This window comes from Yersinia vastinensis (assembly GCF_044905075.1).
Classification (GTDB): Bacteria; Pseudomonadota; Gammaproteobacteria; order Enterobacterales; family Enterobacteriaceae; genus Yersinia; species Yersinia vastinensis.
Map to the genome: position 1 here is coordinate 1,095,141 of NZ_CP173260.1, position 56,275 is coordinate 1,151,415.

A 56,275-nucleotide genomic window follows, 5' to 3' on the forward strand; every position below is an offset into this window, starting at 1 on the left:
CCTCTGATTATCAACCACGGTTTCATTCTCGCAGGTGATAAATAAATACTATATCTAGTGTTTATTTAATTCAACCACACTATATGTAGTTATTTTCGATGATTTATGCGAGAAGCAGAGACAAGGCCGCCAGCACGGGGCTGGCAGCCGACTTTAATCATAATAAGCAGAGTAAAAATATTTTTATTGCAGGCTGACTGAGGGCAGGGGTTATTGACGTAGGCTGACGGCTAACCGGTTAAATGCATTTATGATGCTGATAGCAAAAGTTAAATCGGAAATTTCGGCATCAGAAAAATGTGCTTTTAAAGCATTAAACGTGCTATCCGGGGTCCCGCTGGTGGTGATGTGAGTCACGGCCTCAGCCCATTCCAATGCCGCACGTTCTGCTTCACTGAAGAGGTGGCTCAACCGCCAACCGGCAATCGCATCCATTTTTGCATCATCAAAACCATCCTTGCGTAAGGCTTTCCCGTGCATGTCCAGACAAAATGCACAGCCGTTAATCTGTGATACCCGCATGAAAACCAGTTCTATTAATGTTTTTGGCAACGAACTTTTATCAAGTGACATCGATGCGTCAACCAACGCTTTGTAGGTGACAGGTGAGAGTTTGGAAAAATAAAGACGTTGTTCGACCATGGTAAGCTCCAGCTAGGTTAACCATCAATTAAAGCGCTACTTTAGTGATATCATGACCTACACTATAGGGCCATAAATGACTTTTTTTAGTAGGGCATAATGAAGGCGTTTTCACATCTTCTCCAATTGGATCGTCATCATAACGAACCTGTTTATCGCCAGATTTATCAACGAATTAAAGAGGCCATTGTTCAAGGAGCATTGCGTCCAGATACGCGAGTGCCCTCTGTCAGGGCGCTGGCCAGTGAAGTGGGTGTGGCGCGAGGAACCGTGGAGAATGCTTACGCCCAGTTGATTGCCGAAGGTTTTTTACAAAGCCGGGGGCAGGGAGGGACTTATGTTTCCGCACAATTACTTAATGCGCCGCTATTACCCTTGAATATTGTAGACCAGCCTGAACAACCCATTACGGTCAACAATGCTTTATCGGCACAACGCATGATGGCGAGGCCATTCCAGTTAGGGCTTCCCGCGCTTGATGCTTTCCCCCGAGCGCAGTGGGGAAAAATAATGACCAAACAGTTGCATAACCTCACTACCGCTTCACTTGGGCACCCTCCGGCAGCTGGATTACCGGCTTTGCGTGAGTCTATTGCCCACTATTTGTTGTTATCTCGAGGATTCAGCTGCCAGCCGGAGCAGGTTTTTATTTGCGCGGGCTATCAGTCTGTGCTGGATCTGGTAGTTAATACTGTACTGGAACGTGGGGAATATGGCTGGCTGGAAGATCCTGGCTACCCTGCGACTCAGCAGTTGATCCGCGAAGCGGGGCTTATTCCGCATCCGGTGAAGGTGGATAGTGACGGTATGGATGTTGTCGCGGCTATCGATAATTGCCCTCAGGCGAACTTCGCTATCATCACACCTGCACACCAAAGCCCGCTGGGTGTTGCACTCAGTTTAGCGCGGCGTATTGCGCTGCTGGAGTGGGCGGAACAGCAGAAGTCGTGGATTATTGAGGACGATTATGACAGTGAGTTCCGTTATCAGGGGAGGCCACTGCCACCACTGAAAAGTTTGGATAGACATGGTCGAGTTCTTTATGCCGGAACATTCAGTAAAGTGATGTTTCCCGCATTAAGACTGGCCTATTTGGTTGTACCGCCTGAGTTGGTGCCTATTTTTAATCACCGTTGCCAACTACGAAGTTGCGCCTGCCCACCCTTGATACAAGCTAGTGTGGCGGAGTTTATCAATCAGGGGCATTTTTATCGTCATCTGAAACGTATGCGCCATTTGTATGCTGAGCGCCGTGAAATGCTGGTAGTGAGTTTAATGCGCCAACTGGCAGGTGTTGTAGACGTTGAACAGCAGGCTGGAGGTATTCAATTGTTGGCGTGGTTGGATGAGCGTTTTGTCGATAGCGTTGTTGCTGCGCAGGCGCAACGTCAGGGTTTGGCTATTGAAGCGTTATCGGATTGGGCGTTGGAAAAAAGGGAAAAAACACACCAGAAGAATCGTCAAAATGGTTTGCTGATGGGGTTTACCAATCTGACGTCTGTAGCAGAAACAGATCGGTTAGTGGCGAAGTTGGTCACGGTCATTACTGCTTTATCCGAGAGATAATCGAGGTAGGCCCGCAGTGAAAATGGCGCGGGCCACCGATAAGCCACAGCATAAACGCAATGGTAGACACAGCAATGAGGGGTAACTGCGGTTATCGGTAATCCGAAAGATATCAGCGGCGTGCTAGCAGTACTCCCAGCACAAGACCTATTGCTGCGCCAATACCTACACCTTGCCAAGGTTTATCATGCACATAGTTATCTGCATTGCCAGCGACGTCGCGCGCATGTTGTTTTAAGCTGGTTGAACCACTAAAACGCGCACGTGCGTCACGTAAGACTCCCTCGGCATTTTGGCGCACCTTGGTAAGTTCCTCTTTCGTCTTCTCACCGGATGAGCGCAAGACCTCGTCGAGGGTATCTGCCAGAAGGGTCACGTCCTGATCGAGATCTCTTTCCACTTTTTCTGATTTCTTGAACATTTGACGCTCCATTTTGCTTGATGAACATTAAGCATAGACCATCAAGGCACGAGTCAATTAGCTTCAGGAGGAATCTGAACTAGGGCGTCAGGATGATAGGTGGATTTGCTGCAAGGAAATGAAATCGTGCAAATAACCCTCATTGCTGCTTTGTACATTTGGTTACTCAACGAAACCAATGACTCACGGAAAGGAAAATTTCATTCCTCTATGATTCTTCCAACGGCCCCAACGGGGGCTTTGCGAAACAAACTCTGAGGATTTGAAAATGAAAAAAGTATTAGCGCTGATCGTTGCTGCAACCATGGGTCTGTCTTCTGTTGCTTTCGCTGCTGAAACTACTGCGGCTGCAGCAACAACACCAGCTGCAACCAGCACTACTGCCGCTCCAACTGCAGAGAAAGCAGCGCCAGCAAAAGCCACTCATCATAAAAAACACAAAGCAACTAAACAAACGACTGAACAAAAAGCACAAGCTGCCAAAAAACACGAGAAAAAAGCCCCAGCACAAAAAGCACAGGCTGCTAAAAAACACGTGAAAAAAGCGCCAGCACAAAAAGCACAAGCGGCTAAAAAACATCATAAAGCCGCTAAGAAATCCGCAACAGCACCAGCAGCATAATCATGCCGAAAGGCGAACCATTGCGGTTCGCACAGCTAGCCAATCATAGACACCCGGTAAATACCGGGTGTCTTTTTTTGTAGGCTAATCATCTTCAGCCAGAAAGTATATTGGCGTATTAATGCGGTGTAGACTATTCCGAAATAGTTGCTTTGAGCCAATAAATACGTGGTTTCCCTTATTTATTACGGTAAGGTCGCTCAATTGGAGTTAAAAAGAGGGGAAATAAATGTATTTACGGCCAGATGAAGTGGCTAGAGTCTTGGAGAATGCCGGCTTTGAGCGAGATTATACGGTTGATCAGGCATACGGGTATCGGAAAGCAGAGCACTACGTTTATGTGAATCGTGAAGCCCGCATGGGGAGGACTGCATTAATTATCCACCCGGCACAAAAAGATAAAAGTTTATTGTTTGCTACACCGACGGCAACACTGCGTATTAGTGATAAGTATGTTGAGTTTCCGCTTTATTTGGCGGGTGAAGCTGAAGATCGCTACGGTATTGCTCACGGTTTTAGTTCAAGAGAAATGTTATTGCGCTACCTGAACAGCATGTTCCAGTAAATTATCCCTGCCGCAATGAATTTCATCCGCCGTAGTGTCACCTTTAATGCAATACGGCGTCCGCTTCCTGATTAAAATGCAGATTATAATTGCGCCTAAATTGTGCCAATTCAAAGGCATCTATATCCAGCTCTGCAAAATAGAACAAGGCAGCTTCAGTGTGTTCAGTGGTTAACATCGGGGATATGTGTGAGCGAATGAGCGTATTTCGCCATTGTATGATGTTTTCGTCGGAAGAATCTTTGATAAAAGTTTGATAGATAAAGACCAAATATGCCGCTTTTCTGACATCTTCAGCGTAGCCATTGCTGGTGGAGCGAATAAACATTTGTGTTTGACGCGGCCCCATCTCTTGCAACATTGATTCAATATAAATGGGTTTTATCTTCAGCAAATTAGCCAGTGTATCCACGGCTTTGCGGGTATCTGACGTCAATACACGATAGCCCACAATAAAAACCACGATCAAAACAGCAATAATTATCCACGTCATGTAATGTTTTTTTGCGCCATAAAAGGTGAAATTGACAACGTAAAATTATCTGGCTGTTAAATCGCTGGTCTCGATAAAATCAACCCAATACTTACTGATTATCGCCACTAAAATTATCACTTTTGTTTTGCTGATTATCCAAATGGTGATTAAAAGCGGCAGCATCTTTCGCTAAAGCATCAAGATGCGCACCCAGCATTTTGATCTGCCTAACCAGCGAATGTTGCTCTGGCAAGGTATTTGCCGTGTTGAGTTTTCTCAGTAGCATATCATTTTGGGCTCGTAATGCTGTTTCCCGCGCTTTTGACTGCTCCAACTCATGTTGCAGTGCAGTATAACTTGCCTGCCATGTTTGGTGCTGTTTCTCAAAAGTAGACTGCAACTCACTCATTGCATTAAGAAACTTTACTTCAAGTTCACGCATTGTCATTACTGTTCCTTTACGACGGCTTCCGATTTTCAGTGGCAGTATAGCGAAATATGAGCATAACCTCACCTGCAAGAGTTTGTCATTCAATGACAATACAACGTGCCATTGAACGACGTCTTATCGTTGGTTTTATCATAATTTATACGTAATTTGTTTCCATCATTCATTAATACATGAAATAAATAAGCCTTGCTATTAATAGCTCAGCATGCGTTAATAGCATCATCGGTTTGTAGTACAGACCTATTTATGTAAGCCATTTAAGTAAAGCAGTTCCTAGTTAAAGCGATATTTTTTAGACATCACTTCTCCGACGAATTTCCTTCTTTAGTGCCCCCATAAGTAACTCTTGATAAACAGACCTCAATTACCACAAAATAATGAAGGAAATACCTCTATGTCTACTAAAATGACTGGTTTAGTAAAATGGTTTGATGCGGGTAAAGGTTTTGGTTTTATTTCTCCTGCTGACGGCAGCAAAGATGTTTTCGTACATTTCTCTGCCATCCAGGGTAATGACTACAAAACGCTTGATGAAGGCCAGAACGTTGAGTTCAGCATTGAGCAAGGCCAGAAAGGCCCTTCAGCAGTAAACGTAGTTGCACTGTAATTAATACTGCCGCAATTAATGTTTCACTGTGATTAAATCTGATTTCGGTTAGATTTTATGTTGGTTATAGTCATTAAAATAACCCGCAATCAGAAAACCTCGCTAAGGCGGGGTTTTTTATTTTCAAAAACCTCATGTATATTTTCTTTTGTATAGAATATCTGCTGCTAATTATATTTGAATTGCCGCCGATATACTGCCGGTGTAATACCCACAATTTGGTTAAATGCATTTCTAAATCCTTCTACCGTCTGAAACCCACAATATTCGGCTATCTCTGTAATATTCATCTGATCTCTTTCCAGCAATTCCTTTGCTTTATACATTCTTTCATGTTGCAGCCATATTTTGGGCGTTTGGCCGGTGCTGGCAGAAAAACGGCGCAGAAACGTTCTTTCACTGAGCGCCAGTTCAGCCGCCATTAGGCTAATGGTCCAGTTTTTTCTCAGATCCCCCCGAACTTGAGCCATTAGCTTTGCCATATCCCGATAAGGTTCTTTGGCGATGGGGGTCGGGATGAATTGTTGTTGCCCACCACGACGAAGCGGTGCCATTACTAACCTTTGAGCCACTTGATTGGCTATTTTGGCACCAAAATCACGGGTAATCAGATGTAAGCAGGCATCAATCCCAGCACTGCTGCCCGCTGAGGTAATGATTTGCCCCTCATCGATATACAATACATTGGCATCGACATGAATGTCGGGGTAGCGCCGTGCCAGATAATCGGTATAACGCCAATGCGTAGTGGCACTTTTGCCTTGTAATAACCCCGCAGCCGCCAAGACAAAAACTCCGGAGCAGATAGAAACAATGCGCGTACCGCGTGCGACAGCTTGCTGCAATGCATGGATAAGTTCCTGCGAGGGTAGGGCATCGGGGCTGCGCCAGCCCGGGATGATGATGGTTTTTGCCTGTTCCAGCAGATTGATACCAGCATCAACTTGAATGTGCAGGCTACCATTGGCGGTCGAAATACTCTGATCTACGCCAACCACTTGGTGTTGATACCAAGGGAAATCAAACTCAGGGCGAGCTAGACCAAATATTTCCTGCGCAATACCAAACTCAAAGAGGCACAAACCATCATAAACCAGAGTGACAACCAGCCCTGGCTCTTGCTTTATGGCAAAGTTAGGAATTTTAGTGGCTGAATGATGCATTGGCGTATCTCAGTGGTTTATTGTCATTTCTGCCACTGTAATCGGCTAATACTATTTCATAAAGTGATGCTTCATAATATTTAATGGAGAAATCATATGAACAGTTTAGTCAGCCAAACCCCTGCAGCCCCTACTGAGCTAGCTTTGCAGCACTTTTCTCAGCGTTTGGCATTTGAAACGGATTGCTCGGACGTTTATACCAGCCAGCAGCTGGGGGTAATGGATTTTGTTTTAGTCGATGTACGTAATGAGGCTGCATTTGCGGCAGTACATGTACCGGGAGCCGTTAATATCCCTCATCGATTAATGGATGCAGCTCTACTTTCTCGCTATCCGGCAAAGACGTTATTTGTTGTTTACTGCGCAGGGCCGCATTGCAACGGTGTCCACCGTGCAGCAATAAACCTAAGCCAACATGGTTTTGCGGTGAAAGAGATGATAGGTGGGGTGACTGGTTGGCGCGACGAGGGACTGCCGTTGAATTATGCTAAAAATAGTCCTGACGGTAACGCCAATGATACGGTGAGTTGCGGTTGCCATATTTGAGCCTTTTCACCACGGACATAACAAGATTGCTTCCCAAGTGTTGATGATGACTCACGATAATTTTTAGCGCTCATTATGAATTAGCTGGTAGAGTATTGGCGGCTTCTATCATTACAGGAATTCTGTATGCGTTCTGTTTATCTGTGGGTCATTGTGCTGGCTGTCTGTATCACTGCGATTGTATCTCAGCTCAGTTTCTTTTTCATTGAACCTCAGTCGGCTGCTGATGGGGGGAAAGTGTTAGTGCTTAAGCGTACCCCTAAAATGGGTTTCATCGACAGCCCTCGTGGTTACTGTCAGCGCGAGTATCCGACTGAGGATGACTTTCGCTGCGAACCTCGTATTCTTCCTCAGATAATGGAAAGTACTTATACCCTTTATGAGTTGCCATTTAGCCCTTATTTTTACGATATGACGTATAAAACTTATCATTGAGTTAATAGTATCAATGATGAGCACTCCTATAGCACCGTGGCATACTAAGATTTTAATATTGGACTATTGTTAAATAGCTTCATAAATTTAATATTTAAAATATAAAGGAGTTGGCTGTGAATTGGATGGAGGTCTTAGTCTCTGGGGGAATTGCGGCTGTTTTAGGGGGGATCACAGCCTCATTACGTAACAGAAAGAAATTGGGTAAAATTGGTGCTGTTTTATGGGTTATTATTCCTATTATCATCGGGAATGTTATTTATTACCAATATAATAATCCTAACGGGTTCCGCAACAATGACCGCACCCAAATAGAGCAATCATTAGAGAGTTTCCCTGTCTTTCAAACACTCAAGCAACAAGAGCCAGCCCTTTATACTCAGTTGATCGATAATTTTATTAAATCGAGCAACGCAGGCCATTCTGAACAACAATTGATTGATGAAATGAAACAGTCTGTCGCTGAGTTAACTGTACAGAGAATTCAACGAGCGTCTGATGAAAATGTTATCGATTATATGAAAATCATCTTGGAAGAGTTACGTTATTATCAGGCCAATCATCGCAGTGAAAAACTTTGCTTTAAAGCATTGTATCCGCAAGTCAGTGGGGGGGTAAACACCACGAAAATTTTACCTAAAGAGTTGCAAGAGCGTGATCTTGACTCAGTTAATCGTCTGTTTCAAGCTTCTACAGGTGAGTTGATAACGCCGCAGAATCAAGAATATGAAAGCAAACTGGATAACATCGTACAGCAAATGCAGCAACAATATGGTGATGATTTGCAGATGTTCACTAATCTGACTAGCCCGAATGTAGATCGTGAAAAAGTTTGTGATATGGCGATTGATATGTATAGCGAGATATTGAAATTGCCACCAAATGATGCCGGGGCTATTTTACGTTCAATGTTGGGTGGTGAATAAAAAATAGCCTATTCCTGTTCGGTCATTAAAAATAATCCTATAGGCAGGAATGTCTACTGAATCACTCTCTTCTCCTTCTTATTATGATAAGTTTCAGTTAGCGATATTAATCTCTGGTTGGAACTTATCTTATTATTCTCTGTATGCTCTGGTTATTCGGATTAAAGAATAGCGATACAAGATTTAATAGTGAACGTGCTATTTTGATAAGTTACGTGAATAATGAGCTGACTAACTTATAGGTGATATCTCTCGATAACTAAGTACCAATAGGCTATTCATTGTGAATGAATAACCTGATAGGGCTTATGGCGAACATTTTAATTTAACTTTTTTGTCATATTTATAGATGTAGATCAATTTTATTTATTATCTATTTTATTTCTTGCTTGGTTTTTTTTGATTTCCCTCATCTAAAACTGACATTTGTCATATAAATGCTTTAAAACTCTGATAATCAGATGGAAAATTAGTCTTTAATGCTAAAGAACATGCACATTACCTACATTAATGTTTAGTGCTACGCTTAATTGCTTGTTGAATCTTTTTCTGACTGGCAATGATCTATATTCGCTAGCTAATTTATCAAAGGATGATTCATGTCTAAACGTTTATGGCTTCGAAATACCTTACTAACAGCCACCTTATTGAGTGCTTTTTCTGTTCCTGTCAGTGCTGCGACGCACACATTGCAACTGGCTATCGGTGATGAACCGACCGAAGGTTTTGACCCCATGTTAGGGTGGAGTCATGGTAGTTATTTACTGCTGCACAGCCCGCTGTTGAAACAAAATGAAGATCTAAGCTGGAACAACTTTTTGTTGAGTCAGTATAAAACCAGCGACGATGGCAAAACCTGGTTACTGACACTGAAACCTGACCTTAAATTCTCTGACGGTTCGCCACTGACCGCCAAAGATGTGGTGTTTACCTATAACAATGCGGCTGCCAGCGGCGGCAAAGTTGATATGGGCAACTTCCTCAAAGCTGAAGAAATCGATCCCCTTAATATTCGCATTCAACTGAAAGCCCCACAAAGTACGTTTGTGAACGTACTCGGTTCGCTGGGGATTGTTTCGGCGGATAAATACGATGCTAAGACTTATGCACAAAAACCTATTGGTGCTGGCCCCTATCGCTTAGTGAGCTTCCAACCGGGTCAACAAATGATAGTGGAAGCCAACCCGTATTATGCAGGCAATAAAAACGACTTTGATAAGCTCATTTTTGTTTTTCTTGATGAAGATAGCGCCTTTGCTGCTGCACAAAGTGGGCAGCTAGGCGTGGTTCGTATCCCACCATCGATGGCGGTAGGCCCGGTCAGTAATATGAAACTATGGGTCAGACCGAGTGTGGAAAACCGTGGCATTGTTTTCCCGACCACACCGGCGGGTAAGAAAGATGCGCAAGGTAATCCAATTGGCAATGATGTCACCGCCGATGTTGCTATCCGTCGCGCGATTAATTATGCCATTAACCGCCAACTACTCGCCGACCAAATTATGGAAAGCCATGCTATCCCAGCCTATACCGGTGTACAGGGGTTGCCATGGAATAACCCAGACTCCGCCATCAAAGATGGTGATGTCGAAAAAGCCAAGGAGATATTGGAGCAGGCAGGCTGGAAAGTGAGCAGCAATGGCATCAGAGAGAAGAATGGTGTGCCTGCCAAAATCACACTTTGGTATACCAGCGGTGACACCACCCGGCGTGATTTAGCACAAGCGATGCGCCAGATGTTGAAGCCTATTGGTATTGACGTCGATTTGAAATCTGGGAGTTGGGAAACCGTCGAGCGCAATATGCACGCCAACCCGACACTGTTTGGCTGGGGCAGCCTTGACCCGATGGAGTTGTATCACCACTACAGCAGCAAGGCGGCTGGCGTTGAATACTATAACCCTGGCTACTATCAGAATCCTGTGGTTGATAAACATCTACAACAAGCGTTGGATGCCCCGACTTGGGAACAAGCCGTGCCATTCTGGCAGCAGGTGGATTGGGATGGCACCACTGGGGCGGGTATTCGTGGCGATGCGGCATGGGCATGGTTATTGAATGTTCAGCATACTTATCTGGCCAACAGTTGTGTTGATTTGGGTAAGGGAGCACCAGAGATCCACGGTTCCTGGTCGTTGCTAAACAGCCTCGATAGCTGGAAATGGACCTGTCAGTAATGAAGGGGGTTTCACTATTTGCTCTGCGTTTAGCCTGCCTGCTGCTGATCACTGCAGTAGGCACTTTTACGCTACTGAGTTTCTCCCCAGTTGACCCAATACGTGCCTATATCGGCAGTGAATTGCTCCATGTACCACCGGAGCAGTATCCGCTGATTGCTGCACGTTGGGGGCTGGATTTACCTTTATGGCAGCGTTTTCTGCATTGGTTTACCCAAGTCTTACAAGGCGACTTTGGCTATTCAATGCTATACAACGCACCGGTTTCACAGGTGATAGGCGAGCGTTTTGCGACCTCGTTCGCTTTGTTATTTTCGGCATGGTTATTCTCCGGCATTGTCGGATTATTGCTGGGATTGACGGCGGGGCGTTACCTTAATCGCTGGCCAGACCGAGTGATCTCAAGTCTGTCTTATTTGCTGGCATCATTGCCCACGTTCTGGATTGGTTTATTGCTGCTGTCATTATTTGCAGTGAAATTGAACTGGGCTCCGATTTGCTGTGCGTGGACACCAGGGAGTAACGCTGAGACCGCCAGTTGGAGCGACAAGCTGCACCATCTTATTTTGCCGATGCTTGCATTAGGCTTATTGGGCGTCGGTAATATTGCTTTGCATACTCGTGCCAAAGTCGCCGAGGTGATGAACAGTGAGTTTATTCGTTATGCACAAGCACAGGGTGACAAAGGTTGGTCGTTGGTCAACTTCCATATTTTACGCCATGCCATTACTCCTGCGCTGTGCTTACAATTTGCCTCTGTTGGCGAATTATTAGGTGGTTCCTTACTGGCCGAAAAAGTCTTTGCTTACCCCGGCTTGGGGCAAGCCACCATTGATGCCGGATTACACGGTGATATTCCGTTGTTGATGGGGATTGTGATGTTCTGCGCCATCTTGGTCTTTTGCGGTAATAGCATTGCCAATGCACTGCTACACCGCCTCAATCGGGGGGCTGCACGGCAATTATGACTTATAACCCAAACCGGGCTTTGTTCCGTCTTTTCGTTTCACTGGCACTATTGTCCATTTTAATCGTTTATGGGTGGGCCATATATTCTATTGAAATCCCAATGGATTTAATGGCGCGTCGCCAGCCACCGTCATTGTCATATTGGTTTGGTACTGACAGTTTAGGGCGTGATTTGTGGTTGCGCTGTTTTCAGGGCATGACCACCAGTTTACAAATTGGTTTGATTGCCGCTTTTGCCAGTGGCCTGTTGGCCATGCTGACGGCCAGCTTATGTGCAGTTAATAAAACACTGGATTATCTCATCCGAGGGCTTATCGACAGTATGTTGGCGTTACCGCACTTACTGCTGTTGGTATTGATTTGCTTTACATTAGGTGGGGGAAAACACGGTGTTATTCTGGCGGTGGCGTTAACTCATTGGCCAAAGTTGGCTTTGATTTTACGTGCTGAGATTTTACGTATTCGCGAGACAGATTATGTCATGTTGTCTCATCGGCTAGGTAATAGTAATTTTTACCGTTGGCGTCATCATCTGCTACCGTTATTACTGCCACAATGGATTGTTGGCACGCTATTAATGTTTCCCCATGCGGTGTTACACAGCGCGGCACTCAGTTTTTTGGGGTTTGGTTTGTCGCCTCATGAACCGTCACTGGGGATATTATTGGCCGATGCGTTACGCTATCTGAGCAGTGGCGCATGGTGGCTGGCCTTTTTCCCCGGTCTGATTTTGGTCAGTTTGGTACTGATATTTGACCAGTTTGCCCGATCGTTGCAACAACTCTGGGTGAGGATAGCCTGATGTTGAAATTTTCAAGGTTTGCCATTGATGTTGCCCATTATCGTTGGTTGGGGCGAAAAACGTGGCACCCTTTATTGAGCAATATTTCTCTGGAGGTGAATCCGGGGGAACTGGTCGCGCTAGTGGGTGGCAGTGGTGAAGGTAAAAGTTTGTTATTGCAAAGTGCGTTGGGTTTATTGCCGGAGAACATGCGCTGTCACGGCGAGATTATTCTTGATGGGGACGTCTTGTGTGCCCAAGACAAAATTGAGCGGCGTGGTAAAGCCTTATGTTATGTTCCTCAAGGCGTCAGTGCACTGAATCCCTTGATTAAAGTCGGGTCGCAAATGACGCGGGCGGCACAGTTGAGTGGCGTAAAACTGCGGCTGGAAGATGTCGCGATGCAATTGCAAACCTACAATCTTGCACCGGGTTTGGTGCATGATTTCCCGCGTCAACTCTCTGGTGGTATGGCAAAACGGGTGCTCACGAGTTGCGCTACCCTCACCAATGCTCGCTATATTTTGGCTGACGAAGTCACCTCATGGTTGGACGACGAACATGCCTGCCAGTTACTCACCCACTTGCGCGCTTTTTGCCAGCAGGGCCGCGGTATTTTATGGGTGACGCATGATCTGGCACTGGCGGCACGTTTTGCCGATAAAATTGCGGTGCTGCATAAAGGCGAATTACACGAAACACTGAGCGCCGATGAGCTGAAAAATAACGGCGGTAGCCCGTGGTTACAATCATTGTGGGCAGCATTGCCGGAACAACAATTTGTCAGCCAGCCGAGGCCTTTAACGGAGGTGGCGGAATATGTTTAGTGTTGACAGCCTAACGATTGTTCAGGGGGGGAAACGGCTGTGGGATTCGGTCTCATTTTCACTGACCCCAGGGGAGCGGCTAGGTATTTCAGCCCCCAGTGGTTTTGGTAAAACCACGTTGGGCCGTGTATTAGCGCAGTGGCAATCGGCGACATCGGGTCAAATTCGGGTCGGAGGGGCTTTGCTGGATAAAAAGGGGTATTGCCCTGTCCAACTGGTACCTCAGCACCCTGAACAAAGTTTTAATCCCTACCGAACAACCGGTGAAAGCCTACATGATGCCTGGCGACCAGATGCGCACTGGCTTGAGCGTATGGTGGTTAATCCTGATTGGTTAAAACGCCGGCCTGATGAACTTTCTGGCGGAGAGTTAGCCCGTATTGCGCTGTTACGTGCACTGGACCCGCGAACTCGCTATTTGATTGCCGATGAAGTAACCGCACAATTGGATGCACATATTCAGGCCCAAGTCTGGCAGGTTTTATTGGAGGAGGCTGCTCGTCGTCCATTAGGGTTAATTGTTTTTAGTCACAATAAATCATTATTAGAAAAAGTGTGCTCGCGAATATGGATCCCCGAAAGGGAGAGTAAAAATACGCTGTACCCGCGACCCCAAGTTAAGCCTCACCTTGGTTTGGCTATGATAAAAACAGGGTGATTTGGATGAGGATTAATAGGTGTAACATTAAGTATTAATGATGAAATAATAATGTTTCGTGATAGTGACAGTTAGAAGATAATTGTTTTGTATTATGCGCCATTATAAGTTTATTGATTAAGATCATATTATTCTTAATTAATTATAATAGTACTCGGCCAGACAAAACGAATAATGATTAACATAGTGGTAAGATAAGTTTACATCAAAGAATAAAATACTGATAAATAGACATCGATAGTGAGGCTAAACGCCATTTTGAATGCCGATTATCTGTTTTAGTGTGTTTCTTATCCGAATTTTATCCGGTTAAATACCCTCGTAATTTGTATGGTTCCTCTCGCCCATCATGGCTTTTCTTACATAAAATCCCCAGTTGGAGAGGTCTTGAATACTTTATTTTTGACAAATAAAAACCCTCTCAAAATGTTAGTTAACATATTGATTTTTATCTAAAGTTAAAGACTATATTTAGGTGAAGTATAGCGCTTTATATTAAATTTTCAATTAAGGGTGAATTTTCTAGGTTTTGGTCTATATTGGTTAAAGGTGCATTTTTATAGCAACGTCTTGATTTATAGTTATCTATGCTGCAAAAAACGATACCGACATTTCGTTATAAATAAAGGGACTCTTTAGCTATGACACTAGCTATAAAAAGCAAACGATTAATCGGTCACTTCTTATATTTGCTACTGTGGATAAATGCAGTGGTGCATTTTCGTTTTAGTAAAAAAATATTAATAAACTTAGTTTTAGTATTGCTTGGGATAACTAAAAGCGGTAAAAAATACCTATCAAGAAAAATCATCATACAAATATAACGCTTTGTTTTCTACAGTTGTTGCCTGCGAGGTGGCGGGGAATTCATGCTGCTTTTAGCCGGTCACTCGACATTAAAAGCACAGGATAAATATTTAGCAGAAGATCGATGGTAATTAAAAAGTAAAAAAGAATTCGAATGAAGAATCTCTACAGGAGGATGCACTTAAATTCTGGAAGACTCTAATTAGCAGCATCAATGTCTATTTTTATCAGCAATAACAAGGGATAACCCTTTATAGGTAAGCGATAGAGCTTATAGGTTGTTTTTTACTCTCACTTTCTTAACCAGATACAGGAGGGCTTATGCAGCTCACCCCAAGAGAAGTTGAAAAGCTCATGATCTACACGCTGTCTGATGTGGCGCTCAAACGCAAAGCACGTGGCTTGAAACTCAATTATCCAGAAGCTGTTTCTATTATTACAGTGACTGCGATGGAAGGGGCCAGAGATGGCAAATCCGTAGAAGACGTCATGAAAGAGGCCAGTAAAGTTCTCACTAAGGATGATGTGATGGACGGGGTGGCTGATCTGATTCCCAATGTTCAGGTTGAAGCAATTTTTACTGACGGTAGCCGCTTGGTCACGGTGCACGATCCCATTAAATAAGTGATGGCAACATGCGAGTAAAACCTGAATTAAATATTGCAGAGGATTAAAGCATGAGCGCAAAAAAAGGTACTAGCACTACAGGCACTACAGGCACTAAAGGCATTGATACTAAAGGCACAACGGAAAAGAATACGCCCCTTGGTGGTTGCATTTTAGCTGATGAGCCGATCACCTTTAATGAGAATAAACCCGTGACCAAAGTGAAGGTTCGCAACACGGGTGACCGCCCAATCCAAGTCGGTTCTCATTTTCACTTCTTTGAAGCTAACCGCGCACTTGAATTTGATCGTACCGCGGCTTATGGCAAAAGACTGAATATCTCTTCAACAACCGCAATCCGTTTTGAACCCGGTGATGAAACTGAAGTTTCGCTAATTCCTTTCGGTGGTAAGCAAACACTGTATGGCTTTAATAACCTGGTGGATGGCTGGACCGGTGAAGGTGTGGTTCCTAATAGTGAGCGCCCGGATAAGCTAGAAGCTATCCGCCGTGCGGCTGCACGTGGTTTCAAATCATCATCTAAATAACACCTTATCTCAATGAAACATCATCGAAATTCGCATACGTGTAATTAGGCAACCCATTACACGCACCGGAAAAAGAAAGGAGCGACAGATGCCTCAAATTTCTCGGCAAGAATACGCGGGTCTATTTGGCCCAACGACTGGCGATAAAATACGTTTGGGTGATACCAATCTGTTTATCGAAATCGAAAAAGACCTGCGTGGATATGGTGAAGAGTCAGTTTACGGTGGCGGTAAGTCACTGCGTGACGGGATGGGGGCGAACAACCATCTGACCCGCGATAACGGTGTACTGGATTTAGTGATAACCAACGTCACGATTGTTGATGCCCGTTTAGGGGTGATTAAAGCTGACGTCGGTATTCGTGATGGCAAAATTGCCGGCATCGGCAAAAGTGGTAACCCTGGTGTGATGGATGGCGTGACTCCGGGTATGGTGGTAGGGGTCAGTACCGATGCTATTTCAGGCGAGCATTTGATTCTCACCGCAGCGGGCATCGATTCCCATATCCATTTAATCTCTCCACAACAGGCTTATCATGCCTTGTCCAACGGTGTAACAACCTTCTTCGGCGGTGGTATTGGCCCAACCGATGGGACTAACGGCACAACGGTAACACCTGGCCCATGGAATATTCGCCAAATGCTGCGTTCTGTCGAAGGCTTGCCAGTTAACGTGGGTATCTTGGGTAAAGGGAACTCTTACGGACGTGGTCCTCTATTGGAGCAAGCCATTGCCGGTGTTGTGGGCTTTAAAGTCCATGAGGACTGGGGTGCGACGGCCAATGCCCTGCGTCATTCACTGAGAATGGCGGATGAAATGGATATTCAGGTGTCCGTGCATACCGACAGTTTGAACGAATGCGGCTATGTGGAAGATACCATTGATGCGTTTGAAGGCCGCACTATTCATACCTTCCATACCGAAGGTGCGGGTGGGGGGCATGCGCCGGATATTATCCGCGTAGCCAGCCAGCCTAACGTACTGCCAAGTTCAACCAACCCAACTCTGCCATACGGTATCAATAGTCAGGCTGAACTGTTTGACATGATCATGGTGTGTCATAACCTCAACCCGAATGTGCCAGCCGACGTCTCCTTCGCTGAAAGCCGTGTACGCCCGGAAACCATCGCCGCAGAAAACGTGCTGCACGATATGGGGGTTATTTCCATGTTCTCCAGTGACTCACAGGCCATGGGGCGTGTTGGGGAAAACTGGTTACGCGTTATGCAAACAGCCAATGCGATGAAAGCATCACGTGGCAAATTGCCAGAAGATGCTGCGGGTAACGATAACTTCCGTGTACTGCGCTACGTAGCGAAAATCACCATTAACCCAGCTATTGCACAAGGTGTCAGTCATGTTATTGGCTCCGTCGAAGTGGGCAAAATGGCCGATTTGGTGTTGTGGGATCCGCGCTTCTTTGGTGCCAAACCTAAACTGGTTATCAAAGGCGGCATGATCAACTGGGCTGCGATGGGTGACCCTAACGCATCACTGCCAACCCCACAACCGGTGTTCTATCGTCCAATGTTTGGGGCAATGGGGAAAACCCTGCAAGACACTTGCGTCACCTTCGTTTCTCAAGCGGCACTTGATGATGGTGTGAAAGAGAAAGCGGGGCTAGACCGTCAGGTTATTGCGGTTAAAAACTGCCGTACCATTTCTAAACATGACTTGGTGCGTAATGACCAAACACCAAACATTGAAGTGGACCCTGAAACCTTTGCGGTGAAAGTGGATGGCGTGCATGCCACCTGTGAGCCTATTGATACAGCGTCAATGAACCAGCGCTACTTCTTTGGCTAATGGATGAGTCTGGACGCAAATCCAGTTTGTTTAAGCATTCAGCTTGCCCATGGTAAGTGTCATCTGGCTCTTGGATGGGGCGATCAACAATTGCTGGGATGAATGACACAGAAAAGGATTTCATTACTGTGGGCAACTGACAAACGCAAGGAATAAATAACATGATTTTGATAGAGCACATTCTTGGCAATGTGAAAAAAGATCCGGTTTGGCAGGCGAAGCTCAAAGATGCCACGTTTGATCTCTTGGTCTTGGATCAACGGGAAGCGCAAAAAAGCCGCTGCCGTAAATCCAGTACCCAAGGTCTGGATCTCGGTATTTCTCTCGACCGACACGTTGTTCTTGCTGATGGTGATGTGCTGGCATGGGATGAAAAAACCAATGTCGCGGTAGTGGTACAGATCAATTTGCGCGATGTCATGGTCATTGATTTGAGCGAACTGAAAAGCCGTTCACCGGATGAGCTGATTAAAACCTGTTTTGAGCTTGGTCACGCGTTAGGCAATCAGCACTGGAAGGCGGTCACTAAAAATAATGAGGTCTATGTACCTTTGACGGTGGCGACCACCATGATGGATTCCGTCATGAGAACCCACGGTTTTCAGCATCTCCCTTTCCGTTTTGTTAAGGGAGCGGAAATTCTGCCATTGCTGAGTAACTCCGAAGCCCGGTTGTTATTTGGTGGTGCAGAAGACACTGACACCCATGTTCATGTAGCCAGCCCCTTGGATGAGCCTCATGGGTCCGGTTTACATATTCACGGTATTCATTCTCACGGTGATGGGCACTCGCATAGCCATGATGGTGACCACAGTCATGGTCACAGCCACGGCGATCATGACCACGATCATAAACACTGATCCGGCAGGGAGGCACCGCAATGAATGCATCAGATCTCATTCGTATCATGCAGTTTGGTGATTCCGTACTGCCGGTCGGGGCCTTTACGTTTTCCAATGGCGTGGAATCGGCTATCCAAACTGGGGTTGTTCATGATGTGCCAACACTGAAAGGCTTTGTGTTGACGGCACTCAAGCAGGCTGCCAGTTGCGATGGAATGGGGGTTGTCGCTGCTCACCGTGCGGTGGTGGCCGATGACCGAGACGGTATCATCCGTGCTGATTGGGCCGTGAATAACCGCAAGTTAAATGAAGAAAGTCGCCTGATGGCAACCCGAATGGGGAAAAAATTGGCAGAGATGTCAATTCATGTGGTGGAACACCCACTGATCAGCTGGTGGCTGGAACAGATAAAAAATGGCAATACCGCGGGGACGTACCCAGTGACTCAGGCCATCGTTATGGCCGCTCAGGGAATTGGTCAGAGAGAGGTGGTCGTCATGCATCAATATGGCGTGGCGATGACAATATTAAGTGCGGCGATGCGGTTGATGCGTGTGACCCATTTCGATACTCAGCATATTTTATTTGAATTAAATCATGATATTGAGAAGTTCTGTGATATTGCCGAAATTGGCGATATTGAACAGATGTCTTCTTATGTCCCGATTGTGGATGTGCTAGCGGCGGTGCATGTAAAAGCGCACGTCCGCTTATTCAGTAATTAATAAGAATGAATTCTGAGTACTGGGTTTTTCTGCCAACCGAGTACAGGCTCAACATCAGATTAAAATTAAGAGGATTATCCCGTGAATAGCCATTCAACCGACAAACGCAAAAAGATAACTCGTATTGGTATTGGTGGCCCGGTGGGTTCAGGAAAAACCGCCATCATTGAAGTGATCACCCCTATTTTGATTAAACGGGGCATTAAGCCACTGATTATTACCAATGACATCGTGACAACTGAAGATGCCAAGCAGGTGAAGCGCACACTGAAAGGCATCTTGGATGAAGAAAAAATTCTCGGGGTGGAAACGGGGGCCTGCCCGCACACGGCGGTACGCGAAGACCCAAGTATGAATATCGCGGCGGTGGAAGAGATGGAAGAACGCTTCCCCGAGAGCGACCTTATCATGATTGAAAGTGGTGGTGACAACCTGACACTGACATTCAGCCCTGCGTTGGCCGACTTCTATATCTATGTTATCGACGTGGCTGAAGGTGAAAAAATCCCACGAAAAAATGGCCCTGGCTTGGTTCAGGCTGACATTTTGGTTATCAATAAAATCGACCTTGCCCCATATGTTGGTGCCAGCCTAGATGTAATGGAAAGTGATACTAAAGTGGTGCGCGGTGATCGCCCTTATATCCTGACCAACTGCAAAACTGGACAAGGTATTGAGGAACTGGTGGACATGATTATGCGCGACTTCTTGTTTACTCACGTACAACCGCAAGGAGAGCATGCATGACATCTCAGAGCCAGAATATCGTGGAAACTCCTTCACGGGTTCGTGCTCACGCATTAGGTGTTAACGCGCCGGAACTAGCGAAATATCAGGACGAACCGGCGCAAATGCGTAGCGGGGCAGTAGGAAAAAGTGGCTATCTCAAATTGAGATTCGCCAAACGTGAGCATCGCAGTATTTTGGCGGAAATGGAAAGACGTGTGCCCTCATTGGTGCAAAAGGCGTTGTACTGGGATGAAGAAATGCCGGAATTACCTTGTGTCACCATGATTTCAACATCGGGTTGTATTTTACAAGGCGACCGGCTGGCCACTGATGTGCTGGTAGAGGCAGGGGCTTGCGCTCATGTCACCACACAATCAGCGACCAAAGTTCACATGATGAATGCGAACTATGCTTCCCAGATCCAGAATTTTACGGTGGAAGAGGGGGGCTATCTGGAGTTTATGCCAGACCCTCTGATCCCACATCGTAATTCCCGCTTTATTACGGATACCACCATTCATATTCACCCTACGGCAACGGCGATTTATTCCGAAGTATTGATGTCAGGGCGTAAATATCACCATGAGGATGAGCGTTTTGGTTTTGATGTCTATTCCTCACGCGTGGCCGCGCACAATTTGGAAGGTAGAGAGCTGTTTGTTGAGAAGTATGTGTTGGAACCGAAGTCTGAAAGTCTGGATGCCATTGGTGTAATGCAATCATTCGATGCGTTTGGCAATGTGATTTTATTAACACCTAAAGAGCATCACGACCGCATTCTGGCACGCGTACCTGCACATTTTGATATTAAGGGCGGGATTGCCAGTGGGGCGACTCGCTTACCGAATGACTGCGGTTTAGTGTTTAAAGCACTGGGTATTGACAGTGCGGGAGTAAAAGCTGAAATCCGTCAGTTTTGGAAGATAGCCCGTGAGGAAATTCTCGGCATTACATTGCCGGAAAAATTCTTATGGCGCTAGGTGTCACCTAATGCCACTTGCTGTTGTAGTCACTTATCGCTACAGCAGTAAGTGATTCAGGGAATGAGTGCAGCAAGGCAGCAAACGAGAGACTCTCGATGAACTGATATCAGTCAGTGATTCGGGGAATGAGTGCAGCGAACACCGCTGCGACTTCAAGTAAGAAGGATAAAATAATGAATGCGAAAACGGGCAACCTATCCGGCTGGGCACAACTCAGTGCTTCAAATGTTTTCATTGAATTTATCGACACAACGTTGCGTGGCTGTGCTCAGGTGATGTTCCAGAATAACCCGTTGACGGGTTTATTCTTCTTTGTTGCGATATTTGTCGGCGCGTATGGTGAAGGTAATCCGGCAGTGGCTTATGGTTGTGTGCTAGGCACTGTGGTGGCCACATTCACCGGGTTAACCATGCGTGACCGCAAATCATGGCGCTCGGGGCTATATGGCTACAATGGGTGCTTAGTTGGTGCGGCATTACCCACGTTTTTGGTTACTACACCGGTAGTTTGGGCTTGTATTGTCTTAGGCAGCATTGTGTCAGTGATTGTGATGGCTTGTATTGCTGATATTTTAAAAACGTGGAAAGTGGCGGCGTTAACGGCTCCTTTTGTTCTCACCACTTGGATAATATTACTGGCCAGCTACGCTTTTGCCGGTCTGCAGAGTAATGGATTGCCTGCACCAGCACTGCCTCATTCATTTGTTTTGGATGCCGGGGTCCCTGTTGCGGGTAATATTTTCGTCAGCATGTTTAATGGTATTTCCGAAGTCTTCTTACTCAGTAGCTTGATTGGTGGCATTATTTTTGTCATTGGGCTGGCGGTAGAATCACTTTGGGCAGCGGTATTTGCAATGGGTGGCTCGCTACTGGCACTTTTCACTGCCATATTCCTTGGTGCAGACCCTGCCAGTATTGATACCGGGCTTTATGCTTTCAGTGCCGTGCTAACAGCTATCGCTCTGGGATCGACATTTAATAAACCCAGTTGGCGTGTTTTGGCTTATACCATCATCGGCGTTATTTTTACGGTGATCGTACAAGGCGCTCTAAATATCTTATTGGCGCCTGTTGGTATTCCTACTTTGACGATGCCGTTTGTTCTGGCCTCATGGTTATTCCTGGTGCCGAATAAAGATGTGATGCCAGCACATAGACAATAGCGGTTTTATTCTGGAGCACGAATATGACGACTGGAATAGAGAAGCGCAGCGCTTTTGGTGATCCGCAAACGAAGCGTCGCGCGATTTACTTGCTGATTGGTCTGCTGGTAGTTAATGGGCTGGCATGGGTTTGGGCTTTCACCGAATTTAATAACAATGCGGTATTGATGGGGATGGCGTTTCTGGCTTATAGCTTTGGCTTGCGCCATGCCGTAGATGCAGATCATATCGCTGCCATTGATAACGTCACCCGCAAACTGATGCAGCAGGGGAAAACACCGATTGCGGTCGGAACATTTTTCTCACTTGGTCACTCGACTATCGTAATATTGGCCTCATTGGCCATTGCGGCAACCGCAATGGCATTTAAAAATAATATGGAGTGGTTCCATGAAACTGGGGGATTGATTGGCACCCTAGTTTCGTCGGTATTTTTGTTGTTGTTTGCTTTTCTTAATTTAACCATACTGATTTCAGTATATAAAAAGTTTAAGCAGGTTAAAGCGGGGCATGTCTATAAAGATGACGAGCTTGATCTGTTGGTGACGAATAATGGGGGCGTTCTCGCCAGAGTTTTTCGGCGGGTATTCAATATGGTCAATAAAAGCTGGCATATGTATCCAGTTGGTTTTTTATTTGGCTTAGGTTTTGATACCGCCACTGAAATAGGTGTATTAGGGATCTCTGCTGCCAGCGCAAGTCATGGGATGAATTTGTGGTCAATAATGGTATTCCCGATTTTATTTGCAGCCGGGATGGCTTTGATTGATTCACTTGATAATTTTGTGATGATTGGTGCTTATGGTTGGGCTTTCTCTAAACCGGTAAGAAAACTGTATTATAATATTACTATCACGGCAGCTTCAGTTATTATCGCTTTCTTTATTGGCGGGATAGAGGCTTTAGGGTTAATTGCAGGTAAACTTAATTTGACCGGCGGGATTTGGACGCCAATAAATAACATCAGTGAGAACCTAGGTGAGATAGGTTACTGGATTATTGGAATGTTCATACTGTGTTGGTTAGTTTCTGCCGTTAATTATTATGTCCGTGGTTATGATAAGTTGAGTATTAGTGGTTAATTTTTTATCGTAAAAAATATAAGGCACTCATAAATGAGTGCCTTATTTATCATATTGATCTTTTCAGATTACATATGATGTTTTTTCGCGAAGTTTAAAATGTCTTGTTTCATTTCAGACAGTTTACTTTCAGGCGATTTTTTACACACTTCGACCACTTTTGGTGTCACGATAGTATCTGTTTCTTGAAAATCAACATAATCGCCTTTCTTATATTGAGTATCATCATTTAATACCCAATACACTACCGGAGTTAATGACTTAGGATTCAAGTCCAGGAATTCTTTGCAGGTCATATCACTCGGGGTAGTCCCCGTTGCGCTAGTGGTTGTCGGGGTAGCTGCAAAAGTCGTTGCGGCAGCGGAAAGCAATAAACCAGTCAATGCAATATTACGAAGTGATTTGTAGGACATGCTTACTTCCTTATTTGTCTGTTAAAAAACCACAGCCTTAAATTAAGGGTGATAAATATCACTCAGGTATGATGACTCCAGCGTTATTATGTGCTGGAGCGCAGCTATATTATTAGTTATAAATTTGATTAATGCCAATAATTAATTTTATTATTTTGCGTTCCATTCAGTATGCATAGCTTTACACGGTGTAAAAATAGCTTTAAAGAAATATATTCATCAAACAAGGAAATAACATCATCTTTAATTTGATTACTTAGCGTTAATATTAGATGACTATAAATGTCATTATTCTATTTAATTCACATGAAGTTTATCGTTTGATTTTTATCAAAAATAATTGAATTTAACCATGAACTATCTGGATTTCTATCTATACTTAATTCACCTATAACAATTTTAGTCACTCTATTGATGAAAATATTACAGGAAATTAAATCTAGGTTCTCTATACCGCATTGTCTGGCTATTCTGGTGGCAATTAATGGGTATCTGGTTTTAAGCCCCGTACTTTTCAGGGCTATTTCTCATTTTGCCGGCACAACAAACGATTTTAGTACCTGGAAGGAGGCGCTAAGTTTTCTTGAGTTATTTGAAATACCACGATTTATGATCGGGTTGGTCTTGATATTGATGGCGGTTGCTTTATCGATGAAAACCCGTATTGCTTGGTTTTTCACCGTGTTGCTGTTATTTACCATTGTCTCTATCAATATCTTTATTCTAAAAGATCACAACACACTGACGACTTATTCCATTGTGATTATTGTCGCCTTGATATTTTATTGGCGGAAATTTAATTATCACAGCCTCGCCAGCGGGACGTTTTTTGCTATTGTCAGTATTGCTTCCCTGATCGTTTATAGCATGCTGGGCACACTTTACATGGGTGATGAATTTGCCCCTGTAGTGACGGATTTACCAACAGCCTTCTATTTCGCCATTGTTTGTATGTCAACTGTCGGTTTCGGGGATATTATCCCGCATACCACGTTGGCACGGATGTTTACGCTTACGGTGATTATTTCCGGTATTACTGTCTTTGCTGCTTCCGTTTCTTCTATTGCCGGGCCAATGATCAGTAATAATATCAAACGTATAGTTAAAGGTAGGGTTTCTGACGTGGAACGTAAAAATCATTTTATTATTGTGGGGACCAGTTCTCTGGCGCTAAATGTCTATAACGGTCTGCGTGATCGTGGCGATGAAGTCACTGTGGTTTGTGCTGTTGGTAGCCAGCACAGTTTCCCTTCAGATGCAGATATTATCGAGGGTGACCCTTCTTCCGTTGCAACACTGAAATTAGCGGGGGCCGACAAAGCGAAATATATTATCGCGCTGTGTGACAGTGATGCAGACAATGCTTTCACTATTTTGGCTGCTAAAGAGATAGCTGGTGAGTCCACCAAAACGCTAGCATTAGTCAATGAAACCGAGAACATGAAGAAAGTAAAACGTGTTGAACCTAGCATGGTCTTCTCTCTGCCATTATTAGGCAGTGAACTGCTGGTCAGAACGTTGAATGGCGATACCATTAATAATGAACTGATTACAGAGATGTTTTTTGGTAACTGCCAGAAATTAGACTGACTTTATACTCGTTGGCTTGCACCCATCTTGTTGATCACAAAGCATAAAACACCCTCTATATGAGGGTGTTTCCATCTCTATTTTTCACTAAGGTAACATTATTCAGTGGTGGCTTGCGGCGCTTTAGGCTTTTCTTTAGGGCCGACCATTAAACCCACTTCAACGGCAATAAAACCAACAATCAGGCTGGCGACCAGATAGCAGATCGAGACTAAAACTTCACTTGGGGTTTTCATCATTTCAACGGCACCAAATACAAAGCTGGAAAATGTTGAAAGACCACCCATGATCCCTGTTCCAACCATCAGATGGACGTATTGGTTAATTTTACCGTTCTTAAAGAAAGAGGTGGTCAGCCCTAATAAAAATGCGGCGATGATATTGGCTGCAAAAATATCCATAGGGAAGCCATCGGCCAGTCTCGGTACTGATAGCATAATAAATTCGCGACACATGGCACCAAAGGCACCGCCCACAAAAACTAAAATAATAAGATTCGGCATGATAATTCTCTCCGATTAATAAATCCGTTTCTGCTTAATAAGCCAGCCAGGCACCGAATGCCGCCGCCGCGAGGCCAACCAATACAGAAATAATCAGATATCCGGCAGCTATTGCTCTGCCTCGGGCAGTCGCCAGTTTTGCTGCATCTAATTGCATACTGCTGAATGTGGTATAGCCACCTAAAATACCGGTCAATACTGCGGCATTCATCAAATCGCCGTAGCGATCACGCCAGTCAACACTGAAAAGAATACTCAGATAGCCAATAACAAATGCACCGGAAATATTGATTAGAAAAGTCCCTAGAGGGAAATTACCTTTATATAGCTTGCCAACACCTAGCCCTATCCACCATCGCAAAAGTGATCCGATGCCGCCACCAAGCCCTACCCACATAACGTCAATTGCCGTCATAACAAAGCCCCTCAATGACCATTCATCAGAGTAAACATAATTGTAGTACAAATAATGTTAGAAATGTTCGAAGGGATCACTTTCAAAGGCGAAGGATGGCGCTAAAATAGAAATGCCGTTTCAAAAATACGATAAATGGAGACAGAAGCCATCATGCCTTACAACGCAGATCCTTCCCGCTACAACCAGATGCAATATCGTTTTTGTGGAAAAAGTGGCTTGCAGCTTCCAGCATTATCGCTAGGGCTTTGGCATAACTTTAGTTTTAACAACACATTAGAATCACAACGGACGTTACTGCGCAAAGCCTTTGATCTGGGAATTACCCATTTTGATTTAGCGAATAACTATGGCCCCCCACCGGGGTCCGCCGAGCAAAATTTTGGTAAGTTGCTGCAAGACGATTTTAAACCTTATCGTGACGAGCTGATCATCTCGACCAAAGCCGGCTATAACATGTGGCCCGGTCCCTATGGGGCGGGAAGCTCACGGAAATATCTGCTGGCTAGCCTAGATCAAAGCTTAAAGCGCATGGGGTTGGATTATGTGGATATTTTCTATTCCCACCGCGTTGATGAAAACACGCCAATGGAAGAAACTGCATCGGCACTCGCTCAAGCAGTGCAAAGCGGTAAAGCGTTGTATGTAGGGATTTCGTCCTACTCTTCTGAACGAACCGCCCAAATGGTGGCGTTATTGCAAGAATGGAAGATTCCACTGCTGATCCATCAGCCTTCTTACAATATTCTTAACCGTTGGGTTGAGCAGACGAATCTATTAGACACCTTGGATAAGCACGGTGTTGGTTGTATTGCTTTTACCCCACTGGCGCAGGGGTTGCTAACCGGCAAATACCTCAATGGCATCCCTGATGATTCGCGGATGAAGAAAGAAGCGGGTGGTTCGCTAAAAGAAAATATGTTGTCAGAGGCCAATTTGCGCAGCATCAAGCTGCTCAATGAATTAGCCACCCAACGTGGGCAATCACTGGCACAAATGGCATTAAGCTGGTTGTTGAAGGATAACCGCGTGACGTCAGTTTTGATTGGGGCCAGCCGTCCAGAGCAGCTTGTGGAAAACTGTGCCGCACTCGATAATCTCAGTTTCACAGCGGAAGAGTTACGTGCGATTGATCAGCATGTTACCGATGGGCAACTTAACTTGTGGCAGGCTTCATCTGATCGCTAATTATTCTGCAACCTTGGGGTTGCAGAGCGAGTATTTGTCATAAAACAAAAGCCGGAGGTGTCTCCGGCTTTTTGTTGACAGGTACAGGGATTATTCTTTCGGAGCTAGGCCTACTTTCAATAATTTACCGTCACTCTCATCTGTTAGCAGATAAACATAGCCATCTGGCCCGATGCGCACGTCACGGATACGTTCGCCGCGATCCGCCAACAAGCGCTCCTCTGCAATCACTTTATTGTCATCCAACTGCAAGCGAATCAACTCTTTCTGAGCCAATGCGCCGATAAACAACGAATGTTGCCAAGCGGGGAAACGCGTGGCGTCGTAGAATGCCATCCCACTGATCCCGGGCGATACTTCCCAGTAATATGCGGGTTGCTCAGTGCCATCTACATGGGTGCCTTTGGCTTCAGGGATGGCGAGGCCTGAATAATTCACCCCATGTGTTGCCAGTGGCCAGCCATAGTTTTTCCCTGCCATCGGGATATTTATTTCATCACCGCCTTTCGGCCCGTGTTCATTGGACCACATCACTCCACTCCATGGGTTGAGCGCCAATCCTTGTGGATTTCGATGCCCATAAGACCAAATCTCGGCTCTTGCCGGCGATTTATTGGCGAAAGGATTATCTTTCGGCACTTTACCATCAAGAGTCAGACGCACGATTTTACCTTGATACAAGCTCAGATCCTGAGCCGTGGGGCGCTGATTATTTTCCCCTAAGGTTATGAAAAGATGGCCTTGCTTATCAAAAGCTAATTTCCCACCAAAGTGGTTACCGGTCGACAATTTAGGCTGCTGGCGGAAAAAAACGGTAAAGTTTTCGATGGCGGTAGCCTGAGGATTGAGGCGTCCATAACCTACCGCAGTACCTGCCTTACCGCCTTTGCCTTCTTCAGCAAAGCTGAGGTAGACACGGCGGTCTTGGGCAAATTTGGGAGATAATGCCACTTCCAATAGGCCGCCTTGTCCCTTGGCATATACCGTGGGCACTCCTTTTATGGGCGCCGATAGTGGTTTTCCTTGCTGCCACAAGCGCAATTGTCCAGAGCGTTCAGTGATCAAAATTCCCCCATCATCAGGCAAAAAAGCCAGTGACCAAGGGTGGTCTAACCCATCTTGCAATTCAGTTACCGTCACCGTGGGGGCCGTAGCGGCAATCGTGGCTGTTGAGATAAATACACTGAGTAAAAGCATTTTAATTAACGGCAATGTTGGGCGAGAGATCGGTGTTCTATTTCCGAATAGCGTCATCATTCACTCCATAAATACGTAAATACCTGTTAACCATAGAGTATTAACCGAGAATCGGCTATTTCCGGTTCTAAAATATGTGGCATTGAGGGGGTTCTATAGGGAACGTGATATTAACAATGTGGCTATACCCGCTATCTTTTAAGCCACAGAAGGATTGGCTGCCATCATTCACTCAAGGAACTATCTTAGTTCCTTGAGTGAATGCGGTTGTCACCTGCCTGCAATGCACTTCGCTCCACGAATAAAGTCACGGCGCAAAATTATGATAAAAAGCGGAAAAGTTTGGATGAAACGATTATCAAACCAATAAGATTCTCTAATTTATCCTTGCATCTATTTCAATTCATTTTTACGGTTTTATTTTGTTGCGTAGTAATAGGTAAATAAAAACTAACCATATGAAATACAAATGAATTAAACTTAATTCGCCGAGCAAAAAAATAATCATTTTGCGATAAGCATCACATTGTAATCGATGAGAAATGTGAAGGGTGTCAATATGAAAAGTCAATAAGAGACGATTATAGAGGTGATCGAATTACTGGCTTGTCTGTCAACTCCGTATACTGCCGACAACCAGAAACAATGGAGCTGGGCAAGGGGCACGATAAAGTACAGATAAAGGGAATTCACCATTGCACTGGCATATGAATAACTTGTGTCTTTTGAACCTCAAAAGGTGTTGGGTATGGAAAAGAAAAAAATTTACTTATTTTGCTCTGCTGGTATGTCTACCTCGCTACTGGTTTCCAAAATGAAAGTTCAGGCAGAGAAGTATGAAGTGCCCGTCGTCATCAATGCTTACCCGGAAGCATTGGCGGCACAACATGGTAAGGAAGCCGATGTCATCCTATTAGGGCCGCAAATTGCCTACATGTTGCCAGAAGTAACCAAAATGTTCCCTAACAAACCCGTGGAAGTGATCGACTCAATCCTTTACGGCAAAGTCGATGGTTTAGGGGTGTTAAAAGCTGCTGTTGCTGCAATAAAAAAAGCAAAACAATAAGGGGAGCACTGTGAGCGCATTTATTAATTCTCTGGAAAGGGTCATATTGCCCTTCGCCATTAAGATTGGCAAACAGCAACATATTAATGCCATCAAGAATGGGTTTATCCGGCTGATGCCGTTAACCCTGACGGGTGCCATGTTCGTGCTTATCAATAACGTGTTCTTGAGTTTTGGTGAAGGGTCATTCTTCTTCTCGATGGGTGTCCGTTTGGATGCTGATACCATCACGACCCTCAATGGTTTTAAAGCGATAGGCGGTAACGTTTATAACGGTACTCTTGGCATCATGTCATTAATGACACCATTCTTCATCAGTATGGCCTTGGCTGAGGAGAAAAGAGTCGACCCACTGGCGTCTGCCTTGCTGGCCATTGCCGCCTTTATGACAGTGACGCCATACAGTGTTGGTGATGCCTATGCCGTCGGTGCCAACTGGTTGGGTGGGGCGAATATTATTTCGGGTATCATCATTGGCTTAGTGGTTGCTGAGGTCTTTGCCTTTATCGTGCGGCGTAACTGGGTTATCCGCCTGCCGGACAGTGTGCCAACTTCTGTTTCTCGCTCGTTCTCTGCTCTGATCCCCGGCTTTATCATCCTTTCCATCATGGGTGTGATTGCCTATTCTCTGGGATTGCATGGCACCAACTTCCACCAGATCATCATGGACACCATTTCAGCTCCGCTGTCGAAAATGGGCAGTGTGGTGGGTTGGGTGTATGTCATGTGCTCTTCATTGTTGTGGTTCTTCGGGATTCACGGCGCGATGGCGTTATCTGCATTGGAAAGCGGCATTATGATGCCATTTGCGCTGGAGAACGTGGCAACGTATACCCAGTATGGCTCTGTTGCTGCGGCATTGGCTGCGGGCAAAGAGTTCCACATGTGGGCTAAACCTTTCGTTGACTCCTACATCTTCTTGGGGGGAACTGGGGCAACACTTGGCTTGGTTATTGCTATCTTTATCGGCTCCCGCCGTGAAGATTATCGTCAGGTGGCAAAACTGGGGGCACCCGCGAGTGTGTTCCAGATTAACGAGCCTATCTTGTTCGGCCTGCCGGTCATAATGAATCCACTATTCTTTATTCCATTTATTCTGGTTCAACCCGTTTTAGCCATTATCACCTCGATTGCCTATTACACAGGGTTTATTCCACCGATTACCAATATTGCGCCGTGGACCATGCCAGTCGGCTTGGGCGCTTTCTTTAATACTAACGGCAGTATTGCTGCCATGCTGTTAAGTCTGTTCAACCTAGGGATTGCCACATTGATTTATCTGCCGTTTGTGATTATCGCCAACAAAGCACAAAACGAGATAGACCGTGAAGTTCAAAGTGAAGAAGAGATAGCCGATAGCTTGAAATTCTAATTGTTAACCCTATTGAACGTATAAGGTTGGAGGTCGGAGTGAAATATCAATTTCCCGATAATTTTTGGTGGGGTAGCGCCACTTCTGCAACCCAATCTGAAGGGGCGTCATTGCAGGATGGCAAGAGCAAGAACATCTTCGATTATTGGTATGATATTGCACCCGAACGTTTTCATGGACAAATTGGCCCGGAAAACACCTCCACCTTTTACGATAATTACCAGCAGGATATCTTGCTGTTAAAACAACTGGGACATAACACATTCAGGACGTCGATTTCATGGTCGAGACTGATTCCAAGTGGTGACGGCGAGTTGAACCCTAAAGCGGTCACTTTTTATAACGCGGTCATTGATTCCTTATTAGCGAATGGCATTACACCTTTTATCAACCTTTACCATTTTGATATGCCGCTGTGCATGCAAGAGAAAGGGGGCTGGGAAAGCCGAGCAGTGGTGGATGCCTATGCGCGCTATGCCAAAATCTGCTTTACCTTGTTTGGTGACCGAGTAAAACACTGGTTTACCTTTAATGAGCCGATTGTACCGGTTGAGGCCGGCTATCTGAATGACCTGCATTACCCTTGTGTGGTTGATTTCAAACGCGCAGTCACTGTGGCCTACCACAGTGTGTTGGCGCATGCCAAAGCAGTAGAAAATTACCGGAAAATGGAGCAGGGCGGTGAGATCGGTATCATTTTAAACCTTACCCCAACCTACCCTCGCTCGGACAGTTCGCCAGATTTGGTGGCGGCTGATCGAGCCGACTTATTGCTTAACCGTAGTTTCCTCGACCCTGTCACAAAAGGTGTTTATTCCGAGGAACTTATTGCATTACTGCGCGAATATGATCTACTCCCGCAAGTTGAACCCGGTGATTGCCAGCTCATCGCTACAGGGGTCATCGACTTACTGGGCGTTAACTATTATCAGCCAAGAAGAGTACAGGCGAAAGATACTCCAACCCCGCCGGAGCAAGTGAAAACACCGGAAGATTTATTCAGTTTCTATCAAATGCCAGGGCGGAAAATTAACCCTCATCGCGGCTGGGAAATTTATGAAAAAGGGTTATATGACATTCTGATTAACCTGAAACAGAATTATGGCAATATCCCCTGTTATATCTCAGAAAATGGCATGGGTGTTGAGGGCGAAGAGCAATTTCTCGCGCCATCGGGGCAAGTTAATGACGATTATCGCATTGAATTTATTCGCGACCATCTAAAATGGTTGCATCAGGCATTACAAGAGGGGAGCAACTGCAAAGGCTACCATCTATGGACCTTTATTGATTGCTGGTCTTGGCTCAATGCCTACAAAAATCGCTATGGATTAGTCCGGTTAAATATCACAGATCAGTCGAGAGTCATAAAGAAAAGTGGCTATTGGTTTGCAGATGTTACCAGACAAAACGGCTTTAATTAATTGGAGTAACCGTATGTTTGACTTAGATAAAATTATTGATGATGCACAGCCCACTGATGAGTTGGAAGATGTGGTTATGGGGCTAATTATTAATGCTGGGCAAGCTCGCAGTTTAGCTTATAAAGCATTAAAACATGCCAAAACGGGTGACTTTGTTCAAGCTGAGGAACTGATGGCACAATCACGTCAGGCACTGAATGAAGCGCACTTGGTACAGACTCAGCTTATTGAAGCTGACCAAGGCGAAGGCAAAACCAGAGTCACCTTGGTACTGGTGCACGCACAAGATCATTTAATGAATGCGATGTTAGCCAGAGAGTTAATTGCGGAGTTGATTGAATTGCACCAAAAGATAGACTGATCCTCCAGCGTGAATATCCATTGTTTTAGATGAATGAGTGAAGGTAAATAAGATGGAAGTCAGATTAGTTCGTGAAAAAGACTTTTTTAACGGAAAAGAATTCCATCTGTTTATTTATAATAAAACGGAGAGTGCGACCGGCTTACATCAACATGATTATTATGAATATACTCTGATATTAACGGGCATGTGTTATCAGGAAATTAACGGTAAGCGGGTCTTCTTAGAACGCGGTGATTTCGTTTTTATTCCGATGGGTTCCCACCATCAAAGTTTCTATGATTTTGGTGCGACGCGAATTTTAAACGTTGGGATCAGGAAAAACTTCTTTGAAGAACACTTTTCTCATCTGCTCTCCAGACCTATTGTTGCTTCACAAGCGTATCGCCTAAAAGGTGATTTTCTTTCTTATATCGAATCGGCTATTTCTGCTCCGCACTTTAGAGAAGATGAGCTGAGTGAACTGGTTGAATTACTGACCTTTTATGTCACTAACCGCATCAGCCATTATAAAGAGAGTGATGTCAACGATGACATTCCGCAGTGGCTGAAAAACAGCATCGATAAAATGCATGACAAGTCGATGTTTGGCGAGAAAGCGCTAGTGAATATGATTGAGCTGTCTGGTAAAACTCAAGAGTACCTTACTCGTGCTACTCGGCGTTATTACCAAAAAACGCCGATGCAGATTATCAATGAAATCAGAATCAATTTTGCTAAAACTCAGCTTGAAATGACGAACTATTTTGTCTCGGATATTGCCTTCGACGCGGGTTACAGCGATACCACTTTATTTATTAAAAACTTTAAAAAACTGACCTCTTTTACGCCGGGGAATTATCGCAAGAAATTCAACTGTGTTAGAGAGGGATTATCCGATTAGCTTGGCCAAAGATTTATCGTCTTAATAGGCTTATGAGGCACCCTCAATGGAAAAGTTACTTATTGTTAATGCCGATGATTTTGGCCTCTGCAAAGGCCAAAGTTATGGGATTATTGAAGCATTCCGCAATGGTATTGTCTCTTCAACCACGGCAATGATGAACTGTACGGCGATTTATCACGCCGCAGAACTCAGCAAACAAAATCCTGATTTACCTGTGGGAATGCACTTTGTTTTGACCTATGGCCAACCACTAACGGTCATGCCTTCTTTGGTTGATGCTAAGGGAGAATTGGGTAAATGGTTGTGGCAACGGGCTGACGCTGGTGAGTTGAATCTGGATGAAATCGCCCAGGAACTGGCCGCACAGTTTGATAAATTTGTCACTGTTTTTGGCCGCTTACCCACGCATATTGATAGCCATCACCATGTTCATATGTTGCCACAGATTTATCCGCTGATTGAGTCATTCGCCCGCGAAAAAGGGGTTGCGTTGCGCGTCGATCGTAATGAAGTACAGCAGCAAGGCATTGTGCTCAATGAACCGCGCAGCACAGAGTGGTTTGATGCCGGTTTTTATGGAGAGGATTTATCGAAACAATCATTTTTAAAATTATTGGATTACGCACAGCAACACCAGATTAATTCACTTGAAATAATGTGCCACCCGGCATTTATTGATCAAATCCTCATGACCAGCGGATACTGTTACCCAAGACTGGCCGAATTAGATGTGCTCACCTCACCGCAATTAAGACAGGCAATTGAACAACGCGGCTACCGGCTAGGATCGTATTTAGACTGTTGAGTTTAATCTGAGGTTAGGGGCAAGTTTTACTCTATTAAATAGTTAAATAGTTAAATAGTTAAATAGTTAAATAGTTAAATAGTTAAATAGTTAAATAGTTAATAAGTTAATAAGTTAATAAGTTAATAAGTTAATAAGTTAATAAGTTAATAAGTTAATTATTAAATAGAGTCTTCGTGAGTGCCAGCTTTAATAGTATGGGTATATAAGGTTTGGCTTGTTACGGCATAAAATGAGTAAAAATAATAATTATTATCAACAAGAGTTAAACGAATCAACTTACTTGATTGATAATTGAACGGACGGAATCAATTATCAGGTGGGCTGCTGCTTTTATAAGCAACAGTAAAATCAACCGTCAATATCATTCATGCCGATTTGACGGTAAATCAAGGAGGATATACCGATGAAAGATATACTAAGAAGTTTACTGCTGGTGGGGATTATGTCTGTATCTGCGGGCACTGTTGCTGAGGAAGGTAAGTTGTGGCCAGCATCTAGCGATGAGTGCTCTGATGGCCCCGACCCTGACACTTTGGAATACGAATATTGTCAGGCTGCTGGTGGATGCAGTCATTAAATCAGTATAAATAACGCTAATATTGTGGCTTAAAAGCCGTCTGTATGAAGTGTCTAATATAAGGTTGTCACTTTATGCAGGCGGTTTTTATATTTTAAACGATGGTTTTTTATCTATCACGATAGTTAATTCTCTCGTTTGCTCAGGGGCAAAAGGGGAGGTTCGTTGAATACCAGATAAGAAATATAAATGAAACCCGAAGTATGAATGCTTGCCAGTTTATTAAAAAATAAACATATTCATAATAATATATTGAGTAACCTAAGTTCGATAAATAGAAATAATTCTGTTAATGTGAACTCTTATTTTTGTTTATTCTGTAAGCATGTTGCATAGCAAGTTTTTAAATTATTTAGATGGTAATTATATTGTTATCCTTAGTTTCATCATCTCAGTATTTTGTGTCTATAGTAATAGCCATAGGGCGTTTATCCTTTATTACTATTAGTTGGTGTTGAAGCTAAGGAGATTGATGATGAATAAGATTAGTTCTACGAATACTAATAATCCAGTAATTACTTTATCCGCAATTAGCTATTTCCCTAATGGGTTCGATAAAAACACTCAATACCCGGTGATTATCGTCTCCCATCCCGGAACCCAATTATCACTTATAACTCACCACATGGCTAATGTCTTCCTGACACAACCTATGCAGATTGCGGGCGGCGCTAAGCATATGGATCGGTATGACGGTAATGATTACGTCGCAGAAACGGTATCCGTTTTAGCTTCCTTTTTGAGATGAAACTGTAATGAAAACTGTACATATTCAGAATCCGGATATGGCTTGGCATTATTGCTGCCAACATTCTGGTTCCCGCGAATTTTGATGAAGCGAAAAAATATCCAACGATTATTAGCATTCATCCTTTTGGTAGTTGCAAAGCACAGACTTCTGGCAATGTATACGGCAAAACGCTGGCTGAAGCCGGCTATGTGGTTCTTGCCTACGATGCGAGTTTTCAAGGTGAGTCTGGTGGTTCTCCTTGCTGGATTGAAGACCCCACTCAACGAGTGGAAGATATCAGCCGCGTAATTGATTATGCCGTGACGCTGCCATACGTCGATGCTGATCGAATTGGTCTGTTGGGGATTTGTAGTGGCGGTGGCTATGCAATTAATGCCACTTTGACAGAAAAGCGTATTCAGGCTGTGGTCAGTATCTCTGGTTTGAATGTCGGTCGTCTCTTCCGGGAAGGTTTTAGCGATTACGATCCACTCGGTGCACTGAAAGCAATGGCGGCGCAGCGTACTCTAGCTTGGGATGCTTTTGCTGAAACTCTGCTGACCCAACCAATTATGGTAATAATAGGCCAGAAAGTGGGAGCTTTTGGTGCCTTTCGCGACGGGATGGAGATTTATGGCCGAGCAAATGCTTCCAAAGATCGTCAGTTAGTCTCTTTGGCGGACTTTTCCCATTATGACCTGTATGACAAGCCGAAAGCGGTACGTTAGGCTCTGGATAAAATAATACCGTTTTTCAAAACACACCTGAGATAAACCTAAGGTAATCCGCACTCGTTTATAGCGAAGCATATTGAAGCTGGTGCTATCTGGCCGCTAGGATTTTCGGTATCAGTTAATCGACCCAAAGAGATTAGCTTCAATTAGGAGATTCCAGACCACAGAGACACAAAAAAGCCCGCGACCTAGGATGGATGCGGGCTTTTCGTACTTCTCCGGACTTATCTGGTAATACCCGGATCATTATTTGGTGGAGCTGGGGGATTTGAACCCCCGTCCGAAATTACTACACCGTCGGTACTACATGCTTAGTCCAATCATTACATTCGCCGGCCAGCTGCGGATGGACACGCCACTGACAAACTATCCTGATTAGTTTTAATGCTTCCACCCCAGGCAAGGTTTCCACACGAGCTCTTTTAGGTTTGACCTCTCTTGATCCCCGTCCTAAGAGCGGAGGCTAGGGAGAGAGGGCTCTAAGCAGGGTATTAAGCTGCTAGTGCGTAGTTTTCGTCGTTTGCGACTATTTTTTTGCGGTTTTTTACGAGGCCACCGCACCTCGGCATGCACCTTGGGTTTCGCGAATCCCGTCGAATCCAGAATCAGCCCCAAAGAACTTCGTCAGTATAACAGAACTATGTCCTGCTAAGCCAGTGACTTAACGATTTGCGTGCTTCATGATACGCGCTTTGTCTAATTTCCACTCGCGATCACGAATATCATCGCGCTTGTCGTTATCTTTTTTACCTTTAGCTACACCGATTTTAATTTTTGTCCACGCATTCTTCCAGTACATGGAGAGTGCGACTACGGTATAACCTTCACGATTGACTCGCCCAAATAGAGAGTCCAATTCGCGCTTGTTCAGCAGCAGTTTACGAGTACGCATTGGCTCGCAGACAACATGAGTCGATGCTACGTTCAACGGCGTAATCGTGGCACCAAATAGAAATGCCTCGCCGTTTTTAAACATAACATAGCTATCGCTGATGTTTGCCTTGCCCGCACGCAGTGATTTTACTTCCCAACCTTGCAATGCAAGACCTGCTTCGAATTCTTCTTCGATGAAGTATTCATGACGGGCACGTTTATTTTGCGCAATGGTCGCGGAACCGGGTTTGTATGCTTTTTTCTTTGTCATAGTGTTGATCATTATACTGTATGCGCAGACGAATGAAATCCTTTCCCATAGGATGCTTGTGCATTTTGTCTCATTTGTTGCACGGAATGCCTAGCAGATTTTTTGTATGGCGATAGATAAATGGTATTATCAGTGCGTTTTATGTCACACAGGAAATGTTATGCCACAGATTAGCCGCTCTGCGCTGGTTCCATTTAGTGTAGAACAGATGTATCAACTGGTTAATGATGTTCGCTCTTACCCAGAATTTTTGCCCGGTTGTACCGGAAGCCGGGTTCTTGATGCTACTGAAAATGAAATGACGGCTGCCGTTGATGTTGCGAAAGCCGGGATCAGTAAAACGTTCACAACACGTAATACATTAACTGATAACCAGAGCATTGCTATGCAGCTGGTTGATGGGCCGTTTCGTAAACTTATGGGGGGATGGCATTTCACCCCATTGAGTGCGGATGCTTGTAAAGTTGAATTGCACCTTGATTTTGAATTTACCAATAAGTTGATTGAATTGGCTTTTGGTAAAATATTCAAAGAATTAGCGGGGAATATGGTGCAAGCTTTCACCCAACGAGCTAAAGAGGTTTACAGTGTCTAATATTCGCGTTGAGGTAGTTTATGCCTTACCTGAACGCCAATATTTACGTACTGTGACTCTTGTCGAGGGAAGCACAGTTGAGGATGCTATCAATACATCGGGTCTGCTTGAGTTACGGTCTGATATTGATCTGGCAAAGAACAAAGTGGGGGTTTACAGCCGCCCGGTAAAGCTTGGTGATAAACTTAATGATGGTGATCGCGTCGAGATATATCGCCCTTTAATTGCCGATCCTAAAGAGTTGCGTCGACAGCGTGCGGAGCAGGCAAAAAAATAAGGCACAATATGCGCCTTATTTTTTGTTGTAGCCCTGGACTGCTATTGAAGGAAAACGCGTACTATCGTGCGGATGTATAAACATCAATAGGCTTAATACTTAAAGCCCCATCAGCATTTGCTCCCTCAACGTGCTCTGCAATCTTCGGATAAATTAATTTCCTGCTAATGTTGGCTCATTCTTGATATCGGTCAGTACACCACTGCTATCGAAGGTCAACGTTAAGGTTTGTTGTGTGACTTTCTCGTGGCCTGGTTGTTGGCGGAACACATAGAACCAAGTTTTAGTGCCAAACGGGTCCTGCAACATTGGAGTGCCTAAGGTATATGCCACTTGTTGTTGGGTCATACCTTTATGGATTTTGGACGCGTCATTAGGTGATAAATAGTTACCCTGATTAATATCAGGCCGGTAGACCACCTTCTCCAGCGTTGAACAACCCGCAGTAAGCATTGCAAGCATCACAGCGGCGGCAGTCAGCATTTTACAGCGCATAGTAATCACATTCCTTTAGGGCGTAGGATGACGATGATAATAGACCTTGCAGCAGTTGGAAACCTTTACAGGGCACCTGTATGACCTCTGGAAAGGGAAAAAGTTAATCTTTTCTACGCTGCGAGCAATTCTTTTGCATTTGCCAAGGTGTTTTTCGTCACTTCACTTCCGCCCAGAAGGCGCGCCAACTCTTGTAAGCGGGCTTTTTTATCTAACCGATGCATCTGTGTTTCGGTTTCAGTGCCATCAGTTTGTTTACTCACAAAGAAATGTTGATGACCACAACCTGCAACTTGTGGGAGGTGAGTTACACACATAACCTGAGTTGATTCACCTAGCTGACGCAATAAGCGACCCACTATGGCGGCCGTCGGCCCACTGATACCTACATCAACCTCATCAAAGATCAGCGCAGGTGTGTCCATTTTACGGGCTGTAATAACCTGAATAGCCAAGGCGATACGTGATAGTTCACCACCCGAGGCCACTTTAGCCAGTGGTTGTAGTGGCTGACCCGGGTTAGTCGTCACGCAGAACTCAATACGGCTTGCTCCTTCAGCACTGAGATGTTCAGGCTCAAATTGGGTTTCTATGGTGAATTTACCGTGGGGCATAGATAGTTCATGCATGCTTTCGGTAATCAGTGCGGCCAGTTCGTCAGCATAATGCTGGCGTTCCTCATGTAACCGCTTAGCGATGACCAATGCGTTTTGATAATGAATATTGACTGCATGACTAAGTTGTTCATGATCATTTTCTTGTTGTGATAGTTGTTCTTGCTCATCTAGCAACTGTTGATGGAATTGCGGTAGTTCTTCTGGGGAAACATGGTGTTTACGAGCCAGATTTAATTGACGAGATAACCGTTGTTCCAGCTCATACAATCTGTTGGGATCCATATCAAACTGTTCAGCATAATGACGTAATTCATCACTGGCCTCACTGATTTGGATGGACGCTTCTTCCAGCATATTTAGCAGGTTGTTAAATTGATCATCCATACCCGCCAGTTCAGTCAATTGATGCTTGGCTGAGTAAAGTTGGCTAAGAATATTATTCTGTTCGTCGTCTGCCAGTAACTGCAAAGCCTGTTGACTGAGTGACAGCAACTGACCACTGTTAGCCAGTCGCTTATATTCGATATCAATTTGTTCGTATTCCCCAGCCTGTGGAGCGAATGAATTCAGCTCTTTCAACTGATATTGCAGTAGCTCATGACGCGCATTTCGCTCAAGTGATTGTTGCTGATGCAGGGCTAATGCGCGGCAGCTTTGATGCCATATTTGATAGGACGCTTTCATTTCAGCCAACAGAGAGGATTGGTCTGCGTAAGCGTCTAATAATTGTTTTTGATGGTCTGGTCTTAACAATAATTGATGTGCATGTTGGCCGTGGATTTGAATCAGATGCTGCCCCAATTCCCGTAATTGGGACAAAGGAACGGCAGTCCCATTAATAAATCCTCTTGAGCGGCCATCGGTTCCTATTGCACGCCGCAGCAGGCATTCATTGCTGTCATCGAGATGATTGTTTTCTAGCCATTGGCGAGCTGAGGGAGTATCTGCGAGTGAGAAGCGTGCACAGATATCCGCACGTGTTGCCCCTAAACGCACCATACTGCCGTCTGAGCGGCTACCAAGACACAACCCTAATGCATCTATAGCGATAGATTTACCCGCCCCTGTTTCACCAGTAATTGCAGTCATTCCGGGCTGAAAATCAATTTCTAACTCACGCACAATAGCAAAATTACTGATGGTTAATTGGGCCAGCATGGTAAATCTCCTGTACATAAACACATATCTGTATTTGAATACAGTATAAACTGGTTTTATATACAGTAAAGTCCTTGAGGCGTTTTTTAGAATAATTTTTTTGACCAGCCCAACTTTGTGCTTAACGTATTGAAATAGCTGTAGTCCTTAGGATGAATTAGGTTTAAGTGAAAATCGCTACGCCGAATTAAAAGCTCTTCCCCCTCTTGAATTGGCAAGGCTATCTGGCTGTCACAGCTAATTTCCAGATCGCTGGTAATTTGAGAAAACTTCAAACGGATGGTGCTGCTACTATTAATAACTAGTGGGCGAGCTGTCAGCGTATGAGGGAACATGGGAACTAATACAATGGCATCCAGTGTTGGTGTTAAAATGGGGCCGCCCGCAGAGAGTGAGTAAGCGGTAGAACCCGTAGGGGTGGCGATAATCAGCCCATCAGAACGTTGTGAAAATGCGAAGCGGTCATCAATATACACTTCGAATTCAATCATATGGGCAACTTTGCCAGGATGCAAAACCACCTCATTGATGGCCGTGCTGATGCGGCTTTGCTGATTTGTCCGTGTGACTTGCGCTTCAAGCAAAAAGCGTTGTTCGCTGAGGTATTCGCCTTCCAGCACATCAGAAAGTTGCTGCTGGGCGTTATCTGGGTCTAAATCGGTCAAAAAGCCTAGGTTGCCTCGGTTGACACCGATCACTTTGATATCATAGCGAGCAAGTACCCGAGCAGCACCGAGCATGTTGCCATCGCCGCCGACGACAACAGCTAAATCAGCTTTTTGGCCGATGTCAGCCAAACTGCCAGTCACAGCGTTGGTTAACTTGAGGTCTTTAGCAATCTGTTGTTCCACCATCACGTCATAACCTCTAGCGTTTAACCAGTGGTAGAGCATTTCATGAGTGGCAAGTGCAGCTGGGTGCCGTGGGTGACCGACAATACCAATACAATTGAATCTTTTATTATTCATTGCCGTGATTTTCCTCACTGGGGGTGTCTTTTACCCCACATTATGACCGGTTCCCTTGAATCCCCGGTTTTGATCCCCATAATAAGCCAAGTAGCGAGATTAATGCTAAAACGCGGAGATATCCATGAGTAGTAAAGAACAGAAAACACCAAACGAGCAAGTCTCGGAAGAAATGGAAAATGCAGCAGAGCAGCAAGTGGAAGCGACACAAGAGACGGGTGAAGGTGTAGATCCGCGTGTTGCCGAGCTTGAAGCGCAGTTGGCTGCAGCCTTACAGCGTGAGCGCGAAAGCTTGCTACGCGCCAAGGCCGAAGTTGAAAATATCCGTCGTCGTACTGAATTGGATGTTGAAAAGGCACATAAGTTTGCTTTGGAACGATTCTCAGCTGAATTATTGCCAGTAATCGACAACTTGGAACGCGCGCTGGATACTGCCGATAAGAGCAATACCGAGTTGACTGCCATGATTGAAGGTGTAGAACTGACCCTAAAATCATTACTTGATGCAGTTGGCAAATACGGTATTGAGGTTGTCGGTGATACTAACGTGCCATTTAATCCTGAAGTTCATCAGGCAATGACGATGCTTGAATCAGCTGATCATGAGCCAAATCAGGTCATGATGGTCATGCAGAAAGGTTACACGTTGAATGGCCGTCTGCTGCGCCCGGCGATGGTAGCGGTATCTAAAGCGAAAGCCTAAGGTGTCCTGACAGATAAAAGGCACCTCTGTGGTGCCTTTTTTATGTCTGTGGCTAAGTGAATAACGTTTTATTCTAACGTAGGCAATTTAGGCTGCCAGTCAATAGGCGGTAGACCTTGCTGTTGTAATAGCTGGTTAGCTTGTGAAAAGTGCTTACAGCCAAGAAAACCACGGTGTGCCGAGAGTGGTGAGGGGTGTGGAGCCTTCAAAATAAAATGGCGCTGGGCATCAATGATTCGGCCCTTTTTCTGTGCATGCGCTCCCCACAGCATAAAAATAACCCCGTTACGATGTTCATTCAGTGCCGCAATGACTTTATCAGTAAAGGTTTCCCAGCCAAGGTTAGCGTGCGAGTGGGCATTACCCGCTTCAACCGTTAGCACGGTATTCAGTAACAGCACGCCTTGTTCGGCCCAGCTTTGTAAAAAGCCATGATTGGGGCGCTGAAATCCGGGAATGTCAGTAGCCAGCTCTTTGTACATATTCACCAATGAGGGCGGTGCTGGTACGCCAGGTAAGACTGAAAATGATAGTCCGTGAGCTTGGTTAGGCCCGTGGTAAGGGTCTTGGCCCAAAATAACCACTTTTACCTGATCCAACTCGGTTAGGCGAAACGCATTAAATACATCTTTTTGTGCCGGATAAATGATTTTACCTGCACTGCGCTCTGCTGCCACATAGGCTAGCGTATCTTTAAAATAAGGCTGTTCTTTTTCTTGGCCGATCACATCGTGCCAGCTAAGGGAGGCGGTCATAAACACTCTCCTTGTTTCGGTAAGATATTGATGTGCGTTAGCTTACCGGTTCGCCCTTACGAGTGAAACCGTTAAACCTGAGTCTGTGACGCGATGGTTGTTTTTTGCTCGATTAACATAAAAAATGTTGAAAATTTACAAAAATAATTGCGATGGACTGATTTGATAAAATTGATATAAAACAAAAATTTGCCAGTGACGTGATTGTCGCCACGCTTGAAAGATTGATTTAAGTCAAAGAATTGCGGCAGTCTGACTGGTATATAGAACAATAAGACAACAATGGTTTTACCAAATAACCAAGATAGTTTTCTCCCCCTTGGAATTTATAGCCGTATTACGGAGGCACCAAATGATTACTGGTATTCAAATTACTAAAGCTAACAATGAAGCCTTACTGAACTCTTTCTGGCTGCTGGATGACGAAAAAGATGAACTGCGCTGTGTTTGCGCTAAATCAGGTTATGCAGAAGACCAAATCGTTCCAGTCAGTGAATTAGGTCAGATCGAATATCGTGAAGTTCCACTGGAAGTGCAACCGACTGTGCGTGTTGAGGGTGGTCAGCATTTGAACGTGAACGTTCTGCGCCGCGAAACTCTGGAAGATGCAGTGAAGAATCCAGAAAAATATCCTCAGCTAACGATTCGTGTATCTGGCTATGCCGTGCGTTTCAACTCACTGACGCCTGAACAGCAACGTGATGTCATTACTCGTACTTTCACCGAAAGTCTGTAATTCATGTTATAGCAATGACATCTCAAAAATATTAGGGAGCCTTTATGGCTCCCTTTTTGTATCTGTATTTTATTAATCAATAAGTTAGAGTCTGATCACATCTTTGCCTTTATATAAATAAATCTTACCAATTCCACTTAAGAACTCATCCGATGTGTCGATAGATAAATTTATTGAGCATAACTCAGTATTGAGACTATCTTTAGAGCACCTTATATAGCCAGGTGGCGAAAAGTAGAGGTAGCGTGTCTAGTTCATCGATATAACAATAAGTTAGGGAGCGGTAGTATGTCTGGATCAGCACTGATAATGAGGGTGAGACGCAATTTACGTTACGCCATTTACGGTGTTTTGATGCCATTAATCAGTTTTGAGGGGCAGGCAATGGCTGAGATTACGACTGCTTTCACTGATCCTACAGTAATACCAATCGCTGATGCTATTGTTCACGGAGATGTAAAACAGATCCATCAATTGGCTAATAAAACCTTGTTACAACAACAAGGCGAGCAGTCTGTCACACTGATGCAGTGGGCTATTCTCAATCAACAACCCGAAAGTTTAGCTGCATTGTTGCAAGAAAATGCAGATCCTTTTCAGCCGGGGATACAGGGTGATACTGCGTGGCATACCGCAGCAAGCGTTCAAGATGCTCATTACATGCAGATCCTACTCAGAAACCCTATTCGACCCGATGTGAGAAATAGTGTGACACTCGCGACACCCTTGGCTGCTGCAGTGATGGCCGGGCGCGAGATCCAGGTGATCTTGTTGTTGGTCACTGGTGTTGATCCCAATCTTGCTGATCGGATGGGAGACACTCCATTGCATCTGGCTGGTAAGACGAATGCCCCGGATTTAGCATTGCGTCTGCTAAAAGCGGGGGCTGATCCTAAATTACGTAACCAGCAGGGCGCGACCTTCCAGCAGTATTTGGCGACGACGCCATTGAGTATGCACAGCACTGAAGTGCAGCAAAAATATCGGCAGTTGGATATCTGGCTGCGGGGTAAAAGATTAGCCGAGATTTATCAGCAATAGAGTTCATGTTTATCAGATAAATATAAAAAAAGCCGCTATTTATCAGCGGCTTTTTTACTTGAATGCGGTGTTAATCACCACTCTATTTGCTAGCAGGTTTATCCTTGGGTTGACGGCGCTTACCAACATTTTTGGCATCACGATGACGAACCTTAACCTTTGCTTTCTCTTTACTAGCTTCTTTTAGTTCTTTACGTTTTGCTAAAACTTTCTTCGACGGTTTACCCGTGGTTTTTTCGCTTGGTGCTTTGCTGGTTGGGCGCAGTTCATCAATCACCCGTGGTTTCAGAGGCTCTTTCAGATAACGGCCAATTTTACCCAGCAACAAATGGTCATGCGCTTCAACCAATGATATAGCGACACCTTTACGCCCGGCACGGCCCGTACGGCCAATACGGTGAAGGTAAACATCAGCAGTTAGTGGCAGATCAAAGTTGAACACGTGGCTGATATCATCGATATCCAAACCGCGTGAGGCAACATCAGTGGCAACCAGAACATTAACCCGGCCATCACTTAAACGTATAACGGCTTCAGTACGTTTGGCCTGAACCATTTCGCCTTCGAGGAACCAAGCGTTAATCCCTGCTTCACGTAGCCAACTGACCAGTTGGTGTACCTTTTCACGAGTACGAACGAAAATGATGGATTTTTGCACTTCTGGCTGCTTGAGCAGATGCACTAGCAAGGCGGTTTTATGTTCGATATTGTCCGCACGATAGTACCATTGCAGAATTTTTTTGCGTTCTCGCCGCGATGGATCGGCTTCCAGTTCTACTGGTTCCTCCAGAATGCGCTCCGCAAATTCACGGATAGCTTCCCCTTCTAGGGTGGCAGAGAATAATAATGTCTGCTTACGCCAGCGGGTTTCTGCGGCAATAGTTTCAATATCTTGGGCGAAACCCATATCCAGCATACGGTCAGCTTCGTCCAGAATCAGCGTTTCGACTGCGCGACAATCAAAGTTTTCTTCTTTGATGTATTGCAGCAAGCGGCCTGTGGTTGCAACCACAATATCCTGATTCTCACTAAAGACTTCCGCGTGGTTCATATATGCCACACCGCCGGTAATCGTCGCGATATCCAGTTGTGTATGCTTGGCCAGCTCACGCGCTTGATCTGCTACTTGCATGGCCAGTTCACGGGTTGGCGTCAGGATCAGAATGCGGGGTGGGCCAGATTTTTTGCGTGGAAAATCCAGCAAATGCTGCAAGGCAGGCAGCAAAAAGGCGGCAGTTTTGCCCGTACCTGTTGGTGCCGAACCCAATACATCGCGCCCATCCATAGCTGGCGGAATAGCCGCAGCTTGAATGGCTGTTGGGCGCTCATAGCCTTTGTCGCGCAATGCGTCAATCAGGCGTTCATCGAGATCGAGTTCGGAAAAATTGGTTACAGTCATGGTCTTCCTCTACTTGGGGCGCCGATTATAGACGGGTTAGCCGAATTCTTCACCTGTTTAAGCGGTAATGATGTCTTTTCCCTTCAATCATATTGTCCTATGCTACGCCGGTTATAGATTCTGGTGACTAATGTGGGCGAACAATTGAAAAAAAAACCGGCGTTGCGTGGTGGTGGCTTCACTTTTAAACAATTCTTTGTGGCGCATGATCGCTGCGCAATGAAAGTGGGGACTGATGGCGTTCTGCTCGGCGCTTGGGTTCCAGTAGAAAAAGCTCGCAAAGTACTGGATATCGGCTGTGGCAGTGGGCTGATTGCGCTGATGATTGCCCAGCGTTCGAACTCTGAAGTGATGATTGACGGTGTTGAGTTGGAGCCGGCAGCGGCAGAGCAGGCCAGCAGCAACGTAGCGCAATCTCCTTGGGCTGAACGAGTTTGTATTTATGCACAAGATGTACACCAGTTCGCCGAAAATCATCCTCATCAGTATGACCTTATTGTCAGTAATCCACCCTATTTTGCGCCGGCGGTGGCTTGTCGTGATGAAGCCCGGGATACCGCACGTTATACCGGTTCACTCACTCATGACGCCTTACTGAATTGCGCGGAGAAGCTTATCACAGAGGAGGGGATCTTTTGTGTGGTTTTACCCCACGATTTGGGGGGCGAACTTGCTCGCCTTGCGGTCGCACAACATTGGTTCGTTCGCTGCCAAGTTGATATCAGAGATCGCCCCGGTAAGCCGCTGCATCGGATGCTGCTAACATTATCGCGCCAATCAGGCGAGACTCAATATCAGCATTTGGACCTGCGCCAATCTGAAGGCGTCTATTCACCAGAATTCTGCGCGCTAATCAGTGAGTTTTACCTAAATTATTAGCCACGGACTGGCGAGGTAGTGAGATGTATGAGTTAATAGGGCGCGATATTCTGTGTTTTGAAAAACATCGCGCCCTGAAAAAACCTTACGGATGGAGAATGGTTGGTTTTGGATTCTCAAGTTGGTCAGGGTAATCAAGGGTGTAGTGCAACCCTCTGCTCTCTTTGCGATCCATAGCACAACGAACAATCAGCTCGGCAACCTGCACTAAATTACGTAATTCCAGCAGATTATTTGAGATGCGGAAATTGGCATAATATTCGTCAATCTCCTGCTGCAAGGTATTAATCCGGCGCAAGGCACGCTCTAAGCGTTTGGTTGTACGAACAATGCCAACGTAATCCCACATAAATAGACGCAATTCATGCCAGTTATGCTGAATAACAACCCTTTCGTCTGAATTATCAACCCGACTTTCATCCCAATCAGGTAATTGCTTGGCTAATTTGGCCGTCGGCAAGCGCGTCAGAATATCTTCTGCGGCAGACCAGCCATAAACCAAACACTCAAGCAATGAGTTGGAGGCCATACGATTAGCCCCGTGTAAACCGGTATAGCTAACTTCACCAATGGCATATAAACCGTCCAGATCCGTACGCCCATGCTGATCGACCATAACACCACCGCAGGTATAATGTGCTGCTGGAACGATAGGAATCGCTTCTTTGGTCAGATCAATACCCAATGACAATAGTTTTTCGTAAATCATCGGGAAGTGCTGCATCACGAAATCAGTGGGTTTATGGCTAATATCCAGATACATGCAATCGGCACCCAGACGTTTCATTTCATGGTCTATGGCTCGGGCGACGATATCGCGAGGAGCGAGTTCGCCACGCGGGTCAAAATCGAGCATGAAGCGGGTGCCATCAGGCCGTTTGAGATAGGCCCCTTCGCCACGTAATGCTTCAGTCAGCAAAAAGTTACGTGCTTGCGGGTGAAATAGGCAGGTGGGGTGAAACTGATTAAACTCTAAATTAGCGACCCGGCACCCAGCACGCCACGCCATTGCAATCCCATCACCAGAAGAGATATCTGGGTTGGTAGTATATTGATAGACTTTTGCCGCACCGCCAGTGGCTAAAACGACAGCTTTAGCGCGGAATGTCTCCACTTTCTCAAGCTCGCGGTTCCAGATGTATGCACCGACGACGCGTTTCGTCCCCGCCAGCCCAATTTTATTGGACGTGATAAGATCGACGGCATTGCAGCGTTCTTTAACTAAAATATTGGGATGAGTACTTGCTTTGCCTACCAGAGTGGTCTCTACTTCTTTGCCTGTTGCATCTGCTGTATGTAGTATACGGCGATGGCTATGACCACCCTCGCGGGTAAGGTGATAACGTTCTTCGCCACTGGCGTTGGTCTCGGTATCAAAAAGGACACCTTGATCAATAAGCCATTGCACGCAAGAGCGAGCATTACTGGCGATAAACTCTACGGCCTCTTTATCGCAAAGGCCGGCCCCGGCAATCAGGGTATCATCGACATGTGAGCTGATGCTGTCTGTTTCATCAAAAACGGCAGCAATACCTCCCTGAGCATAAAAAGTGGCGCCTTCATTCAAGGGCCCTTTGCTCAGAACAGTGACTTTACAATGTGGCGCAAGACGTAAAGCCAGTGATAAACCGGCAGCGCCACTCCCGATGATCAATACATCGCTAACGTGTTCAGATGATGATTGCATATCGTATGATGTGTGCAGAAGAAGAGTGAAATTCATGTTAGCCTATCTGCCAGAGCAAAAGCTATGGCTATAAGATGTCTAAAGAATATTCAGACAAATAATCTGGCAACATGGAACTTTGCACTTTTTATAAACTCCAAGCGTGTGCTTGCTCAGGAAAATAAAGATATGGCTGGCAGTACAACTTTTAGCGTGGGGATAGATTTCGGGAGAGTTCACCTCGGATGAGCGAGCAGTTAACGGATCAGATGCTGGTTGAACGGGTCCAGAAAGGTGATCAGCAATCGTTCAATTTACTGGTAATTCGATACCAGCATAAGGTTGCGAGCCTCGTATCCCGCTATGTGCCTCAGGGCGATGTTCCTGATGTGGTTCAGGAATCTTTTATTAAAGCATATCGTGCACTAGAGTCGTTTCGTGGCGATAGCGCGTTTTATACTTGGCTTTACCGTATTGCTGTTAACACAGCAAAAAATTATTTAGTCGCTCAGGGGCGGCGCCCGCCATCCAGTGATGTGGATGCAAATGATGCTGAAAATTACGAAAATGCGGGTGCATTAAAAGAAATATCGAACCCTGAGAACTTAATGTTGTCTGAGGAATTGAGGCAGATAGTTTTTAAAACCATAGAGTCACTTCCTGAAGATCTCCGGATGGCGATTACACTCAGGGAGTTAGATGGTCTAAGCTATGAAGAGATAGCTGTTATTATGGACTGTCCGGTTGGTACTGTTCGTTCCCGTATCTTCCGCGCCAGAGAGGCTATCGATAACAAAGTTCAGCCGCTGATTCAGCGATAAGCGGACACATAAAGGGTATTTGGCATGCAGAAAGAAAAGCTTTCCGCTCTGATGGACGGAGAAACTCTTGATAGTGAGCTGATAGGTTCTTTGTCGAAAGATAAAGCCTTGCAGCAAAGCTGGCAGAGCTATCATTTAATCCGTGATACCCTGCGGGGGGATGTTGGTGAAGTCTTGCATCTGGATATCGCCAGCCGTGTCGCAGAGGCGCTCAAAAATGAGCCAGCTCGTTTTGTTCCTATTGCTGTACCTGAATCTCAGCCACAACCTCATGTCTGGCAGAAAATGCCTTTCTGGCAAAAAGTTCGCCCATGGGCCAGCCAGATTACTCAGGTTGGGGTTGCCGCGTGTGTTTCTCTCGCTGTTATTGTGGGGGTTCAACAATATAACCAGCCCACATCTAGCAACTTACAGCCAGAAGCGCCTGCATTTAATACATTACCGATGATGGGTAAAGCATCGCCAGTCAGCTTCGGCGTACCTGCTGATGGCTCTTTCGGGACATCTCAGCAGCATCAGGTTCAAGAGCAACGTCGCCGTGTCAATATGATGACTCAGCTGCAAGATTTTGAATTACAACGTCGTTTGCCACAAACTGGTACGCTGCAGGAACCTTCATCATCTACACAAGCCGCTATTCAGGTCCCTGGAACTCAGTCCTTAGGAATGCAGCAGCAGTAATGAAGCAATTTTGGTTTTCCGTCTGTTTAATGGCGGGCAGCCTGTTCATGCCAACAATTGCATCGGCGGAAACCCCGCCGATAGCAATGTTGCAAGAAATGAGCAGTGCCAGTCAATCGCTCAATTATGAGCTATCCTACATCAATGTTAATAAGCAAGGGATTGATTCTCTTCGCTATCGCCATGCTATCCAAGATAAAAAAACACTAGCGCAATTACTGCGAATGGATGGCCCGCGGACTGAGATTATTCAACGTGGCAATGAGATAAGTTATTTCGAGCCTGGATTTGACTCTTTCACGTTGAGCGGTGAGCATATTATCGATGCCTTACCTTCTATTGTTTTCCCCGATTTTGAAAAACTGTCAAAATACTATAACTATATTGCGCTTGGTCGCGCCCGTGTCGCTGACCGACCATGTCAGGTTATTAGAGTCGTCTCCCGTGACAGTTCGCGATACAGCTATATTATTTGGATGGACGAGACAACAAAACTCCCAATGCGAGTAGACCTTTTAGATCGCGATGGTGAGACTCTTGAGCAGTTTCGGGTAATTTCTTTTGCAGTCGGCGAACCTATTCAGGAGATCCTGCAAGGTGTATTAAAATTGTCTTTACCGCCATTACTTACCTTACCGGCAAAAACCAAGGTGGACTTTGATTGGGCCCCACGTTGGTTGCCAGAAGGGGTTACTGAGGTTTCACGTAGTCGTCGCACACTACCTAACATGGATGCACCAACTGAATCCCGGTTATATACAGATGGTTTGTTCAGTTTCTCGGTTAATGTAAATCCTATTGGTAAGGATGCACCTTCAGAACAGTCTCTGCGTCAAGGGCGGCGGACAGTTCATTCCGAAACTCGGAATAATGTAGAAATTACGGTAGTCGGTGAGCTTCCTCCTTCTACAGCAAAACGTATTGCTGATAGTGTGATTTTGGAGCCAACAAAATGATGAAAGAATGGGCGACAGTCATCTCATGGCAAAATGGGGTTGCGCTTCTGCGTTGCGAACCACATTCTGGTTGTGGGAGCTGTAATGCACGTTCTGGATGCGGCAGTCATTTATTAAATGAATTGGGGCCTGAGTCTGAACATCAATTAGAAGTTGCGATTTCTCAGCCACTAGAGCCGGGGCAGAAAGTTGAAGTTGGAATTAGCGAAGGTAGCTTATTACGTTCTGCCTCCTTGGTATATTTGACACCACTTGCTGGGTTGATTGCTGGAGGAGCATTGTTTCAAGCCTTATTTATTACTGATGCTTTTACTGCTCTAGGCGCTATTTCAGGTGCGGTACTCGGTTTTTTATTGGCTAGGGCATTAGCTGCGAAAATTGAAGGAGAGAGTGATTATCAACCAACTGTTTTACAGATTGGTTTACCACCAACAGCTTTACGTATCCAGCAAGATTAATTTTAGCCATAGTAGGCTGGAATTCGGTTTTGTATCATATGCTCCAGTAGTGCAATAAAAAGATCAGCGCTGATAAGCGATGAGTAATCGACAGAAAAGAGTATGTTACCCTTAGCGTCAAATAGCCGTATTTTGTCATGATGTGCTTCACGTAATGTCTCAATACGTAAAATATCTTCGATATTAATTACCCCTTTTGTTGTTATCAAAGACTGCGCACTGAGTGACAGTGGCGTTGTGTCTACCTGAATTTTTTTCATATTGGCAATTTTTAAAATTAGTGATTTAAAGTCATTGTCATTTTTTTTGACTATATCAAATACAATTGTTTTTCCTCTAGATAACGAATTTAAGCTAATTACACCTACGTGCATAACTTGTTGGTGAATTATTGTATTTATAAGTGGGTAAGCATTGGTTATATTATTAATAATAATATTCCATTGCTGTTTTTTTGATGTGCGAAATGCCATGGCATTAATTCCACCTTTAGGATTTATTCCAGCGTGATATTTATAAATGTATTCTATTTTATTAAATGGAATGAAATAAACGTTTTCATTATGATGGTTGAAAACTCGCACACCTTTCTCGTAAAGAAAATAGGTAAACATTGGGTTGTTATATAACCGAAAGTAAAGACATGAACTTAATGAAATTCCTGCGATAGCAACACATAAAATAGAAAGGATTGATGGGCTTGAAAAGATAGATGTTGTAATTGACAGTGTAATAATTATAAAACTTAATGCTAATATGAATACTATTGCACCAATGTTTAAATTTGAGTTTTTATTTCTCAATTCATGACGGCTAAGTATTTTTCCTTCGTCAATCATAATATTCTCCATTGAGCCGCCAAGAGGATATTTCACTTGGTTGTGATTAAATCACATTAATACTCTAGGTTATCTACCCACTGGGTATATGAGCATTTTCCTAAAGTGACTTAACAGATATTCATACTGAAATAAGAATGCACTCGCCTCTAGGGCAGGAGGCCCTCTGTTTTATATTGCGACGAACCTATATAGCAACGAACAGAATGCGGCTGATACATTTTAACAGGATAAATCAGGCAACAAGCTAAGTGTGATGCCTTTCACGAGGCTGACTTACAGTGTAAGATGCGTGCATATTTATGTGGGTAGTTTTGGGTTTGAGTCCATCGCTGTGTCCACCAATAATTAATTAAAGACAACGACTAGAGAAAAATTCATATAAATGAAGCACATAAGAAACTTTTCTATTATTGCCCATATTGACCACGGTAAGTCGACACTGTCGGACCGTATTATTCAGATTTGTGGCGGTTTATCAGAGCGTGAAATGGCCGCTCAAGTTCTGGATTCTATGGATCTGGAGCGTGAGCGCGGCATCACTATCAAAGCGCAGAGTGTGACACTGGATTATCACGCCAAAGATGGTCAAACCTATCAGCTTAACTTTATCGATACTCCCGGCCACGTTGACTTCTCCTATGAAGTTTCTCGCTCCTTAGCGGCTTGTGAAGGGGCTTTATTGGTGGTTGATGCAGGGCAAGGTGTTGAAGCTCAGACATTAGCAAACTGCTATACCGCGATGGAAATGAATCTGGAAGTCGTTCCAGTTCTGAATAAAATCGACTTGCCTGCTGCCGATCCGGAGCGTGTAGCTGAAGAAATTGAAGATATCGTCGGTATTGATGCGACTGATGCTGTCCGTTGTTCGGCAAAAACTGGCGTAGGTGTGCCTGATATTCTTGAACGTTTGGTGCGCGATATTCCGCCACCAGAAGGTGATCCTGAAGGGCCATTGCAAGCCCTGATTATTGACTCTTGGTTTGATAACTATCTGGGCGTGGTGTCATTAATTCGCATCAAGAATGGTTCGCTGCGCAAAGGCGACAAAGTTAAGGTGATGAGTACAGGGCAAACCTATAACGCAGATCGCTTGGGTATCTTTACACCAAAACGCGTTGATCGCGATGTGCTAAATTGCGGTGAAGTGGGTTGGTTGGTCTGTGCTATCAAAGATATTCTGGGGGCGCCAGTCGGCGATACGCTGACATTAGCTCGTAACCCAGCCGAAAAATCTTTGCCTGGTTTTAAGAAAGTCAAACCTCAGGTTTATGCCGGCCTGTTCCCAATTAGTTCTGATGATTATGAAGCTTTCCGTGACGCATTGGGTAAGTTGAGCCTGAATGACGCCTCCTTATTCTATGAACCAGAAAGCTCCACAGCACTGGGCTTCGGTTTCCGTTGTGGCTTCCTCGGTTTGCTGCATATGGAAATCATTCAGGAGCGCTTGGAACGTGAGTATGATCTCGAACTGATCACTACCGCACCAACCGTAGTGTATGAGGTGATTACGACCGCTCAAGAAACTGTTTATGTAGATAGCCCTTCCAAGCTACCTGCACTGAACAATATTGAAGAACTGCGCGAACCTATTGCTGAATGTCATATGCTGTTGCCGCAGGAATATCTCGGTAACGTCATTACACTATGTATTGAAAAACGCGGTATGCAGACCAATATGGTTTACCACGGTAACCAAGTGGCGCTGACGTATGAAATTCCGATGGCTGAAGTGGTGCTTGATTTCTTCGATCGTCTGAAATCAACGTCTCGCGGTTATGCCTCATTGGATTACAACTTCAAACGCTTCCAGACCTCAGACATGGTGCGTGTTGATGTGTTGATCAACAATGAGCGTGTTGATGCCTTGGCGCTTATCACTCACCGTGATAATGCCCAGTATCGAGGCCGTGATTTGGTTGAGAAAATGAAAGAGCTGATCCCACGCCAGCAATTTGATATTGCCATTCAGGCGGCTATCGGCAACCACATCATTGCCCGCTCAACTGTGAAACAGTTGCGTAAAAACGTACTGGCGAAGTGTTATGGCGGTGACGTTAGCCGTAAGAAAAAACTTCTGCAGAAACAGAAAGACGGTAAAAAACGTATGAAGCAGGTCGGTAACGTTGAATTACCGCAAGAAGCTTTCCTGGCTATTCTGCATGTCGGAAAAGACAGTAAATAAGGAGTTTTGATGGCTAACATGTTTGCCTTGATTTTAGCGATAGCAACGCTGGTGACTGGGGTTATCTGGTGCTTCGAGAGGTTCAAATGGGGCCCGGCTCGTCAGGCAAAAATTGCGGCAGTTAATGCGCAAACTGCGGCGATCAAGGCACAAACAGGTTGTGCTGTAGATAACAAGACTCTAGCTCCTGCGGCAAAACAGCCAGGTTGGATCGAGACTTGCGCCTCAGTGTTCCCGGTGCTGGCATTGGTGTTTATCGTGCGCTCGTTTATTTACGAGCCTTTCCAGATTCCTTCTGGTTCGATGATGCCAACGCTATTGATCGGTGATTTCATCCTGGTTGAGAAATTTGCTTATGGTATTAAAGACCCGATTACCCAAACTACATTAATCCCTACGGGGCATCCTAAGCGTGGTGATATCGCTGTCTTTAAATATCCATTAGACCCACGGTTGGATTATATCAAACGTGTGGTGGGCTTACCGGGGGATAGGGTTAGTTACAATCCAATCAGCAAAGAAGTGACGGTTCAGCCTGCATGTAATACTGGCACCTCTTGTGATAGTGCCTTGCCGATTACTTACAGTACGTCGGAGCCAAGCGAATTTGTACAGACATTCCGTTATAGCGGTAATGGTGAGGCTTCTGCCGGGTTCTTCCAGATCCCATTGAATCAGGCAGTACCTGATGGTGGTGTGCGCCTACGTGAGCGTACCGAGAGCCTCGGGCCGGTTGCACATCAAATTCTGACAGTTCCAGGTCGCCAAGAGCAACTGGGCGCTTATTATCAGCAACCTAACCAACCATTAGGGGTTTGGGTTGTTCCTGAAGGCCATTACTTTATGATGGGCGACAATCGGGATAATAGTGCAGATAGCCGCTACTGGGGGTTTGTACCAGAACGCAATTTGGTAGGGAAAGCCACTGCTATTTGGATGAGTTTTGAAAAGCAAGAAGGTGAATGGCCAACGGGAGTTCGTTTAAGCCGGATTGGTGGAATTCATTAATTCTGGTTATACCTGCGTCATTGGCGTTACAGCGTTGTGAGCAATCGAGCTGACAATGCTGTAACTTCAAGTAAGCAGGGTATTTAAACGCAGCATTATATTTCCACTCGTTGTAGAATAACCTTTCGAGCGATAAGAGTTGGCTCTTTTATGGGGGCCACTGCACACGAAACAGTTTTGTTTTGGTAATATTGGCCAATCAGACCTGTTCCGTCTGCTGTAGTTTTTGACGCATTCTTGATCTATTGGTAACTCATGAACCCCATCGTAATAAATAGGCTACAGCGGAAGCTGGGCTACACTTTTCAACAGCAGGAGCTCTTGCTGCAAGCACTGACTCATCGTAGCGCCAGTAGCAAACACAATGAGCGTTTGGAGTTCCTGGGTGACTCTATATTAAGTTTCGTTATTGCCAATGAGTTGTACCGTCGTTTCCCTCGTGTCGATGAAGGGGATATGAGTCGGATGCGAGCAACATTGGTAAGAGGTAATACACTAGCCGAAATG

Annotated in this window: 62 protein-coding genes and 1 other RNA gene (1 of these 63 running past the window's edge); 45 read left to right on the top strand and 18 right to left on the bottom strand. The window is 45.0% G+C overall.

Features of this window, described 5'->3' with window-relative positions:
* Positions 1-210 precede the first annotated feature (210 nt).
* The gene (locus tag ACIOG0_RS04990; RefSeq protein WP_050100902.1) at positions 211-642 is read right to left on the bottom strand and encodes a carboxymuconolactone decarboxylase family protein; all 432 of its coding nucleotides are present in this window, start codon (positions 640-642) and stop codon (positions 211-213) included.
* Between the two features lie 96 nt (positions 643-738).
* Between ACIOG0_RS04990 and ACIOG0_RS04995 the strand changes: the two genes are divergently transcribed.
* Positions 739-2,208 (top strand): PLP-dependent aminotransferase family protein, encoded by a 1,470-nt coding sequence (locus tag ACIOG0_RS04995; protein ID WP_050100901.1) that lies wholly within the window; start codon positions 739-741, stop codon positions 2,206-2,208.
* A 112-nt stretch (positions 2,209-2,320) separates the two neighbouring features.
* Here ACIOG0_RS04995 and ACIOG0_RS05000 read toward each other — a convergent pair whose 3' ends face one another.
* Positions 2,321-2,629 carry a YqjD family protein gene (locus ACIOG0_RS05000; protein ID WP_050100900.1) on the bottom strand — a complete coding sequence of 103 codons (309 nt, stop codon included), beginning with the start codon at positions 2,627-2,629 and terminating at the stop codon, positions 2,321-2,323.
* Positions 2,630-2,897: 268 nt separating this feature from the next.
* Between ACIOG0_RS05000 and asr the strand changes: the two genes are divergently transcribed.
* Positions 2,898-3,251, top strand: coding sequence for an acid resistance repetitive basic protein Asr (gene asr / locus ACIOG0_RS05005; RefSeq protein WP_050100899.1), 354 nt, complete (start codon positions 2,898-2,900; stop codon positions 3,249-3,251).
* A 229-nt stretch (positions 3,252-3,480) separates the two neighbouring features.
* Positions 3,481-3,816: a DUF2002 family protein gene (locus ACIOG0_RS05010; protein WP_050100898.1), complete on the top strand. Its 336-nt coding sequence runs from the start codon at positions 3,481-3,483 to the stop codon at positions 3,814-3,816.
* 43 nt (positions 3,817-3,859) lie between these two features.
* Here ACIOG0_RS05010 and ACIOG0_RS05015 read toward each other — a convergent pair whose 3' ends face one another.
* Both ACIOG0_RS05015 and ACIOG0_RS05020 read right to left on the bottom strand, forming a co-directional pair.
* Positions 3,860-4,309 (bottom strand): DUF1198 domain-containing protein, encoded by a 450-nt coding sequence (locus ACIOG0_RS05015; protein WP_050100897.1) that lies wholly within the window; start codon positions 4,307-4,309, stop codon positions 3,860-3,862.
* A gap of 91 nt (positions 4,310-4,400) precedes the next feature.
* The gene (locus ACIOG0_RS05020; protein WP_050100896.1) at positions 4,401-4,739 is read right to left on the bottom strand and encodes an MbeD/MobD family mobilization/exclusion protein; all 339 of its coding nucleotides are present in this window, start codon (positions 4,737-4,739) and stop codon (positions 4,401-4,403) included.
* 397 nt (positions 4,740-5,136) lie between these two features.
* On the opposite strand from ACIOG0_RS05020, the gene cspA reads away from it, so the two are divergent.
* Positions 5,137-5,349 (top strand): RNA chaperone/antiterminator CspA, encoded by a 213-nt coding sequence (gene cspA, locus ACIOG0_RS05025; RefSeq protein WP_042547968.1) that lies wholly within the window; start codon positions 5,137-5,139, stop codon positions 5,347-5,349.
* Positions 5,350-5,516: 167 nt separating this feature from the next.
* Here cspA and ftrA read toward each other — a convergent pair whose 3' ends face one another.
* Positions 5,517-6,512, bottom strand: coding sequence for a transcriptional regulator FtrA (ftrA, locus tag ACIOG0_RS05030; protein ID WP_050100895.1), 996 nt, complete (start codon positions 6,510-6,512; stop codon positions 5,517-5,519).
* A 96-nt stretch (positions 6,513-6,608) separates the two neighbouring features.
* Here ftrA and ACIOG0_RS05035 point away from each other — a divergent pair, with 96 nt between their 5' ends.
* The 17 genes from ACIOG0_RS05035 to ACIOG0_RS05115 all read left to right on the top strand — a co-directional run bounded on the left by ACIOG0_RS05035 (position 6,609) and on the right by ACIOG0_RS05115 (position 23,123).
* On the top strand, positions 6,609-7,058 hold the full coding sequence (locus tag ACIOG0_RS05035; RefSeq protein WP_050100894.1) for a rhodanese-like domain-containing protein: 450 nt from the start codon (positions 6,609-6,611) through the stop codon (positions 7,056-7,058).
* Between the two features lie 126 nt (positions 7,059-7,184).
* Positions 7,185-7,493 (top strand): DNA-directed RNA polymerase subunit beta, encoded by a 309-nt coding sequence (locus ACIOG0_RS05040; protein WP_128451369.1) that lies wholly within the window; start codon positions 7,185-7,187, stop codon positions 7,491-7,493.
* A gap of 116 nt (positions 7,494-7,609) precedes the next feature.
* Positions 7,610-8,419 (top strand): hypothetical protein, encoded by an 810-nt coding sequence (locus ACIOG0_RS05045; protein WP_050141225.1) that lies wholly within the window; start codon positions 7,610-7,612, stop codon positions 8,417-8,419.
* A 599-nt stretch (positions 8,420-9,018) separates the two neighbouring features.
* Positions 9,019-10,596: an ABC transporter substrate-binding protein gene (locus tag ACIOG0_RS05050; protein WP_128451370.1), complete on the top strand. Its 1,578-nt coding sequence runs from the start codon at positions 9,019-9,021 to the stop codon at positions 10,594-10,596.
* Positions 10,596-11,564, top strand: coding sequence for an ABC transporter permease (locus ACIOG0_RS05055; RefSeq protein WP_072086698.1), 969 nt, complete (start codon positions 10,596-10,598; stop codon positions 11,562-11,564). Before ACIOG0_RS05050 ends, ACIOG0_RS05055 begins: the two co-directional genes overlap by 1 nt.
* Entirely contained in the window at positions 11,561-12,367 is an 807-nt protein-coding gene (locus ACIOG0_RS05060) for an ABC transporter permease (protein WP_050100889.1), read from the top strand. Before ACIOG0_RS05055 ends, ACIOG0_RS05060 begins: the two co-directional genes overlap by 4 nt.
* Positions 12,367-13,173, top strand: a complete 807-nt coding sequence (locus ACIOG0_RS05065) for an ATP-binding cassette domain-containing protein (protein WP_050100888.1) — start codon at positions 12,367-12,369, stop codon at positions 13,171-13,173. Before ACIOG0_RS05060 ends, ACIOG0_RS05065 begins: the two co-directional genes overlap by 1 nt.
* Positions 13,166-13,831, top strand: a complete 666-nt coding sequence (locus ACIOG0_RS05070) for an ATP-binding cassette domain-containing protein (protein ID WP_050100887.1) — start codon at positions 13,166-13,168, stop codon at positions 13,829-13,831. The genes ACIOG0_RS05065 and ACIOG0_RS05070 overlap by 8 nt, the downstream gene beginning before the upstream one ends.
* A 1,128-nt stretch (positions 13,832-14,959) precedes the next feature.
* Positions 14,960-15,262, top strand: coding sequence for an urease subunit gamma (locus tag ACIOG0_RS05075; protein ID WP_050100886.1), 303 nt, complete (start codon positions 14,960-14,962; stop codon positions 15,260-15,262).
* 53 nt (positions 15,263-15,315) lie between these two features.
* A complete protein-coding gene (ureB, locus tag ACIOG0_RS05080) occupies positions 15,316-15,792 on the top strand; it encodes an urease subunit beta (RefSeq protein ID WP_050100885.1) in 477 nt (158 codons plus the stop codon).
* 88 nt (positions 15,793-15,880) lie between these two features.
* The gene (locus ACIOG0_RS05085; protein WP_050295827.1) at positions 15,881-17,599 is read left to right on the top strand and encodes an urease subunit alpha; all 1,719 of its coding nucleotides are present in this window, start codon (positions 15,881-15,883) and stop codon (positions 17,597-17,599) included.
* 161 nt (positions 17,600-17,760) lie between these two features.
* Complete coding sequence (gene ureE / locus ACIOG0_RS05090; protein ID WP_050100883.1) at positions 17,761-18,459, top strand: urease accessory protein UreE; 699 nt, start codon at positions 17,761-17,763, stop codon at positions 18,457-18,459.
* A 20-nt stretch (positions 18,460-18,479) separates the two neighbouring features.
* Complete coding sequence (locus ACIOG0_RS05095; RefSeq protein WP_050141221.1) at positions 18,480-19,166, top strand: urease accessory protein UreF; 687 nt, start codon at positions 18,480-18,482, stop codon at positions 19,164-19,166.
* An 81-nt stretch (positions 19,167-19,247) separates the two neighbouring features.
* Positions 19,248-19,913: an urease accessory protein UreG gene (gene ureG / locus ACIOG0_RS05100; protein WP_050100881.1), complete on the top strand. Its 666-nt coding sequence runs from the start codon at positions 19,248-19,250 to the stop codon at positions 19,911-19,913.
* Positions 19,910-20,875 carry an urease accessory protein UreD gene (locus ACIOG0_RS05105; RefSeq protein WP_050100880.1) on the top strand — a complete coding sequence of 322 codons (966 nt, stop codon included), beginning with the start codon at positions 19,910-19,912 and terminating at the stop codon, positions 20,873-20,875. Before ureG ends, ACIOG0_RS05105 begins: the two co-directional genes overlap by 4 nt.
* 176 nt (positions 20,876-21,051) lie before the next feature.
* Positions 21,052-22,041 (top strand): urea transporter, encoded by a 990-nt coding sequence (gene yut / locus ACIOG0_RS05110; RefSeq protein WP_050100879.1) that lies wholly within the window; start codon positions 21,052-21,054, stop codon positions 22,039-22,041.
* Positions 22,042-22,064: 23 nt separating this feature from the next.
* Positions 22,065-23,123, top strand: coding sequence for a HoxN/HupN/NixA family nickel/cobalt transporter (locus ACIOG0_RS05115; RefSeq protein ID WP_050100878.1), 1,059 nt, complete (start codon positions 22,065-22,067; stop codon positions 23,121-23,123).
* A 68-nt stretch (positions 23,124-23,191) separates the two neighbouring features.
* Here the strand turns inward: ACIOG0_RS05115 and hdeB are convergent, their stop codons facing one another.
* Complete coding sequence (gene hdeB, locus ACIOG0_RS05120; RefSeq protein ID WP_050100877.1) at positions 23,192-23,536, bottom strand: acid-activated periplasmic chaperone HdeB; 345 nt, start codon at positions 23,534-23,536, stop codon at positions 23,192-23,194.
* A gap of 414 nt (positions 23,537-23,950) precedes the next feature.
* On the opposite strand from hdeB, the gene kch reads away from it, so the two are divergent.
* A complete protein-coding gene (gene kch, locus ACIOG0_RS05125) occupies positions 23,951-25,126 on the top strand; it encodes a voltage-gated potassium channel protein (protein WP_050100876.1) in 1,176 nt (391 codons plus the stop codon).
* A 98-nt stretch (positions 25,127-25,224) separates the two neighbouring features.
* Here the strand turns inward: kch and crcB are convergent, their stop codons facing one another.
* Entirely contained in the window at positions 25,225-25,629 is a 405-nt protein-coding gene (gene crcB, locus ACIOG0_RS05130; protein ID WP_128451373.1) for a fluoride efflux transporter CrcB, read from the bottom strand.
* Between the two features lie 34 nt (positions 25,630-25,663).
* A complete protein-coding gene (locus ACIOG0_RS05135; RefSeq protein WP_050100874.1) occupies positions 25,664-26,044 on the bottom strand; it encodes a CrcB family protein in 381 nt (126 codons plus the stop codon).
* Between the two features lie 153 nt (positions 26,045-26,197).
* On the opposite strand from ACIOG0_RS05135, the gene mgrA reads away from it, so the two are divergent.
* Positions 26,198-27,232 carry an L-glyceraldehyde 3-phosphate reductase gene (gene mgrA / locus ACIOG0_RS05140; RefSeq protein WP_050100873.1) on the top strand — a complete coding sequence of 345 codons (1,035 nt, stop codon included), beginning with the start codon at positions 26,198-26,200 and terminating at the stop codon, positions 27,230-27,232.
* A gap of 90 nt (positions 27,233-27,322) precedes the next feature.
* On the opposite strand, the gene ACIOG0_RS05145 is transcribed toward mgrA, so the two are convergent.
* Positions 27,323-28,486: a PQQ-dependent sugar dehydrogenase gene (locus ACIOG0_RS05145; protein ID WP_128451374.1), complete on the bottom strand. Its 1,164-nt coding sequence runs from the start codon at positions 28,484-28,486 to the stop codon at positions 27,323-27,325.
* A gap of 691 nt (positions 28,487-29,177) precedes the next feature.
* On the opposite strand from ACIOG0_RS05145, the gene ACIOG0_RS05150 reads away from it, so the two are divergent.
* The 9 genes from ACIOG0_RS05150 (at position 29,178) to ACIOG0_RS05190 (ending at position 36,381) form a co-directional block, all read left to right on the top strand.
* Positions 29,178-29,495 carry a PTS sugar transporter subunit IIB gene (locus ACIOG0_RS05150; protein ID WP_050100871.1) on the top strand — a complete coding sequence of 106 codons (318 nt, stop codon included), beginning with the start codon at positions 29,178-29,180 and terminating at the stop codon, positions 29,493-29,495.
* 10 nt (positions 29,496-29,505) lie between these two features.
* Positions 29,506-30,867 carry a PTS N,N'-diacetylchitobiose transporter subunit IIC gene (gene chbC / locus ACIOG0_RS05155; protein ID WP_050100870.1) on the top strand — a complete coding sequence of 454 codons (1,362 nt, stop codon included), beginning with the start codon at positions 29,506-29,508 and terminating at the stop codon, positions 30,865-30,867.
* A 38-nt stretch (positions 30,868-30,905) separates the two neighbouring features.
* Entirely contained in the window at positions 30,906-32,291 is a 1,386-nt protein-coding gene (locus tag ACIOG0_RS05160) for a glycoside hydrolase family 1 protein (RefSeq protein ID WP_050100869.1), read from the top strand.
* 13 nt (positions 32,292-32,304) lie between these two features.
* The gene (chbA, locus tag ACIOG0_RS05165) at positions 32,305-32,652 is read left to right on the top strand and encodes a PTS N,N'-diacetylchitobiose transporter subunit IIA (RefSeq protein ID WP_050295824.1); all 348 of its coding nucleotides are present in this window, start codon (positions 32,305-32,307) and stop codon (positions 32,650-32,652) included.
* 52 nt (positions 32,653-32,704) lie between these two features.
* Complete coding sequence (gene chbR / locus ACIOG0_RS05170) at positions 32,705-33,535, top strand: transcriptional regulator ChbR (RefSeq protein WP_050100868.1); 831 nt, start codon at positions 32,705-32,707, stop codon at positions 33,533-33,535.
* Positions 33,536-33,581: 46 nt separating this feature from the next.
* Positions 33,582-34,343 carry a chitin disaccharide deacetylase gene (gene chbG / locus ACIOG0_RS05175; RefSeq protein WP_050295823.1) on the top strand — a complete coding sequence of 254 codons (762 nt, stop codon included), beginning with the start codon at positions 33,582-33,584 and terminating at the stop codon, positions 34,341-34,343.
* Between the two features lie 406 nt (positions 34,344-34,749).
* Positions 34,750-34,923, top strand: a complete 174-nt coding sequence (locus ACIOG0_RS05180) for a hypothetical protein (protein WP_155409014.1) — start codon at positions 34,750-34,752, stop codon at positions 34,921-34,923.
* A 472-nt stretch (positions 34,924-35,395) separates the two neighbouring features.
* Positions 35,396-35,671, top strand: a complete 276-nt coding sequence (locus ACIOG0_RS05185; RefSeq protein WP_186371212.1) for a hypothetical protein — start codon at positions 35,396-35,398, stop codon at positions 35,669-35,671.
* A gap of 14 nt (positions 35,672-35,685) precedes the next feature.
* The gene (locus ACIOG0_RS05190; RefSeq protein WP_221928014.1) at positions 35,686-36,381 is read left to right on the top strand and encodes an alpha/beta hydrolase; all 696 of its coding nucleotides are present in this window, start codon (positions 35,686-35,688) and stop codon (positions 36,379-36,381) included.
* A 257-nt stretch (positions 36,382-36,638) separates the two neighbouring features.
* Here ACIOG0_RS05190 and ssrA read toward each other — a convergent pair.
* Both ssrA and smpB read right to left on the bottom strand, forming a co-directional pair.
* Positions 36,639-37,000: a transfer-messenger RNA gene (gene ssrA / locus ACIOG0_RS05195) on the bottom strand.
* 48 nt (positions 37,001-37,048) lie between these two features.
* Positions 37,049-37,531 (bottom strand): SsrA-binding protein SmpB, encoded by a 483-nt coding sequence (gene smpB / locus ACIOG0_RS05200; protein ID WP_032910756.1) that lies wholly within the window; start codon positions 37,529-37,531, stop codon positions 37,049-37,051.
* A gap of 160 nt (positions 37,532-37,691) precedes the next feature.
* On the opposite strand from smpB, the gene ACIOG0_RS05205 reads away from it, so the two are divergent.
* Positions 37,692-38,126: a type II toxin-antitoxin system RatA family toxin gene (locus tag ACIOG0_RS05205; RefSeq protein WP_050100857.1), complete on the top strand. Its 435-nt coding sequence runs from the start codon at positions 37,692-37,694 to the stop codon at positions 38,124-38,126.
* Positions 38,119-38,403, top strand: a complete 285-nt coding sequence (locus ACIOG0_RS05210; protein WP_050100856.1) for an RnfH family protein — start codon at positions 38,119-38,121, stop codon at positions 38,401-38,403. The genes ACIOG0_RS05205 and ACIOG0_RS05210 overlap by 8 nt, the downstream gene beginning before the upstream one ends.
* A 153-nt stretch (positions 38,404-38,556) precedes the next feature.
* Here the strand turns inward: ACIOG0_RS05210 and bamE are convergent, their stop codons facing one another.
* From bamE to nadK, 3 genes are all read right to left on the bottom strand, one after another.
* Complete coding sequence (bamE, locus tag ACIOG0_RS05215; protein ID WP_019212230.1) at positions 38,557-38,898, bottom strand: outer membrane protein assembly factor BamE; 342 nt, start codon at positions 38,896-38,898, stop codon at positions 38,557-38,559.
* 113 nt (positions 38,899-39,011) lie between these two features.
* Positions 39,012-40,673 (bottom strand): DNA repair protein RecN, encoded by a 1,662-nt coding sequence (gene recN / locus ACIOG0_RS05220; protein ID WP_050140660.1) that lies wholly within the window; start codon positions 40,671-40,673, stop codon positions 39,012-39,014.
* Positions 40,674-40,759: 86 nt separating this feature from the next.
* Positions 40,760-41,641 carry an NAD(+) kinase gene (nadK, locus tag ACIOG0_RS05225; protein ID WP_050100854.1) on the bottom strand — a complete coding sequence of 294 codons (882 nt, stop codon included), beginning with the start codon at positions 41,639-41,641 and terminating at the stop codon, positions 40,760-40,762.
* 124 nt (positions 41,642-41,765) lie between these two features.
* Here nadK and grpE point away from each other — a divergent pair, with 124 nt between their 5' ends.
* A complete protein-coding gene (grpE, locus tag ACIOG0_RS05230; protein ID WP_050100853.1) occupies positions 41,766-42,344 on the top strand; it encodes a nucleotide exchange factor GrpE in 579 nt (192 codons plus the stop codon).
* A 68-nt stretch (positions 42,345-42,412) separates the two neighbouring features.
* Here the strand turns inward: grpE and ung are convergent, their stop codons facing one another.
* Positions 42,413-43,099: a uracil-DNA glycosylase gene (gene ung / locus ACIOG0_RS05235; RefSeq protein ID WP_050100852.1), complete on the bottom strand. Its 687-nt coding sequence runs from the start codon at positions 43,097-43,099 to the stop codon at positions 42,413-42,415.
* A gap of 352 nt (positions 43,100-43,451) precedes the next feature.
* Between ung and grcA the strand changes: the two genes are divergently transcribed.
* On the top strand, positions 43,452-43,835 hold the full coding sequence (grcA, locus tag ACIOG0_RS05240; RefSeq protein ID WP_050100851.1) for an autonomous glycyl radical cofactor GrcA: 384 nt from the start codon (positions 43,452-43,454) through the stop codon (positions 43,833-43,835).
* A gap of 384 nt (positions 43,836-44,219) precedes the next feature.
* Complete coding sequence (locus ACIOG0_RS05245) at positions 44,220-44,876, top strand: ankyrin repeat domain-containing protein (RefSeq protein ID WP_050295842.1); 657 nt, start codon at positions 44,220-44,222, stop codon at positions 44,874-44,876.
* A gap of 82 nt (positions 44,877-44,958) precedes the next feature.
* On the opposite strand, the gene srmB is transcribed toward ACIOG0_RS05245, so the two are convergent.
* The gene (gene srmB, locus ACIOG0_RS05250; RefSeq protein WP_050100850.1) at positions 44,959-46,275 is read right to left on the bottom strand and encodes an ATP-dependent RNA helicase SrmB; all 1,317 of its coding nucleotides are present in this window, start codon (positions 46,273-46,275) and stop codon (positions 44,959-44,961) included.
* 132 nt (positions 46,276-46,407) lie between these two features.
* Here srmB and ACIOG0_RS05255 point away from each other — a divergent pair, with 132 nt between their 5' ends.
* Positions 46,408-47,154 (top strand): tRNA(1)(Val) (adenine(37)-N(6))-methyltransferase TrmN, encoded by a 747-nt coding sequence (locus ACIOG0_RS05255; protein WP_050100849.1) that lies wholly within the window; start codon positions 46,408-46,410, stop codon positions 47,152-47,154.
* A gap of 85 nt (positions 47,155-47,239) precedes the next feature.
* On the opposite strand, the gene nadB is transcribed toward ACIOG0_RS05255, so the two are convergent.
* Complete coding sequence (nadB, locus tag ACIOG0_RS05260; RefSeq protein WP_174846834.1) at positions 47,240-48,841, bottom strand: L-aspartate oxidase; 1,602 nt, start codon at positions 48,839-48,841, stop codon at positions 47,240-47,242.
* Between the two features lie 224 nt (positions 48,842-49,065).
* Between nadB and rpoE the strand changes: the two genes are divergently transcribed.
* Genes rpoE through rseC form a run of 4 tightly spaced genes read left to right on the top strand, consistent with a single transcriptional unit; the run spans position 49,066 to position 51,736 of the window.
* Positions 49,066-49,641: an RNA polymerase sigma factor RpoE gene (gene rpoE, locus ACIOG0_RS05265; RefSeq protein WP_005159396.1), complete on the top strand. Its 576-nt coding sequence runs from the start codon at positions 49,066-49,068 to the stop codon at positions 49,639-49,641.
* A 24-nt stretch (positions 49,642-49,665) separates the two neighbouring features.
* On the top strand, positions 49,666-50,322 hold the full coding sequence (gene rseA, locus ACIOG0_RS05270) for an anti-sigma-E factor RseA (protein WP_050100847.1): 657 nt from the start codon (positions 49,666-49,668) through the stop codon (positions 50,320-50,322).
* The gene (gene rseB / locus ACIOG0_RS05275; RefSeq protein ID WP_050100846.1) at positions 50,322-51,278 is read left to right on the top strand and encodes a sigma-E factor regulatory protein RseB; all 957 of its coding nucleotides are present in this window, start codon (positions 50,322-50,324) and stop codon (positions 51,276-51,278) included. The genes rseA and rseB overlap by 1 nt, the downstream gene beginning before the upstream one ends.
* A complete protein-coding gene (gene rseC, locus ACIOG0_RS05280; protein ID WP_050100845.1) occupies positions 51,275-51,736 on the top strand; it encodes a SoxR-reducing system protein RseC in 462 nt (153 codons plus the stop codon). The genes rseB and rseC overlap by 4 nt, the downstream gene beginning before the upstream one ends.
* Before the next feature lie 2 nt (positions 51,737-51,738).
* On the opposite strand, the gene ACIOG0_RS05285 is transcribed toward rseC, so the two are convergent.
* Positions 51,739-52,575: a hypothetical protein gene (locus ACIOG0_RS05285; protein WP_404704937.1), complete on the bottom strand. Its 837-nt coding sequence runs from the start codon at positions 52,573-52,575 to the stop codon at positions 51,739-51,741.
* A 385-nt stretch (positions 52,576-52,960) separates the two neighbouring features.
* On the opposite strand from ACIOG0_RS05285, the gene lepA reads away from it, so the two are divergent.
* The 3 genes from lepA to rnc form a co-directional block, all read left to right on the top strand.
* Positions 52,961-54,760 (top strand): translation elongation factor 4, encoded by a 1,800-nt coding sequence (gene lepA, locus ACIOG0_RS05290; protein ID WP_050100843.1) that lies wholly within the window; start codon positions 52,961-52,963, stop codon positions 54,758-54,760.
* Positions 54,761-54,769: 9 nt separating this feature from the next.
* A complete protein-coding gene (gene lepB, locus ACIOG0_RS05295) occupies positions 54,770-55,768 on the top strand; it encodes a signal peptidase I (RefSeq protein ID WP_050100842.1) in 999 nt (332 codons plus the stop codon).
* Between the two features lie 255 nt (positions 55,769-56,023).
* Positions 56,024-56,275 carry the 5' end (the start) of a ribonuclease III gene (rnc, locus tag ACIOG0_RS05300; protein WP_050100841.1) on the top strand. It continues 429 nt past the right edge of the window, so the window shows 252 of its 681 coding nt (coding positions 1-252); its start codon is at positions 56,024-56,026; the stop codon falls past the right edge of the window.

What these genes read in the sequence shown, in the direction of transcription:
- ACIOG0_RS05055 (WP_072086698.1), top strand. Translation starts at nt 10,596, where the DNA reads ATGAAGGGGGTTTCACTATTTGCTCTGCGTTTAGCCTGCCTGCTGCTG.
- hdeB (WP_050100877.1), bottom strand. Translation starts at nt 23,536, where the DNA reads ATGTCCTACAAATCACTTCGTAATATTGCATTGACTGGTTTATTGCTT.
- asr (WP_050100899.1), top strand. Translation starts at nt 2,898, where the DNA reads ATGAAAAAAGTATTAGCGCTGATCGTTGCTGCAACCATGGGTCTGTCT.
- srmB (WP_050100850.1), bottom strand. Translation starts at nt 46,275, where the DNA reads ATGACTGTAACCAATTTTTCCGAACTCGATCTCGATGAACGCCTGATT.
- ACIOG0_RS05065 (WP_050100888.1), top strand. Translation starts at nt 12,367, where the DNA reads ATGTTGAAATTTTCAAGGTTTGCCATTGATGTTGCCCATTATCGTTGG.
- ACIOG0_RS05095 (WP_050141221.1), top strand. Translation starts at nt 18,480, where the DNA reads ATGAATGCATCAGATCTCATTCGTATCATGCAGTTTGGTGATTCCGTA.
- chbA (WP_050295824.1), top strand. Translation starts at nt 32,305, where the DNA reads ATGTTTGACTTAGATAAAATTATTGATGATGCACAGCCCACTGATGAG.
- ACIOG0_RS05070 (WP_050100887.1), top strand. Translation starts at nt 13,166, where the DNA reads ATGTTTAGTGTTGACAGCCTAACGATTGTTCAGGGGGGGAAACGGCTG.
- ureE (WP_050100883.1), top strand. Translation starts at nt 17,761, where the DNA reads ATGATTTTGATAGAGCACATTCTTGGCAATGTGAAAAAAGATCCGGTT.
- ACIOG0_RS05150 (WP_050100871.1), top strand. Translation starts at nt 29,178, where the DNA reads ATGGAAAAGAAAAAAATTTACTTATTTTGCTCTGCTGGTATGTCTACC.
- ACIOG0_RS05060 (WP_050100889.1), top strand. Translation starts at nt 11,561, where the DNA reads ATGACTTATAACCCAAACCGGGCTTTGTTCCGTCTTTTCGTTTCACTG.
- crcB (WP_128451373.1), bottom strand. Translation starts at nt 25,629, where the DNA reads ATGCCGAATCTTATTATTTTAGTTTTTGTGGGCGGTGCCTTTGGTGCC.
- smpB (WP_032910756.1), bottom strand. Translation starts at nt 37,531, where the DNA reads ATGACAAAGAAAAAAGCATACAAACCCGGTTCCGCGACCATTGCGCAA.
- ung (WP_050100852.1), bottom strand. Translation starts at nt 43,099, where the DNA reads ATGACCGCCTCCCTTAGCTGGCACGATGTGATCGGCCAAGAAAAAGAA.
- rseC (WP_050100845.1), top strand. Translation starts at nt 51,275, where the DNA reads ATGATGAAAGAATGGGCGACAGTCATCTCATGGCAAAATGGGGTTGCG.
- yut (WP_050100879.1), top strand. Translation starts at nt 21,052, where the DNA reads ATGAATGCGAAAACGGGCAACCTATCCGGCTGGGCACAACTCAGTGCT.
- rseB (WP_050100846.1), top strand. Translation starts at nt 50,322, where the DNA reads ATGAAGCAATTTTGGTTTTCCGTCTGTTTAATGGCGGGCAGCCTGTTC.
- chbG (WP_050295823.1), top strand. Translation starts at nt 33,582, where the DNA reads ATGGAAAAGTTACTTATTGTTAATGCCGATGATTTTGGCCTCTGCAAA.
- bamE (WP_019212230.1), bottom strand. Translation starts at nt 38,898, where the DNA reads ATGCGCTGTAAAATGCTGACTGCCGCCGCTGTGATGCTTGCAATGCTT.
- chbR (WP_050100868.1), top strand. Translation starts at nt 32,705, where the DNA reads ATGGAAGTCAGATTAGTTCGTGAAAAAGACTTTTTTAACGGAAAAGAA.
- ACIOG0_RS05285 (WP_404704937.1), bottom strand. Translation starts at nt 52,575, where the DNA reads ATGATTGACGAAGGAAAAATACTTAGCCGTCATGAATTGAGAAATAAA.
- ACIOG0_RS05050 (WP_128451370.1), top strand. Translation starts at nt 9,019, where the DNA reads ATGTCTAAACGTTTATGGCTTCGAAATACCTTACTAACAGCCACCTTA.
- kch (WP_050100876.1), top strand. Translation starts at nt 23,951, where the DNA reads ATGAAAATATTACAGGAAATTAAATCTAGGTTCTCTATACCGCATTGT.
- rseA (WP_050100847.1), top strand. Translation starts at nt 49,666, where the DNA reads ATGCAGAAAGAAAAGCTTTCCGCTCTGATGGACGGAGAAACTCTTGAT.
- mgrA (WP_050100873.1), top strand. Translation starts at nt 26,198, where the DNA reads ATGCCTTACAACGCAGATCCTTCCCGCTACAACCAGATGCAATATCGT.
- recN (WP_050140660.1), bottom strand. Translation starts at nt 40,673, where the DNA reads ATGCTGGCCCAATTAACCATCAGTAATTTTGCTATTGTGCGTGAGTTA.
- nadB (WP_174846834.1), bottom strand. Translation starts at nt 48,841, where the DNA reads ATGCAATCATCATCTGAACACGTTAGCGATGTATTGATCATCGGGAGT.
- grcA (WP_050100851.1), top strand. Translation starts at nt 43,452, where the DNA reads ATGATTACTGGTATTCAAATTACTAAAGCTAACAATGAAGCCTTACTG.
- ACIOG0_RS05185 (WP_186371212.1), top strand. Translation starts at nt 35,396, where the DNA reads ATGATGAATAAGATTAGTTCTACGAATACTAATAATCCAGTAATTACT.
- ACIOG0_RS05180 (WP_155409014.1), top strand. Translation starts at nt 34,750, where the DNA reads ATGAAAGATATACTAAGAAGTTTACTGCTGGTGGGGATTATGTCTGTA.
- nadK (WP_050100854.1), bottom strand. Translation starts at nt 41,641, where the DNA reads ATGAATAATAAAAGATTCAATTGTATTGGTATTGTCGGTCACCCACGG.
- lepB (WP_050100842.1), top strand. Translation starts at nt 54,770, where the DNA reads ATGGCTAACATGTTTGCCTTGATTTTAGCGATAGCAACGCTGGTGACT.
- ACIOG0_RS04990 (WP_050100902.1), bottom strand. Translation starts at nt 642, where the DNA reads ATGGTCGAACAACGTCTTTATTTTTCCAAACTCTCACCTGTCACCTAC.
- ACIOG0_RS05105 (WP_050100880.1), top strand. Translation starts at nt 19,910, where the DNA reads ATGACATCTCAGAGCCAGAATATCGTGGAAACTCCTTCACGGGTTCGT.
- cspA (WP_042547968.1), top strand. Translation starts at nt 5,137, where the DNA reads ATGTCTACTAAAATGACTGGTTTAGTAAAATGGTTTGATGCGGGTAAA.
- ACIOG0_RS05035 (WP_050100894.1), top strand. Translation starts at nt 6,609, where the DNA reads ATGAACAGTTTAGTCAGCCAAACCCCTGCAGCCCCTACTGAGCTAGCT.
- ureB (WP_050100885.1), top strand. Translation starts at nt 15,316, where the DNA reads ATGAGCGCAAAAAAAGGTACTAGCACTACAGGCACTACAGGCACTAAA.
- ACIOG0_RS05145 (WP_128451374.1), bottom strand. Translation starts at nt 28,486, where the DNA reads ATGACGCTATTCGGAAATAGAACACCGATCTCTCGCCCAACATTGCCG.
- rpoE (WP_005159396.1), top strand. Translation starts at nt 49,066, where the DNA reads ATGAGCGAGCAGTTAACGGATCAGATGCTGGTTGAACGGGTCCAGAAA.
- ACIOG0_RS05075 (WP_050100886.1), top strand. Translation starts at nt 14,960, where the DNA reads ATGCAGCTCACCCCAAGAGAAGTTGAAAAGCTCATGATCTACACGCTG.
- ACIOG0_RS05135 (WP_050100874.1), bottom strand. Translation starts at nt 26,044, where the DNA reads ATGACGGCAATTGACGTTATGTGGGTAGGGCTTGGTGGCGGCATCGGA.
- ACIOG0_RS05000 (WP_050100900.1), bottom strand. Translation starts at nt 2,629, where the DNA reads ATGTTCAAGAAATCAGAAAAAGTGGAAAGAGATCTCGATCAGGACGTG.
- ACIOG0_RS05015 (WP_050100897.1), bottom strand. Translation starts at nt 4,309, where the DNA reads ATGACGTGGATAATTATTGCTGTTTTGATCGTGGTTTTTATTGTGGGC.
- lepA (WP_050100843.1), top strand. Translation starts at nt 52,961, where the DNA reads ATGAAGCACATAAGAAACTTTTCTATTATTGCCCATATTGACCACGGT.
- ACIOG0_RS05085 (WP_050295827.1), top strand. Translation starts at nt 15,881, where the DNA reads ATGCCTCAAATTTCTCGGCAAGAATACGCGGGTCTATTTGGCCCAACG.
- ACIOG0_RS05205 (WP_050100857.1), top strand. Translation starts at nt 37,692, where the DNA reads ATGCCACAGATTAGCCGCTCTGCGCTGGTTCCATTTAGTGTAGAACAG.
- ACIOG0_RS05115 (WP_050100878.1), top strand. Translation starts at nt 22,065, where the DNA reads ATGACGACTGGAATAGAGAAGCGCAGCGCTTTTGGTGATCCGCAAACG.
- grpE (WP_050100853.1), top strand. Translation starts at nt 41,766, where the DNA reads ATGAGTAGTAAAGAACAGAAAACACCAAACGAGCAAGTCTCGGAAGAA.
- ACIOG0_RS05020 (WP_050100896.1), bottom strand. Translation starts at nt 4,739, where the DNA reads ATGACAATGCGTGAACTTGAAGTAAAGTTTCTTAATGCAATGAGTGAG.
- ACIOG0_RS05245 (WP_050295842.1), top strand. Translation starts at nt 44,220, where the DNA reads ATGGCTGAGATTACGACTGCTTTCACTGATCCTACAGTAATACCAATC.
- ACIOG0_RS05010 (WP_050100898.1), top strand. Translation starts at nt 3,481, where the DNA reads ATGTATTTACGGCCAGATGAAGTGGCTAGAGTCTTGGAGAATGCCGGC.
- ftrA (WP_050100895.1), bottom strand. Translation starts at nt 6,512, where the DNA reads ATGCATCATTCAGCCACTAAAATTCCTAACTTTGCCATAAAGCAAGAG.
- ACIOG0_RS05040 (WP_128451369.1), top strand. Translation starts at nt 7,185, where the DNA reads ATGCGTTCTGTTTATCTGTGGGTCATTGTGCTGGCTGTCTGTATCACT.